The organism is Aquirhabdus sp., assembly GCF_046462495.1.
Taxonomy (GTDB): Bacteria; Pseudomonadota; Gammaproteobacteria; order Pseudomonadales; family Moraxellaceae; genus Aquirhabdus.
In genome coordinates this window covers 1-57,671 of record NZ_JBKGVE010000004.1, presented here as the reverse complement: position 1 = coordinate 57,671, position 57,671 = coordinate 1, and the positions used below count along the sequence as shown (strand labels likewise).

The window sequence follows — 57,671 nt, the reverse complement described above, 5'->3', positions numbered from 1 at the left end:
TGTTTGCTCAATGGCCATCGAAAGCCGCAAGTGCAGGAGAAAATTTATGTTGCCTATGAAAAAGGTCAGTTACTGGGAGCCTTTCCAATTGTCGATCAATGGCTATCTGAGCAGAAGAAAAAATTAACCCTAGAGTGGGTCCTTGGTGGTGCGTTGACGCGTCATATTGTTTTGCCGTGGAGTGAACAAGTGATCCATGCTGAGTTTCGTCAGACTTTGGCGGATGCTCTTTTAACTCGGCAGTTTCAGTTAGAGAGCCAGTATTACGAAGTTCGGTTTGCCCATGCATCCTATGGACAGCCACTATTGGCGACTTTTGTTGAGAAGGAGCTTCTTCAGGCGATATTGAATCTTGCACAAAAAAATCAATGTGTTGTGAAAAGTATTGAACCTTTATCAAGTCTGGTTTGGGATAGATTTTTAAAAGTGCTTGAAAAAGAAGAAAGTTATTTATTGATTATTGAACAACAACGAATATCAATTATCCATAATCATTACGGTCACATTTCAGATATTGAATTAAAGCCTTTTGATGGAACTTATAATTTTACTAAAGAGCCAGCCACTATTTTAGGCAAACCTATTCGTATGTTTAACCCTAACCCTTTTGAAGCTATCGGGCTTACATCAGATCAACAATTATGGCTAGAGAGTGGTAAGGGTTTTTCCATAGAGGATGATTGTGCGTATTCATATGCGTTATGTGGTGTGTTCTAAATGACAAAATTAGCAATGAATTTCGCCCCTCGTTCATTTTGGTTTCGCCCTGCGATTGGATTGTTGGTGATGGGAATGTTCGTTAGTTTATATGCACTATGGGATAGAGATGCATTACTTGGACAAAGAGACACCTTATGGTCGCAATGGTCGCAGCTGCAAAATGTACAGGATCATTGGGAGAAACAACATGTCAAACCTCAGAAAATACAAACTGAGGACCCCAAAGTTACTGCACTTGTTCAGCAAATATCTTTAGACCTTAATCGTCCGTGGGGATTGATGCTAGATTCTATTCAGGTAGCCAAGGGAACAGAATTATTCATCGTCAATATTCAATCGGAGTCGAACCCAAATTTCCTTCGAATCAATGGTCAAACCAATGATAGTCAAGCAGTGTTACGGTTTATTCAGCGATTAAAAACTGATCCATTGTGGCGTTCAGTCGAGCTTGTGAACGAGTCGCATCAGCCTGCCACGGCAACGACATCTCTGGATACGAAGGCGATGAGCTTTCAGCTTTTAGTCGAAAGGCGTGCTTTATGATGCAGTCGGTCAATTTCTCTAAACATTTCTCAAAGATGAAATGGCGATTAGCTCAATTATGGGCTCATTGGGGACTCTTAGATATATGCGCCATGGCATTGTTAATTTTTGGCATCGGTTTAATGCTGTGCGTGAATATGCCTTTAAAACGGGATGTCTCTCTCTTATCCCAGCAATTTGATGAGTTGAATGTAAAACAACAAAAAACTATGCCATTACAACCAATGAATCCTGTCCGCCCTAACACTCTTAGCCAAGCGTTTGTGGCGTTCTTTCCAGAAAGCAAAATGGATGAGTCTCATATCGTACTATTGCATAAGTTGGCGCATCAGAATGGATTGCTTTTTAATCAAATTGACTATCGTTATGAGCAGACAAAGCCTCCTTTACTAAAGCAATTGTCCCTACGTATCAACATGAAAGGATCGTATAAAGCTCAGCGAAAGTTTCTATTCGATGTGCTATCGGCACTACCAAATCTTGCGATTAACCGGATTTCTTTTAGCAGTGAATTAGCATCTCCAGAAAATACAACACTGATTACAGAGATGAGTATCTACTATCAGCCCAGTCTTCAAGATACTGCATCATGACCATCAATTTACCAAAACCTTTATGGGCCATGTTGCTTGTGACCGTAGCATTTTCTGCTATTGCATTGCTACAGCCTGAATCTATTGATGAGCACTCCCTAAACCTTCGTAGTCATCCATCAGTAATGGGAGAGCATCGTTTATTGGCATCTGAAGCCACTGAGACCACGCCATTATGGATCCGTCAGCCACAGCCTTCATCAATCATTATTAATCCCCCGATTAAGCACCAAGTTGTCATCGCTAGAAAACCAGTAGTTTTGCCACCTGTCCAACCTCAGAGACCCACAGCACCAACGCCACAATTTACGTACTTAGGGCGGATCATTAAGGATAATCAGCTTTCTATATTTTTAGAAGCAAGTGCTGGGCCTATTGTGGTTAAGCTTGGAGATGTTATCGATGGTGATTGGCGAGTTGACAAAATCACCAGTAACAGCATTGATTTATATTATCTTCCTTTGCATGAAACGCGTCAGTTAGCCATTCAGTGATCAATCTATGAAAAGTAACCTATGAAAATAAATACGCTAAACCGAGCATTGATTTATATGGCTATGACCCTGCCTTTATGGAGTTGCTCTACCTATTGGTCTGGACAAAAAGCACATACATTAATTTCCCAAGGGAAAATCAGTGATGGTTTGAATATCTTGCAGGGATTAGCCAAAAAAGATCCAGAAGACTTTCGATTTGATTACATTAAAGAACGAGATATCGCTACGCAAGATTTGATGCAGAAAGCGCAGATGGCCCGAGCCCAAGGTAAGCCTGATGAGGCTCTCGCTTTTTACGAAGAGATTCTACGTTATGATCCGCAGCATAATGACGCAACACGGGGATTAATGCTCATTGATCGTGATAATCGCGAGGCTTACCAACTTGATCAAGCAAAAGAAGCTTTGAAGAAGGAAGATCAGCATACGGCCTCTAGGTTGCTGAAAGAGATTTTGGCCGAAAATCCAACGCAGATGGAAGCGTTGGCATTACAGCAGCCTATTGAGATTGCGCGTAACCGAGAGCTCGTAACAGAACCTGAGCTCAATTTAGCGTTGAAGAGACCTGTAACTTTGGCTTTTCGAGATGCCAATCTTCAGGCCGTTTTTGAAATATTGTCACAAACGTCAGGTATTAATTTTATCTTTGATAAAGATGTGAAAGCGGATTTAAAAACGACTATTTTTGCTCGGAATACGTCTGTTGAAGGCGCTCTGAATTTAATTTTGCGCACAAATAAATTAAATATGAAGGTATTAAATGACTCTACATTACTGATTTATCAGGATAGTGATGATAAGAAAAAACAATATGAAGACCTTGTCGTTCGTACGTTTTATCTAAAAAGCGCAGACCCAAAAAAAGTTCAAGAAATGGTTCGCTCTTTAGTCGCGCCTAAGTTTATGTACGTCGATGATAAGTTAAAGATGCTGACGATTCGAGACAATCTTAATGTGATTAATGCGGCTAAGAATCTTATTGATTCTTATGATTTAGCGGACCCAGAGGTCGTCTTAGAAGTAGAAGTGTTAGAGATTAATTCGGATGATTTATTGAATGTGGGGGTTCAGTATCCAGACCAAGTTCGTCTTGGATTACTGGGCGCTTCTGGACAAAGTGGTGGGGGAATGACGATTAATCAGGTCAGAAATCTTGATCGTAATAATTTTCAGTTGTTCTTCCCTGATCCCTTGGCAATACTGAATTTAAAGCAAACCAGCAGCCATACAAAGACATTAGCTACGCCACGCATCCGTGTCAGTAATCATGAGAAAGCCAAGATTCTTATCGGTGATAAAGTGCCGGTGATTACGACAACGGTGAATCAAACATCTAGCGCATCAACAGAGTCGATTAGTTATCTTGATGTTGGACTCAAGCTTGAAGTTGAACCGGAGATTCATGTCGATAACGACGTATCTATTGCGATCAACCTTGAGGTGAGTAATATTGCAAAAGAAATTAAATCGACAACGGGCCTTCTTGCCTATCAAATCGGAACACGTAACGCTAGTACGGTACTTCGGTTGCGAAATGGCGAAACGCAAGTATTGGCGGGTTTAATTAAGAGCAGTGAAACCGATAGTGGTGCACATATACCAGGCCTAGGTAAAATTCCAATCTTAGGTCGATTATTTTCCAATGATACCAACTCAAAAAGTCACTCAGAAATTGTATTGTTGATTACCCCTCATATCGTTCGAAATTTGGCAACCCCTGCTGCCCATATTGTCGAGTTTGCATCGGGCACCAGTGATAAAGCCTCAATTGCGCCACTGAGGCTAACGCCGACAGCAAAATATAGCCGAGTGGATAATCACATCGCTTCAGAGAATTCTAATCAACCTACTGAGGTTAGCAGTGGAAGCAACTCATTAAACAGTGCTATACCAATACCATCGTCTGCGGCGTCCTATCAGCCTATGCCGAGCAGCGTTCCTTTGAGACGATTTAGTTCTTCTCTGCCTGCCCCAGATCCACATGCATTGCCCCCAGCAAATCCGAGCCAATGATGAAATCACGTGGATTTACTTTAATTGAAATGCTTGTGACTGTATCGCTGGTTGCGATTTTAGCCTCTGTCATTGTGCCTATAACCCAGATGAGTATTCAGCGTGTTAAAGAGCAAGAGTTAAAGCGAGATTTACGTGAAATCAGATCGGCAATCGATGCCTATAAAGAGGCTGGTGATAATGGCCGAATCTATCGGACAGCGGATTCGACAGCCTATCCTGAATCACTCCAAACTCTCGTTAATGGCGTTGTCGATGTAAAAGATCCCAAAGGTCGTAAAATTTACTTTATGAGAAGAATTCCAATAGATCCAATGGCTGAAAGTAGTACGGTATCTCCAGAGTTAACGTGGGGTCTACGAGCGTATCGTAGTGAGCCAGATAATCCACAGGCTGGGGACGATGTTTATGATGTGCATTCATTAAGCGGAAGGTTGGGGCTCAATGGACGCCCCTATAAGGAGTGGTGATGTATAGAGTTCGCGGATTTACCATGATTGAACTGCTTGTCGTATTAGCGGTCATCGCGATGCTCTTAAGTATTGTTGCTCCTCGCTATATCCATCAAGCTGATCGTGCTAAAGAAGCTGCTTTAAAAGAGAATCTTTCGACGCTCCGAGTCGCTATCGATCAATATTATGGTGATAAAGGTACATATCCAGAAAGATTAGAGCAGTTAGTTCAGGCTCACTACTTAAGAAAAATTCCATTAGATCCAGTGAAGAATAGTGACTCTGCTTGGAGTTTAGTCCTTCAAGATGAAGAAGGGCATAAAGTGATTTATGATGTGAAAAGTACTGCTATAGGGAAAAGTTTAGATGGTAGTGTATATAGCTCATGGTAACGAATGAACAAAATCAAAAGGGAATTGCATATCTTTGGATGCTATTTCTTATTTTTTTGTTCGCATTAGGCTTAGGCAAAACATTAGAGGTTTATTCGACGATTCAGCAGCGAGAAAAAGAACAAGAATTGCTCTATGTCGGTAATCTTTATCGAGAAGCCATCAAGCAATACTATCTGAGCGGTCGTGACAATAAAGTTTATCCAAAGTCCCTTGATGACTTATTAAAAGATCCTAGGCATTTAGTGGTCAGAAGATATCTTAGAGAACTTTATCTGGATCCAATCACAAATCGACCTTTCATTGTTATTCTGGCACCTGAGGGTGGGATATGGGGAGTAAGAAGTAGCTCTTCGGTGCCTGTTATTAAGGTTTCAGGGTTTGGAGATAAATACCAGTCTTTTGAAAAAGCGAAAACGTATCAGGATTGGGATTTTATCTATTCCGGAGAAGAGTATTAGCACATATTTTATCTTCGAGTTTACCGCCCCCAATTCCCTATGCTACGATAGCAGGGTAAAATCACAACCGTATCAAATCATGTATTGCTGAATTGACAGTATCGCTTAAGGCATACCGTAAGACGCTGCAGGAGAGACTGGAGTCACCTGTGCATCATCCAGCGCCGAAGGAGCAACCACCCCGGAAACTCTCAGGCAAAAGGACTGTAGCGTCAATCTAAAATCTGGAGAGAGGTGCGTCAAAGCACCCACCGAAGGGGAAGGCATTAACCCAAGTGTTGATGTCGAAGCTCTCAGGTACCGTGACAGATGGGGTGATCCCGCCGATTTTTTCGGCTCGTACATCATTACCCATAGGTACAAACCTCATGACACATATCATTGTGATCGGCGCTGGCATTACGGGCGTCACCACTGCATATTCATTATCCCAATTGGGTTACCAAGTTACTGTTTTAGATCGTCATCTCTATCCTGCGATGGAAACTTCCTTTGCCAATGGTGGACAGCTGTCGGCCAGTAATGCCGAAGTGTGGAATAGCGAAGCGACGATTCTCAAAGGCTTGAAGTGGATGTTTAAAAGCGATGCCCCACTGCTTTTGAATCCAGCCCCTTCCATCCATAAATACTCATGGATGTTTGAGTTTGTGGCCAATATCCGCAACTATCGTGAAAACACCATCGATACCACTAAACTGGCGATCGAAGCGCGTAAGCATCTCTACGCGATGGCGGAAAAAGAAAACATCGATTTTGATCTTGAGCGCCGTGGCATCCTGCACTTTTACCATGATGCAGCGTCATTTGCGGCTGCGGGAAAGACCAATGATTTGTTGGTTGAAGGCGGGCTTGAGCGTTTTGCGGTCACCCCTGAAGAAATCAAAACCATTGAGCCGACGCTACAAGGCGAATATTACGGTGGTTACTTCACACCGTCTGATGCAACAGGCGACATTCATAAATTTACCCGCGGCTTAGCAGCAGCGTCTGAAAAATACGGCGTACGTTTTATTCAAGGCGTAGACGTACAAAGCATCAAGACCTCAGAATCAGGCGTCAAAATCCAGTACAAAACCATTGATACTGCGGATCTGTCTAAATCGCATGATGCCAGCACCGCTGAAATCAGTGGCGACGCATTGGTGGTCTGTGCAGGTGTGGGAAGCTACCACATCGCTAACTTACTGGGTGATCGCGTCAATATCTATCCAGTTAAAGGCTACTCCATCACCGTGTTTTTGGATGATGCCGAGAGTGTGGCCAATGCACCGTGGGTCAGCTTGCTCGATGAAAGAGCCAAAATCGTCACTAGCCGTTTAGGTGAAGGTCGCTTCCGTATCGCGGGCACAGCAGAGTTTAATGGCTATAACCGTGATATCCGTGCCGATCGTATTGAACCGTTGATTTCATGGACACGTCGTAACTTTAATGTGAATACTTCACGAGTAGTACCTTGGGCAGGTTTGCGTCCGATGATGCCGGATATGATGCCGCGTGTCGGTAAAGGCCGCGCTCCTCGTGTGTTCTATAACACGGGTCATGGTCACTTGGGCTGGACATTGTCTGCAGCAACCGCAGCGATCATCAGTCAGAATATTTTTGACACCTACCCCGTCAAATAATTATCAAAAAGCCGTCTTATGTAGACGGCTTTTTATTGGGTATTTCCGTTTTCAAATGCCTTGGTGATCTGTCTTTTTATGCGGTATTCTACGGACGAGGGGTGCTTCAATGACTCTCATTTTATTGGGCTTCTGATTCGAAACAGATGCTGGATACATCCATCACTTTAAGCACAACGTATTAGGGAATACAGATCAATGCTTTATTTTTCAAATAACGAAAATTTTTATCTGCGTGAGAATGCGTTGAACAGTGTTCCTTGTCATGCAATTGATAAATATAAGAAAAATATTGAAGAAATCAAGCAGCGTAAAGAATGGAAATCTAAAGGGACTGGCGCAATGTTTATGGGGCAAGCGACCATTGATCGCAATCCCGACGCGGCGCACATTTACCCAAGTGATGCGGTGTTTGCCGACCAGAATCAGATGATTTATGCCGCACGATTAGAGGATGGTACGGCGATCTATTCCAAATCGCTGCTTGATTTTCAAGAAGTCGAAGCTTTGGTATTGCGCAAAAAAGACTTTATCGTCCATAACATGGGCTATGAAAAAAACCGCAAACGACTTGTACTCTCTGCGAGTGTGTCTGGTGAATATGAACGGCATCTCAGTATTTTGGAAGTTGAGGGTAATCGCATTCAGTATGTGACAGAAGGCGACTGCCAAGATGCCAATCCGATATTTGATCCGCAGAATCCTGATCAGGTTTATTATGATTCATGTGGCTTTGCTTATGATCATCATCGACGGGTCATGATCGGGCCGAAAAAGATTTGTCTGCTGAATTTAAAAACGGGTGAACTGGATACCGTGATGGAACACCCTGATTTTGATTTTCTAAAGCCGCAAAAGGACGGTTTGGGCAATCTATATTTCTTGAAAAGACCGTATAAAAGCAAGAGTGATCCATTCTCGATACTTAAGGATTTGATCAGAGCACCCTTTAAACTGATTAAAGCGATTATCGGTTGGCTGGACTTTTTTACCCAGAATTATGCGGGCGAGTCGTTAAAAACAACCTCAGGAAGAAATCCTGCCAAAAATAAGCCGATCTCCGAAGAAGAGCTGTTTATCGAGGATAATTTGATCAATGTCGAAAAGACTCGGCGGCAAAATGCCAATATGGGGGAGAAATATCCCGGCATCATTCCCAAGAGCTGGGAGTTGGTTGTGAGAAGCCCCTCCGGAGAGCTCCGTACCATCAAAAAAGGGGTATTAAGCTACACAGTGCACGATGGCCAGATTCTTTACTCCAATGGTGAATTACTGGTTCAGATCGGATCGGATCAAAGCGAAACAAAGTTATTGGAAGGTAAGCTGATCACGAAAATTGCCCGCGCATAATGATTCCCCTTAAACTTATTCGCAAATGCTGCGGGTAAGTCTTATGGATCATTAGATTCGCCCTTTTAAAATGAAGGGAGGCCAAACGCAGAATTTTTTCTTAGCGCCTAAATCATCCCTTGCAAATAAGGCCATGGATAAATTCCGCGGTCATGCCCATCATCAAATACAATCTGTAGGCCATAACCATGCGCATGAATAGCGGTGATATAGCGCAAAGGCTCGATATCAATAGTCTCCCCCTGCAAACGCCGCGCTCGGCAAAAAGCACACAAACATGCGGCACGCAGCTTTCCGTGATTAAAGTCCTGCTGCTGACCATCTTCCCAAGTCAGGGTCAGTGTTCGGCGGTCAGGGTCATTAGCAATGGATGGTGGGATCATGATTGGGTCGATGCCTGAAGATTCAGTTGAGAGAGTGCGATGCGCACGGCTTTGCGCACTTCAGGATCGCTATCGTTGAGGGCTATCTCTAGGCCTGATTTGGCCTGCTCGTTGCCAATTTCACCCAGTGCCAGTGCGGCTTCTTTGCGTAAATTGCTGATACTGTGCTCAAGCGTTGTGAGCAGTGGAATTGTTGCTGCTTGTGCTTTGAGTTTGCCGAGACTACGGGCGGCATGGATGCGGACTTGCCAGTATTCGTCGTTTAAAGCGCTGATGAGCGCGTTTGTTGCACCCTCTAGCCGTAGCTTGCCGAGCGTATGTGCCGCTTCCTCACGCACTTGCCAGATGTCATCGCTTAATGCGTGTAGCAGTGCTGGTAGTACGCTGCTGTCTTGTGCATAGCCCAGCGCACCCGTGGCGATGCGACGGACTTCGGCATGTTCATCCTGATTAGCAATTTCAGCAAGACGGGGCAAGGCTTCATTGTGTTTAAGCCAGCCCAAGACACCGACAGCTTCACGCCGAACCGCAGGGCTAGGATGGGAGAGATTGTTCTGTGCGGTCGCAAAACTTTCAGGCAAACGTAGCTCACGCAAGGCCCGCAGTGCTGCGATACGGACATGCGTCTCCGCATGGCCTGCCCACGGTAAGATGATATGTCCAGAAGCATGCTGTTTAAACTCGCTTAAGCTCTGTGCGGCCAATTCGCGGACGGTTTCACTGTTATCGGTCAATGCATGGCATAGGGCTGAAACGACAGAATCGGTTTCCCATGCCGCAAGCAAACGCGCCGCTTCTTGGCGTACCTCAGAAGCACGGTCGTGGCGAAGTGCATGCAAATACCACGGGATGGTTTGTTCATCATCTAGTTCTGCAAGATCAAGCAGGGCAATACGCCGGATACCTGCATCCTCATCCGATAGACGCTGACGAATCTCTGCCAGTTCTTCATCGATCCAATCATCTTGTGGTTGATCGTGTAGTTGATCCAGTGGCTCGCTCATATCTATTTTTTCCAAAACGCTATACTAAAAAAGGTTCAAAACAATTTAAAAATCTTCAAACCGCGAAACGAATGTTGCGGCTATTTTTTGAGTTGAGTGGTGTGAGTCGTTCTAATTCAACGGGCGCACCATCGCCATGTTGATGACGCAGCAAGTGCAGGCAGTGGCGTTTTAGCTGCATAAACTCAGGCGTTGTGACCAGATCGGTACGCCGTGGACGCTCAAAATCCAGCACTAACTCCTCAATAATGCGTCCGGGCCGTGGGCTCATGACCAAAATACGATCTGCAAGGAAGAGTGCTTCATCGATATCGTGGGTAATAAACAGCACCGTGGTGCGGATTCGTGTCCAGACATCCAGTAATAACTCTTGCATCATCAGCCGTGTTTGGGCATCCAAGGCGCCAAAGGGCTCATCCATCAGCAATACTTTAGGGTGATTGATCAGCACACGTGCGATCTCAACGCGCTGTTGCATGCCGCCTGAGAGCGCAGCGGGATAGCTGTTTTCAAATCCAGCTAGACCGACCAATGACAGCAATTTACGCGCTTCTTCCAGACGTTTTTCACGCGGAATCCCTTTCATTTTCAAACCAAAGGCGACGTTCTCCAGTACTTTTTTCCAAGGGAATAAGGTGTGGTGTTGAAAGACCAGTCCACGATCAGGATGCGGGGTAGTGACCGCTTTGCCATCGACATGCAGACGTCCTTGGCTGGGTTGGAGATGACCTGCCAGTGCGCCAAGCAAGGTCGATTTTCCGCAACCGGACGGGCCGATGATGCAGACAAATTCGCCGGGCTTGATGGTAAAAGACACATCTTGTAAGGCTTCAAAACGTTGATCACCCTGCCCAAGATGGATATGAAGCTGTTCGATATCGATTTGCCCTTGAAGCGCATCACTCATGGTGGACTCCTAGATGGTTCTTATGCGTTTTTTTGAGGAACAACATGCCATGGCATGAGCTTGTGACCAATCTTCTTGATCAAGACACTACTGCCCATACCGAGCACGCCAATGAGCAACATGCCGACCACGATGTCAGGATAGTTTTGCAAGGTGTACGACTCCCACGTGTAGTAGCCAATGCCGAATTGCCCTGAGATCATCTCTGCGGTGACCAGACAAAACCAGCAGGTGCCCATGCCGATCGACAGACCGGTGATAATGCTGGGTGCGGCAGCAGGGAAAATGACCTCACGGAAGATTGCTATACGCTTCCCCCCGAGACTGCGTGCCGATGCAATCAGACGTGGATCTACGCCTTCTACCCCATGAATGGTATTGAGCAGAATTGGAAAAAGCGCGCCAGTAAAGGTAATAAAGATCATCGAGAACTCGCCTGATGGAAACATCAGGATCGCCAGCGGAATCCATGCGACTGCGGGAATTGGGCGAATGATCTCAAGTGGCGGCAATAAAGTATTTGCCGCAAATCGAGATCGTCCGATGAGCAGACCCAGTCCCACACCCAGAATGCTGGCCACCAGAAATCCCGCGAAGACTCGATACAGGCTTGCACTGACATGTGACCACAATTTTGGGGATTGGGTCAGGTTCCATGCCGCACTGATTACATCTGCAGGTGATGGCACATTGGCAAAGGTGATGATGCCTAAGTTCAGGTGATGCTTTACGGCAAAGTACCAGAACAGCAGACAGGCCAAGACGGAAGCGGTTCGGAGCAGCAAACCGCCGATCTGGATTTTCTTAAGGCTAAAGTGCGTAACGCTGTGCGTACTGATCGCAACACTCATGGCGATGATCCTGGATGATTCTGTTTTTGGTCTTGAAGAGAGATAACCCTGCTTTCCCAACGGCTCACTCATCTGACGAGTCGCTGAAAAAATAGGGTGTCTAGATCAAGGGTTACTTTGTTTGAGCAGCATTAAAGTCCACTACACTGCCGCCATTTGCTTTTACCCAGTCTTCCGCTTGTCCTTTTAAGAGGAAGGCATTCAATTGACCTTTTGCATCACGGGCATACCAGGCTTGATCGGCCAATAACTTGATGCCGCTATTGCGATCTTGGGCATAGACCACGCGCACTTTTTTGCCTGTCGCTGTCAGTTTCTTCAAGTCTACAAATGCGGATTCTGGGGCGGCGTAGCTACGGAGTTGCGGTTCACCCTGCACCCAAATCTGGGTGACACGTTTGAAGTCTGTAATGGCTTTGCCCGTGGTTGGATCTTTGGCTTTCAGTGGCAACTTGCTGTAGTTTTTGAGCGCAGCGTCATAATCCAGATTTGATGCTTTGAAGGCATCACGTAGATAGTGGTCATCAATGAAGCTGTTTACATCCAGATCGACATCGGTTTTTTTGAGCAGTTTCAACGTTTCAATTGAGGTTTTCAGTGCCTGACGGTATTCCGGCTTCCACGTGAAATCGCGTGTTTGCAGGCCCAGCGGACCGTGGAACAGATAGACTACTTCTGGTTCAATGCCGGTGGTTTTTGCAATGAGCTCGCTGTACTTTTCAGGTTCTGCACTGATCAGGCGATTGGCTTCAATGGCGGCGCGTAAGTAAGCAACGACAATTTCAGGATACTTCTGGGCGAATTCGCCAGTCACTAGACTGCCGTGAAAGGTAGGTGCGTTGGATTGTGAGCCATCATAAATTTTGCGGGCAAAGCCACGGTAAGGAAACAGATCTGCAAACGGCACAAAGTCGGCGTGCGCATCGATTTTTCCACTTTGCAGCGCTGAGCCTGCGATTTCAGGCGCTTGGGTGATGACTTGTACATCACGCTCAGCATCCCAGCCTTGCGCTTTGATGGCCCGCAGCAATAAGCCATGAGCGGTTGAGGCAAAGGGTACGGAAATGGTTTTGCCTTTTAAGTCCTTGAAGGATTGTACACTTGAATCTTTAGGCACGACGATGCCATTGCCACTGCCGATAGTGCTACCGGATAACACGCTGAGAAAAATACTCTTTTTCCCGGCTTTTTCAAATGCAGCACCATTGAGAGATCCGGGAAAATCTGCCATCGCGCCAAAATCCAGACGACCTGCGACCATCTCATTGGTTAGCGGCGCGCCTGAAGTGAAGTTCTTCCACTCGATGTCGTATTGCACGTTTTTGTATTTGCCATCATGCGGCAGATATTTTTCGAGTAAATGCAGCTCACGAATGAGCAAGCCACCCGTTGCACAGTTGATGGTGGTGTCTTGGGTGCCGATGGCGACACGAATGGTTTCGGCTTGAGCACTTGAGATGCCCGTTGCCAATAAGACGCCTAATGCCAGTTGATACAGTTTCATGATTTCCCCCAGTTTTAATTGGTATCGGTTAAATATATAAAACGCTTTTAAAAACAGTTATTTCAATAAATATGGAATATTGACGCGTACTGCATCCGTCGGACAGTCGGTCTCACAGGGCATGCAGTACCAGCATTCATCGAATTGCATAAAGGCTTTTTGCTTGACTGGATCGATGACCAGCAAATCCATGGGACAGACATCGACACAGACGGTGCAGCCTTTATGGGCGATACATTTATCTTCATCAATCAGTACTGGTGCGCTGGATCGTTGATGGATATCGTGTGGTATAAAGTTCATTTCATTTCTCTTTTAAAATAAGGTCGATTTTTAGCGCAGTACTTAAGCACTCTCCAATTCGTCGGCAGCAACACGCATCTTTTGATAAGCCTGCTTTTCATCGCTATCGATCTTGATCAGATAGGGTTCAACCGGTTTCTTGAAGCTGACCATTTGCCCCTGCTCGTTTTTCTTGAGGTGTGCATGGCAGAACCAGTCGGCATCATTACGCTTAGGGTAATCAGCACGGTAGTGATATAAGCCCCAGCGGCTTTCGGTACGAAACAGAGAGGCCCGCGCTGCCATTTCGGCACAATCCCGAATCACAGACACTTCGGCGGCACGCATTAATTCATGTGGGTTTTCAGCACACAGGTATTGCAGGTCTTCGGCGATTTCTTCAAAGCGCTGTAACCCGATCTCCATTTTTTTGGTGACTTTGGGCGGCTGTAAATAGTCGTTCACCATACGGCGCAGTTTGTATTCGACCTGAGCGGGAGACAGACCTTGCTTGCGATGTAGTGGTGCATAGACCCGTGCACGCTCCTGCTCGATCTGTGCGGTATCAAGCGCGGTGAATTCACGATCTGCGATGTACTGCGCAGCATTGACCCCTGCAAACCAGCCGTAGGTAAATGCTCCCAACATGTAGTTGTGTGGTACGGCTGCCATATCTCCTGCGGAGTACAGGCCTTTGACCGAGGTTTCGGCGCGTTCATTGACCCAGACGCCAGAGGCGCTATGACCACTACAAAAGCCAATCTCAGAAATATGCATCTCGACCATATCCTGCCGATAATTGGTATGGCGCCCTTCATGAAAGCGTCCACGGCTGGGGCGTTCATTGGTGTGCAGGATGGTTTCGATGGTCTGGATGGTTTCTTCTGCCAAATGATCCAGCTTGAGAAAGACTGGGCCATTGCCCCCTTCGAGTTCCTGATAGAACTCCCACATCATCTGACCACTCCAGTAGTCGCACTCGATGAAGCGCTGCCCTTTGTTGTTGGCGGTATAGCCACCGAGGGGCCCTGTGACGTAGGCACAGGCCGGTCCGTTGTAGTCTTTGATCAGGGGGTTGATCTGGAAGCATTCGAGGTTAGAAAGTTCGGCACCAGCGTGATAGGCCATCGCGTAGCCATCTCCGGCATTGGTTGGGTTTTCATAAGTACCCATGAGATAACCGGAGGCGGGTAAGCCCAAACGCCCTGCTGCGCCACAGCTTAAAACCACAGCCTTAGCGCGAATGACATAGAAGTCCGCGGTACGACAATCAAAGCCCATCACGCCATTAACTGCACCCGTACTGTCGGTGAGCAGGCGGGTGGTGACAATGCGATTGCTGATGGCGATGCGTGCCCGTTTAAGCTGGCGATAAAGTACTTTCTTGATGTCATGACCTTCCGGCATCGGCAGCACGTAGGAGCCCATGTGATGGACTTTCTTAACGGCATAATCACCAGTTTCGTCTTTCTCAAACTTCACCCCCCAACGATCAAGCTGTTCGATGGTGGTAAAGCTGTGTTTGGCATAGGCGTAGACCGTGGCTTGATTGACGATGCCATCATTGGCGACGGTGATTTCCTTGGTGTATTGCTCGGGTGTGGCATGACCCGGGATGATGGCGTTGTTTAATCCATCCATACCCATGGAGATAGCGCCGCTTCTTTTCACATTGGCTTTATCGATGAGCAAGATCCGTAAGTTTGGATTGGCTTCTTTGGCTTTGATTGCGGCCATCGGTCCTGCCGTACCACCACCCACGACGACGATGTCATACTCTAATTCATGGGTTTTGATTGCATTATTGGTCATGAGTTGTCTCGGCATGCGCGGTCGGAGTGGCGGGTGGATTAGCTTGGCGGTCAACACGTAAGCGGTACTGGAAGGCATCGCCACGGAAATAGAGATATTCGAAGTCGATGGGTTGCCCCTTGGCATCGTGGGTGAGGCGTTCGATGCGCAGAATCGGTGATCCTTCTTCGATGCCGAGCGCACTATTCAAGTCTTCATCGGCCAGAACGGCGTCGATACTGAGATCCGCATGGCCCAGCGCGATCCCGCAGTCGTTTTCGAGAATAATGAAGATGTCACGGGTGATCAGATCCGCTTTTTGCAGTTGCTTACCGATTTCTTCGGGGACGTAGGTTACTTCTAGCGACACCGGTTCGCGGTTGAGCAAACGCACGCGTTTGATTTCTGTGACGATGCGGCCTTCAGGGATTTGTAGTCTTGCCGCAACGTGTGATGTTGCCGGCACAAACCTAAAACTTTGCAATTTATTGAGAATTTCATAGCCCATGCTGGACATGGCTTCCGCAAAGCCTTGCAGGCGACTGACATTTTGAAAGGCTTTAGGTTTGGCCACAAACGTGCCTTTGCCATGAATCTTAAAGATCAGCCCTTCCTTTTGCAGATCACCGAGCGCCTGACGTACGGTAATGCGACTGACTTGAAAGCGGTTGCAGAGCTCATTTTCAGAAGGCATCTGACTTAAGGGCGGATAACTGCCATCAAGAATCTGCGCGCGCAGCTCCGCACGGAGCTGGGCATAGAGCGATGCGGAATTCTGAGGCTTTAATTTGATCAGGGGGGTGTCCATAGCGATTTTCAATCTTGTTATAACAAGTTAAAAAACAGTCTATGTGGATCGTCTGAAATAATGAAATAACAAGTTTAAATATCGATAACCAATTTAATGATTTAGGAGCAACTGGTTAACAACTGAAAATTTTTTATTGATATGAATGAGCATATTAAAAGAACGAGGCCATAAAAAAGCGGCTAACAATAGCCGCTTTGTTTAAATCATCAGCGCTTAGGATGATTTGGTAAACAGCTTAAGTGCAAAGAAATAAACCGCCAAAACGATCAATGCACCAACGACGGAACCAATGAAGCCTGCGACTTGACCGTCGTGATACCAGCCCAGTGACGCACCAACGAAGCTGGCCACATAGGAACCCACGATACCCAAAACGATGGTCAGAATAATTCCGGCTTTTTGGCTGCCAGGATAGATCGCGCGTGCCAGTAGACCAATGATAAAACCGATAACGATCGTATAAATAATGCCATGCCCTTCCATTTTAGTTCTCCTGATATGAGTTTTGACACATTGTTAGGAAGCATTGTTTTTAAAACGTATAGCATGCAGCGCAGATCATGCGCTGTTGATCATTACATTAGCGTGTTATTGCAGATGGATAAGTATTATTTTTGCAAATGAATAGTCAGAAAACTGCATTGATTCATCAGGCTAAAAAGATTCTACACTTAGGCAAGCGCAGTGAGAATTTTCTGATGCAATCCACCAAAACCACCATTTGACATGATCACAACCACATCACCAGCGGTTGCCTCTGCCGTAATACGCTGAATAATGCTGTCCAGATCATTGGCAACTTGGGCCACATTGGGTGCGGCATCGACCACCGGCTGTAGATCCCAGTCGAGTCCAGCAGGTTGATACCAAATGACCTGATCAGCCATACGTGCGGATTCCGCCAATTGGGATTTGAAATTCCCCATGCGCATGGTGTTTGAACGAGGCTCGATGATTGCCCATAGACGACGGTTGCCGATTTTTTTGCGGATGCCATCTAAGGTTGTTTCTATCGCGGTAGGATGATGCGCAAAGTCATCATACACATCGATACCGCGCACAGTACCGAGCAGTTCCATACGACGCTTCACCCCGCCAAAGTTGGATAAGGCGAGGCTGGCTGTGGCGGGATCAATGTCGATATGATGTGCAGCGGCAATTGCGGCGATGCCGTTAGCGACGCTATGTAAACCGGTCATGGACCATGTGACGTTACCGACTTTTTGACCCTGATAATGCACATCAAACGCACTGCCATCCTCAGACAGAAGGATCGCTTGCCATTCAACCTGCGGATCTGGATTTGCAGCCGAAGTGGATTGAATCGCGGTTTTGGTCACTGGCGTCCAGCAGCCCATGGCAAGGACATCATCCAGTGCCGGGATGCCTTGTGGCAAAATAATCTGTCCGCTTTGCGGAATGGTACGTACGAGGTGATGGAACTGCTTTTGAATCGCAGCCAGATCATCAAAGATGTCGGCATGATCAAATTCCAGATTATTCAAAATCACGGTGCGTGGGTGATAGTGGACAAATTTGGAGCGCTTATCAAAAAATGCGGAGTCGTATTCATCCGCTTCCACCACAAAATAATTTTTTGCCTGATCTTTACCGCCACCCACCCGTGCACTTTGACTAAAACCCAGCGGCACGCCGCCAATCAAGAAGCCGGGGTTAAGTCCTGCTTGCTCCAAGATCCAAGCCAGCATGGTGGTGGTGGTGGTCTTACCGTGGGTTCCAGCGACAGCCAGTACATGACGATTAGGCAGCACATGATCTGCAAGGAAAGCGGGACCTGAGGTATACGCAAGGCCAGCATCTAGCATGTACTCCACCGCAGGGATACCCCGCTTGAGTGCATTGCCGACGATCACTAGATCGGGGTGCGGTTGCAAATGACTCGCTTCATAGCCTTGCATCAGGGCGATGCCTGCATTTTCGAGCTGAGTGGACATTGGCGGATAGACATTTTGGTCCGATCCTGTCACGGTATGGCCTAGCTCGCGCGCGAGCAATGCCAATGATCCCATGAATGTGCCACAGATACCCAAAATATGCAGATGCATAACCGCTCCTCTATATGCCGTTCTTTGCGCCTATTCAGTGACTATTGGTGGAATGCTTCGTGTCATTCTCGGTCCTTAAGTCATTGGATAAAACTGATGAATTTAATTGGACAGCACGATAGCAAGACATGCTGCTAAAAGATACTATTTCACTGTAGATGTTCTCGCCAGTTACGCCAAATCGATGCAATTTTAGATGTTATTCACCCGTTGAGTTTGTGCCATGTTGAGTGTTTTTTTCCAGCAACCATATGCCCCTTTTTTATTGCTTATCCTCTCAAATGTATTTATGACCATGGCGTGGTATGGGCATCTCAAGTTCTTGCATGGCGCGCCGTGGTGGCAGGCGGTACTTATGGGCTGGGGCTTGGCTTTTTTTGAATATCTGTTCATGGTTCCTGCTAATCGCCTGCTTGAGGCGCGTGGTTTTACACTGGGTCAGATGAAAATCAGCCAAGAGGTCATCACGCTATTGGTCTTTGTGCCGTTTATGCTGCTGCTCTTTAAACAGCCCTTTCGTTTAGATTATTTGTGGGCGGCTTTGTGTTTATTTGGAGCTGTATTCTTTGTCTTTCGCAGTGCCTAACGGGTGAAAACGTACTGAATATTGTCTAAATCATAAAAAAACTGTCAAAAAATAGGCTAAATGTCACCTAATGCTTGGTTCATAGCGTTAAATACGTCAAACTACGCGGTCTATTTTTCAAGTCTATTTGCACGATAAAACGCCATGACTCACGCTGATCCTGTTTCAACAAAGCCGTCTTCGACTACTGCGCCTGTGGTCGGAATCATTATGGGTTCACAGTCGGATTGGGCGACCCTTGAGCACACGGCGGTGATGCTGACGCAATTGGGTGTGGTCTTTGAAACAGAGGTGGTCTCTGCGCATCGCACGCCAGATCGCTTATTTGATTACGCCGAAACCGCACGTGAACGCGGTATTCAAGTCATTATCGCTGGTGCAGGCGGTGCGGCGCATTTGCCGGGCATGTGTGCTGCAAAGACCGACTTACCAGTATTGGGTGTACCAGTGCAGTCTTCGATTTTAAACGGGGTTGATTCGTTGCTGTCCATTGTACAAATGCCTGCGGGGATCGCGGTTGGGACGCTGGCGATTGGTAAAGCTGGCGCGACTAATGCGGGGCTACTAGCCGCACAGATCATCGGCCTCAGTGATGCCAAAGTGGCTGCAGCTGTGGCGGCGTTCCGTATTCAGCAGACTGAAAAAGTGCGCGCCAATCCTATACCAGGACAAGTCGGTTAAGCGTTTATCGGTGCGTAACGATCCGTTTTAAATAATTTTTATGATTTTAACAGTGTCATGCTGAAGATGGGTTATTTGAGTTTATGAGTAAAGTTCAAGTCGAAAACATTGGAATTTTTGGGGGCGGTCAGCTGGGACGTATGCTGGCTCAGGCAGCGCTGCCTTTAAATCTCACCTGCACCTTCTATGAAGCGGGAGCTGATTGCCCTTCCAAGGATTTAGGCGCGGTGTTTGATTCGACACAAGCCAATGCACTGCAAGATTTTATCGACAGTGCTGATGTCTTTACGCTTGAGTTTGAAAATACATCACTTACGGATGCGGATACTCTACTCACGCAAAAAGCGCTCTACCCGCCTCGTGTGGCGTTGGCCACTGCGCAAAATCGTTTGTCTGAAAAAGCGCTTTTTGATCAGTTGGCTATCCCTGTCGCGCCTTATCAACGTGTTGAGTCAGAGGCAGATTTGCGTCAGGCGGCAGCCAGCATGGGTTTACCTTTAGTCGTGAAAACGGCGTCTGGTGGTTATGATGGCAAAGGGCAATTCGTGGTTCGCGAGGAAGCCCAAATCAGTCAGGCATGGCAAGAGTTGGGTGCGGCAAAACTCCTGATAGCCGAAGCCTTTGTGCCTTTTGTCCGTGAAGTGTCGATTATTGCGGTACGCGGACAAGATGGCGAAGTACGCACTTGGCCCTTGACTGAAAACCATCACCATCATGGTATTTTGTCGCATTCAATCGTGCCTGCACCGAACAGCACGGATTTACAACCGATTGCACAAGACTATATCACCCGTCTATTGAATCATTTGAACTACGTCGGCGTGCTGACTTTAGAGTTATTTGTGACCCCAGAAGGCTTGTTTGCCAATGAAATGGCACCACGCGTCCATAACTCCGGTCACTGGAGTATTGAGGGCGCGGTCTGTTCACAGTTTGAAAATCATATGCGTGCAGTTGCCGGACTACCACTCGGTTCAACCGAATTGATTAGCCCTTGCATGATGGTCAATATCATCGGTCAGCATCCGGCGCGGGATGCGGTGTTGAAGTTGGCGGGTGCGCATTTGCATTTTTATGGTAAAGAAGAACGTGTGGGTCGTAAGCTCGGTCATGTGACCCTGATCCCAACACAAGGCAATACACTAGAAGCATTGAGTAGCGCACTGGCTAATATTTTGCCTGAGCCTTTAGCGCTTAAAGGTTAATACCATAACGTGCGTATAAAAAAAGCCACTCATCAGAGTGGCTTTTTTATGGCATGAATCAAAGCAGAGGGATTATGCTGCTGGTTTGATGGATGGCAATTTTGCAATCAGTTCGTTTACGAAAGTTTTCAAGCTGCTGTTTGCTTGAAGTGTTTCAAAGTTTTCGATCACTGCAGTACGTAGCAGTGCATAGTCATGCTTCAGCGCCTCATAACCACCAGTTTGCACTTCTTTGATCAACGCAGTTGCTTCAGCGCTGATTTCTGAGAATGATTTTTCAGTGTGGATGGTGGTTTGTAATTGAGCGATGAGGCTTTTTACTTTTTCAACGATGGTGCTTGATTCGGTTTGAACCAAGTCAGTCACTTTGTTGACCAAGTCTGTTGCAGAAGCGGTGACATCATCAGCCAATTTCTCAGCTTTTTCGGTCAGACTCTCAACGAGGCTTTCAGCCTTCGCGACTTCTTTTTCAACAGTTTCAGTAATCACTTCTTTTACGGTTGTTTCGGTTGCAGCTTTTGGTGCAGCAGCTTTTCTCGTAGGCATGATGAACTCCGGCGTGGTGATAAAAAAAACTTATGTATTATTAATTTTTAAAGCATCATTCATAGACAATTCGTTGCTTATATTTTAAGCAGGTCATGAATTTTTGATATATGCAAAGAGTACGCCATATCTAAAAATTCTTAATCTGCTCAATGAGTCTCAGAGTCAGTTTTGCAGTTGGATTGCAGATTATTGATGCATGACACATCAAACCACAGTCCAGAAAAACTTCAACGAAGACTTTTTGCTAACTAAAGCAAAAAATTCGTTGATCACGACGCGTTATGCCACGTACGTCATGAAAAAATCTGAAAAAAAAGCACTCATTCAAAAAATAGTTACAGACAAAGTAGGGTCATATTGAATAACATCGTCATGCGCTGTGACTTGAAATACGGCACTCTGACGATATGCTTTAATTTAGTGCGTTGTGATGTTATCCAATGTATAACCTGTTGATTCACCGCTTTGTCTGACATTAAGTCAGCTTGGCGAAGATTTACGATGAACGGTCATGGGACAATCGCCCTTTATGATCCATATGAAACCCAATTAATTTAGATGAATGGAATACTGATATGAGTCGTTTTATCCCTGTTGCACTTGCCGTGCTGTTGACTGGAGGTGCTTTGTCTCCGGTATTGCTCGCGCACGCTGCTGATCCAGCCGCAAAAAAATCCTCTGTAAAATCAGCAGGTGTCACTGCAACAAGTTCTGATAATCAAAAAGTGGGCTATAGCTTTGGTTATTTGATGGGGAAAGGAAATTCAGAAGCGGTCAATGATTTAGATATTGAAAAATTCTTTGCGGGTTTCCGTGATGGCTATGGCAACAAGCCAAGCGCCCTCACAGAAGATGAAATGCGCAAAACATTGATGGCCTATAAAGAAAAGCGTGATGCTGAGGCGATGAAAGAAATTCAAAAGCTGGGTAGCGAAAATGCAGCAAAAGGTGCAGCATTTCTGGCTGAAAATGGCAAGAAAGCTGGCGTAAAAACCACAGCCAGTGGCTTACAGTATGAAGTGATCAAAGAAGGCACTGGCGCCCAGCCGACTGCGGATGACCAAGTGCAAGTGCATTACGAAGGTAAAATGCTGGATGGAACTGTATTTGACAGTTCAATCGCACGCGGTCAACCGGTGACTTTCCCACTGACTGGTGTCATCCCAGGCTGGACCGAAGGTCTGCAATTGATGAAAGAAGGTGCTAAATACCGCTTCTACATCCCTTCTAAACTGGCTTATGGCGAAACAGGTGCAAGCACCATTCCACCAAACAGTGTATTGACCTTTGATGTTGAGTTAATCAAAGTTATTAAGGCTGGCAGTGATAAAGCGGCAGCCGCTCCTGCGGACAAAAAATAAGTCAAAAGATATCAGTCTTTAAGACCTGATCGTATTAAAAAAGCCGTTGAGTTAAGCAACGGCTTTTTTATCTCTTGCAATCAGTCCTTAGTGTTTTTCACCAAATACTGAATCGAAGAATACACGCATGTCATGCCATGATTTTTTATCGGCTGCTGCGTTATAACCGACATCAATCATATTTTCTTTGCCTAAACGATCTGCTGCAGGGCTTGAAAAGCCATGCTTGGCATTGGGATAGCTAATGAATTGATAAGGGACGTTTCCGGCTTTCATTTCTGCTTTAAAAGCATCAACTTCAGCAGGTTTCACCATCGTATCGGCTTCGCCATGCAAGACCAGAATCTTGGCTTTGACCACGCTGGCTTGTGCTGGCGTTGCGGTTGCAAGAACCCCATGGAAGCTTGCGACTCCCGCAAGTGGTAATCCAGCACGCGCCATATCGAGCACGATCTTACCGCCAAAGCAGTAGCCGATCGCACCAATCTTGCTGGTATCCACTTGAGGCTGCGCTTCAAGCAATTCTAAACCCGCTTTAGCGCGGGTCATGGAGGTCGAGGCATCATTGAACACGCCGTGCATCATCTCCATGGCTTCACTGGCTTTTTCGGTATGTTTGCCGTCGCCATACATATCAATCGCCAGTGCCGCATAGCCGAGCTTGGCCAACTGGGTAGCACGTTTACGGGCATAGTCGTTGAGCCCCCACCACTCATGGACCACCAAAATCCCCGGTCGTTTGGTCTTGATGGCATCATCATAGACATAGTAGCTGACCAGTTTGGTGCCATCGGCAGCGGTATACGGAATTTCTTTGCTTTGAATCGCAGCTAGTGCTGCACTGCCGTATAGCCCTGTTGCAAGTGCGAGTGCGGCCTTGAATAATGATGCCTTAGATAATGAAAGTTTGAATATGGACGTCATGATTTCACCCTGAAAATGACAAGCGATATGGCAACTCATGTGATGTGCACATGAGACATGCGCTTAGAGAGCTTGATTCTAACCAAATGATTAAAGCAACTATAGAGGGCACAAGGATGATTAATAGTGAATGATACAAAAATATACATGTTGCAGGACTCGACACTCAAAGTCTCATCCGAATCCTGCATATTGATCAGGATATCCTTGCACAAGCAAAATCGTTTATGCGAATTGATAATCGCTTAAAGGGAAAGTGTGACTGGCATGCATGGCGTTATAGGTGGTTGTTGGGCGTAATAATGTCGCTTCCCCTTGCGGGTTAAAGTAATAGCTATTCGCAGAGGCACAATTGCCATTGGTAAAAATGGAGCTGTCTAATTTATGCTTCATTTTATCGGTAAACGCACTGTTGGCAGCGGCATGGACTTCAAAAGAGGTGGCATCTAGTCGAATCATCTCACCCAGACAGCGTTCGATATGCGCCATCTGATAATCCACAACCGAGAAGTAAGAGAAGCCTGAATACGCATAAGGGCTATGGAGGTTAAACAAATTGGGGAAGTTCGGTACGCTTAATCCCTCATAAGATTGAAAACCATTGTCATCCCACCATGCTCCAAGCTCTATCCCAGACTTACCAATCACATCGAAAGCCGGAAAATTACCCTTCTCCCAGACTTTAAATCCTGTAGCCAAGATCAGGGTATCTATCTTACGTTTAACCCCATCCTGCGTCACGATCCCATCGGCTTCAATATGATCAATGCTAGTCGTCACCAGCTCGACATTTTTGCGGTTAAAGGTGGGATAGAAGGTGTTGGAAAACGTTGGACGTTTACAGCCAAAGTCATAATGCGGTGTGAGCTTCTCACGGAGTACTGGATCTTTAATTACGCGGCGCATATGGGCACGGCACATGAACTCGATGCTTTTATTGAGGAAACTGAGCTGTTTGTTATGCAGTACGCCAGTTACCATCATGAGCTCAAGCACGCTTGAACTGGCAAAGCGGGCGATCTTCTGACTTTCTGGCAGGCTGGCAAAGAGTTTTTGAATCGATTTTGCGATTTTGGAGTCGTTCTTGGGAGAGACCCAAATCGCGGTGCGCTGATAGACATCCAGTTGCGCAAGTTTTGGTGCGATTTCAGGCACGAGCTGCACAGAGGTCGCACCCGTACCAATTACGGCAGCACGTTTGTTATTGAGGTCATAGGTGTGATCCCAACGCGCGGTGTGAATTACTTTACCTGCAAAGTTTTCAATGCCTTTGATATCCGGCATTTTCGGATGAGAGAGGAAACCGGTCGCAAGAATCAGGATGCGGGCTGTGACAGGGGCTTGCCCTTGGATGGAAACGGTCCAGAATTGACCGTCTTCGTCATAGACTGATTTTTCAACCAGTGCGTTAAAGCACATATAGGGTCTTAAGTTGTATTTTTGAGCCACGTGGTGCGCATAGGCCTTCAATTCTCGGCCCGGCGCATAGACTCTCGACCAATAGGGATTGGGTTCAAAGGAATAAGAATAGGTGACGGAAGGAATATCAACGGCGATGCCTGGATAGCTATTGTGATGCCAAGTCCCCCCGACATCTGAGGCCTCATCCAGCATGAGGATTGAGGTGATGCCTAAGCGATTAAGTTGAATGGCGGCCCCCATCCCACCAAATCCTGTGCCGACGATGATGGCTTGGTATTCGGGTGTTTTAGAGGATGCTGAAGCTGATTTTTGGGGTGCTTTGCTCATGAGGATTGTCGCCGTATTATTAGCAAATTTTGTGATGATTGGCTGGGTGATGGCTTTAGCTTAGTCTGTTTTTTAATGGTTGACAATATTTGTTGTCAGTTTTGTGATTACTTTAATATAGCATTCACATGCTGAAAATAATGATTACGCTTTTTGATATCAGAGAAATGAATAATTTGTTTTTAATATGTTGACCAGTCATTTTTATGTCCATTTTTTTCAAAGATATCGCATATTTTCAAATTGTTACAAACTAAGATGAAAAATGTTAAAAGTTGTAAAAAAATCTGAACAATCATTTGATATAAACCATGTAGTAAAAATTTATTTTTGTATGAATCACTAGAAATCAAAAAAAGGAATGGAATAAATGATTTTTATAAATATATTTAAAAAAAATATTAGAATTTTAAATTTTTTTTGGTTTCTAGTGCTGCTTACCAGCTCAGTTTTTATTGCTAATAATGCCCATGCTACAGTCTATACTGGTGATTGCACTCAATTTGGAGGCCTTCAAACGTGTGTATACCCTGACAAGCCCAGACCACTAACTGAATGGGCATATGTGTGCAATCAGGGTTATCCGGATTGCCCAACTACCGATGAATCGGCTCATATAAACTGGTATAAACAAAAATTTGTCGACTGGTACGGTTACATCATTAATAGCATCAGTTGGCCAGCATGGGGCACCAATGTAACGGTTCTAGGACCTACAGGAGACTATACCTGTGGCTCATCCATAACTCAATCGCCATACGGTCTACCAGACTACGAGCAAATTTATGGAACCTATTCTGCAACCAAAGTGGGAAGTGGGGCTAGTGTTAGCGGATGTTTAGCCATAAGTAGAACAAGATCTGTACGGCCTTATACATGTCCAGCGGGGACAGAACAAACCATTAATAGTATTAATACAAAGGTTTCTCCTTACCCCTTTATGTGTATGAATCCAAAGCCTATTATTAAAGGCTGCAATGCGTCCTCACCACACACTAAGAACCCATGCAGCATTGCCACAGGAAATAAATTTAAGCCACAATTAGACTGGAAAGCAGTGACAGGTCCCCTACAGTTTAATAGGACATACAGCAGCCTTAGCTCAAATACGATCAATTCTTATCCGAATACGATAGGAAAAGCGTGGGTTCATAATTATGGCTTACAAATTATTGAATCTCAGGAATCCCCTGGCCAGCTAACTTTGCTTCGAGGAGATGGACGAGAAGTCATTGCTTCAAACAATTACTCTGATACTGCAATAGCTGGGTCAGGGGGATGGTTCATCAATCGAGATTTGAGTTTAAAGCTTTCTAAATTAGCAGATAGTTCTTGGCAATTAGTTAATATTAAAACAAATGTCGTAGAAAACTATGATATCAGTGGCCGTCTAACAAAGATTGTTTATCCTAATAACCAAGTTATTTCGATAACTTATCCAACATTATCAAGCGGTATTTCTTACTCTCTCTCTAAAGCAACTGATAACTTTGGAAATACGATAACCTTCAATTATAACGCCCAAGGTCTTATCTCATCTCTATCCCTTTCTACGGGGCGGATTATCAATTATACCTATGATGCACAAAATCGATTAAGTACTGTGAGTCGTCCTGGCTATGGAACAAAAACCTATCTCTATAGTGAAAATAACACTGTAGCACCATCTGGAAACCCCTACCTCCTCACCGGAATTCTAGATGAGAAGGGAATTCGCTACGAAAGCTACGCATATGACTCTTCGGATCGTGGTATTTCAACATCAATGGCAGGAGGTGTTGAACAATACACCTTGGCCCATAACGATACGACCACGACTGTAACTGACCCTAGAGGGCTGACCAAAGTTTATACAAAAGTTAATACTTCTGGCACGCCTTACATCAGCAATATTCTTACTAATGGTAATCAGGACTCTACATATAGTTATGATAATGCAGGAAACGTCACCTCATCCACAAAATTTGGTATCACCACTAACTACACCTATGACCTCACCCGCAACCTTGAAACTAGCCGTACCGAAGCTGTAGGAACCCCTCAAGAAAGAACGATCACGACGCAATGGGACCCTAATCTCCCTGTACCTCTTTCAATCACTGAGCTAGGTAAAACCACCGCATATACCTACGATACTAATGGAAATACATTAACTAAAACCATCACGGATACAGTGGCCAACACCAGCCGTACTTGGACGTATACCTATAATACGGTCGGACAAAAACTCACTGAGAAAACGCCAGCAGGTGAAACAACCACCTATGCCTATGATAGTAATGGTCGTCTTCTGACCGTCACAGATGCATTAGGCAATGTTACAACCTACAGTAACTACACATTCTTAGGTCCAGCGGCAACAATTACCCTCCCCAGTGGCAATAAAATTGATTATGTCTATGATGAGGCGGCACGAGTTAAGCAATCTAGTGAAACAGTCTATAGCGCCCCTTATCAAGCTACGGATTCCACCACATCGACGCATTGGCCACAGTGGATCATTGACCTGATTAATGCCCTATGTCAGTTGGTTGGATCAGCCTCACCGTTTGATGCTACGGGTTCCACAACAACGACGGTCTTTCAACCGTTGACTGCGACTGCATCGCGTGTGGACGTCACCAAGTATTACTACGACCCAATTGGACAATTGACCTCAGTTATCATGCCGAGTGGCGAGACATTAACTTATGGTTATGATGATGCTCATCGTCTCGTGGGAGCAACGGATAGCTTGGGTAATAGCATTACCTATACGCTCAATGGCGCTGGTGATATCACCAATACTGCCATACAAGACCCTACAGGCAATATCAAAGTCAAAACCCAGCAAGTCTTTGATACGTTGGGTCATGTACAACAGGATGTGGGTAACAATGGGCAATCCACAACCTATGGTTATGACAATTTAGATAATCTCACCAGCACCACGGATGCTTTAAGCCGTAGTACAAGCAGCACTTATGATGCTTTAAACCGTAAAGTGACAGATGTCGATGCTTTAGGACAGACCGTGAAATATGGCTATAACGCCTTAGATCAACTCCTTACCATCACAGATGCACGCAATAACACCACCACTTATACTCCAAACGCTTTCGGTGAAATCACCAAGGAAGTAAGCCCAGATACAGGTACGACTACACGTAGTTATACCAACGGACGTCTGATGTCGGTGGTGGATAGCAATAGCATGACGCATGCCTACGGCTACGATGACATTGGGCGTGTAACGACACGGACTGATTCGGGTGCTTCTACAAGTACGCTCACGACTCAATACAGCTATGACCAAGGCACTTATGGCAAAGGCTACCTAACCAGTGTCGGGAATGCATCCAGCACCCTACGCTATAGCCGCGATAGTGCTGGTAATGTTATAGAGAAAGTTATGGCGGTGGGAACCAGCCCATTCCGTGTCCAATACAAGTATCTGGCTGGCAATAAAATTAGCGATATTGTCATGCCCAGCGGACGCCATATTTCCTATGCCTATACCAATGGCAAAATAACCAGTGTCAGCATTCTGGGCTTAGCAACGTTATTGAATAATGTGAAGTACGGCCCAACAGGGATCGTAGGCTGGACATGGATTACTTCTGGTTCAGGCGCAACAGATACCAATACGTTCAGTTATGACTCGGATGGTCGCATGACCAATGTGACTTCAACTGGCGTATTAGGTCGGGGTTATACCTATGACGCAGGTAATCGTATCTTGTCGATTTCTGACATCTTGGCAGGGATCGGTACACAATCCTATATCCATGACAAGCTTGATCGTTTAACCCTGCAGACGCTTGCAAACCAAACGCTGGGTTATAGCTATGATGCGAATAGCAATCGCATCTCTAAGACCCAGACTCCGAATGGCGGCACTGCAATCAGCAGCACCTACGGTATTCAAAGCTCAACCAATCGAATCAATACCATCACCGCAAATAGCACGACCAATACCATGACGTATTTGTCGACCGGGCAATTGGTCAATGATGGTGTACATCAGTTTAGCTATGACGCGGCAGGACGTTCCATCACCATTCAAAATAGTGCCACGGGTGCCACGATCTATAATGGCTACAATGGGCTTGGAGAACGTGTCAGCAAGAAAGTGGGCCTGAACCAAATCTACTTTGTCTACGATGAAAATGGTCATCTGCTTGGTGAGTACGATCAGAATCGCACAATGATTCGTGAATACTTCTGGCTTGGTGACCGTATCGTCGGGATGATGAGTAAAGATCGTCCGGGTGTCCTTCTACGTGTCCATACCGATCATTTAGGTACTGTTCGTGCAGTTAGTCAAGGCGATGGTACGAATACACGGACTGTACTTTGGCGCTTTGAAGGCGATGCCTTTGGAGATGTATTGCCTAATGAAGATGTGGATGGCAACGGTATTAAATTCACCATGCCGATTCGGATGCCGGGTCAGTACTATGATGCTGAAGTAGGTACTAGCTATAACTATTTTAGGGATTATGATGCCAGTACTGGGAGGTATGTGGAGAGTGATCCAATTGGGTTAAAGGGCGGCAATAATACTTATGGGTATGTCGGCAGTAGCCCATTAAGAGGAGTTGACCCTAAAGGATTGATTGAGTGGACTGGGCACTTTGGTGGGTTTGCTGTTTCGGCACCTGTTGGTGCTGGAATATTCAGATATAAATTAAAAACAAAGTGTATTAATGGAAAAATTGGTGAAGTAGAAGGTTTTGCATATGGAGGAGCTGCTGGAATTGGTTTGACTTTAACTGGCTCCGTCAGCGAGTCAACATTTGAGGATAATGAATTAGATGTAAGACCTGAAGGTTTTAATGGTAGATTTTCAATTATGGGATTCGGTTATGCACTAGGTAGCGGGCGGCCTGGACAAGGTTTAGCAGGGAACATGGCATTAGATGCAGCAGGGAAGCCGCATCCAGATAATGGTTTTTCCTATGGATATACCATATTGGGTAATGCTGCTTCTTCAGGGATATCAACAGTCAAGGGATTGGATTTTAGTGCTGCATTGATTGCGGGGTCATCAACTGTTACGAAATCATCTATAAAGGACTGTGATTGTGAAAAATAAATTTCCGCTAATAAACAGTTTTCAAATTTTTTTATGGAGCCTTGGATTCGGCTTTTTAGTTACACTTATAGTATCTTTAATTTTTATGACGGAAGTTTTGGAAGGTAAAAATGAGGCTTTTGATTTGAAGGATTCATTTTTTATAAAAACCTTTTTTATATCGGTCTTATTCGCATTCTTGTATAAATTATTTTTGGCTTATAAGCGCAGATAAGTATCTTTTTGAGCAGCGTGTGCGTGAGTTTGAAGCCAACAATTTATATTTCGTCATCCCATGTTCAAGGTGTTGCGCAAACAGTTGTTTGAGGGACATTCGTAAGACAATTTGTTTTACTATACAAAAAGTTGCACAACTTTAAAGATAAACTATATATCACAAGTAATTAGAGTGTTACTAGCAGAAAAAGAAAGCGTGGGATAACCCCAATAAAAAACCGCCCTAAAGCGGTTTTTTTCACTACTTTAAATCACTTCTGCTCAGCTACATTCTCATCAATGCCATAACTATCTTCCGCAGGAAGATCTTTTACCGCTTTAGAAATCAGATCCGCCATGTAGTTACCATGTGCGGTTGATTTGTCATAATGAAAACGCAAACGGGGTGTGAAACGGGTCTTGATACGACGACCCAGCTCCTGACGCAGGAATCCTGCGGCACCGTTCAACAGATCTAGGGTTTCTTGATGCGCCTGCTCAGTCAAATCGTCGTTTAATTCACGACCCATGACCGTCACATACACATCGCCATAACCCAGATCCGAGCTGATTTTCACGCCAGAGATGGTGACCATGCCACCGCCCAGACGTGGGTCTTTGAGTTCCATGCGAATGAGGTCAGACAACTCGCGCTGTACCTGATCACCCATCCGCTGTAGACGCTGACTCATTATAGACTCCGTTTAATCTCATGGACTTCAAAGACTTCGATCTGATCGAGTTCTTGAATGTCCTTGTAGCCTTTAACACCCAGACCACACTCCATACCTGCACGAACTTCATTGACGTCATCTTTATAACGACGCAAGGATTCGAGTTCGCCTTGGAAGACCACCACGCCATCACGCAGCACGCGGATTGGGCGGTTACGATGGATGACACCCTCAAGTACCATACAACCCGCAGCAGCACCGAACTTGCTTGAACGGAACACTTCGCGAACTTGGGCAATACCCAAGATGTTTTCACGATGCTCTGGAGCCAATTTACCGCTCATGGCTGCTTTTACGTCATCAATCATTTCATAGATGATGCTGTAGTAGCGCAGATCGATGCCATCTTCTTGGCTCTTCAGACGTGCGGCATTGTCTGCACGAACGTTAAAGCCGAGCATTGCCGCACCGGTTGATTCAGCCAGTGTGATGTCTGATTCGGTAATCGCACCAACGCCTGAACCGACGATCTGTACACGTACATCATCAATCGACAAGTCGTTCAATGCATGAGTAAGTGCTTCAAGTGAACCACGTACATCGGCTTTGAGGACGATATTGACGGTAGGTACGTCTTTCTTGCCCATACCCGCCATGATGTTTTCAAGACGCATGGCAGATTGACGATCGATTTTGTTTTGACGCTCGCGGTCAGCGCGAAATTCAGCCACTTCACGGGCTTTCTTCTCATCAGAAACCACAAGGATTTCATCACCGGCATTCGGCGCATCGGGTAAACCGAGGATTTCAACCGGAATCGACGGACCCGCAGATTTAACTTGCTTGCCGTTTTCATCAGTCATTGCACGGACACGGCCGTAGAAAGAACCTGCAAGGAGCAAGTCACCAACTTTAAGCGTGCCTTTTTGAACCAGAACACTAGCAACTGCACCACGACCTTTGTCGATACGGGCTTCGATCACGATCCCTTGCGCCGCGCCTTCTTCAGAAGCGGTGAGCTCCATCAGTTCAGCTTGGATTGAGATCAGATCCAGCAGTTCATCAATCCCCGCCCCGGTTTTTGCAGAAACACGCGCGATAGGCACATCCCCACCCCATGCTTCTGTGGTGACGCCTTTGACGGACAGTTCGTTCAGAACGCGATCTGGATCCGCGCTTTCTTTATCGATTTTATTCAACGCCACGATGATCGGTGTACCTGCCGCTTTAGCATGTTCAATCGCTTCAGCGGTTTGCGGCATTACGCCGTCGTCCGCAGCAACGACCAGAATCACGATGTCAGTGGCTTTCGCACCGCGTGCACGCATTTGGGTAAATGCCGCGTGACCCGGGGTATCGAGGAAGGTAATCACACCGCGATCGGTTTCTACATGGTAGGCACCGATATGCTGAGTAATCCCGCCCGCTTCGCCTGATGCCACTTTGGTACGACGGATATAGTCGAGCAGTGAGGTCTTACCATGGTCAACGTGACCCATGATGGTGACGACCGGAGGACGCAATTTCACGTTGCCACGATCAGCAACCGAAGCCATCAGTTTGTCTTCAACCGCGGTATCACTGACCAATACTGGGTTGTGACCGAGCTCTTCAACCACCAAAGACGCTGTGGATTGATCAATGGTTTGATCTTGAGTAACAATTTCGCCCATCTTCATCAAGGTCTTGATGACTTCACGCACTTTAACCGCCATTTTTTGTGCCAGATCAGCAACGACGATATTTTCAGTGATCTGAACATCATAAACTTGTTTTTCAACAGGTTTTTCAAAACCGTGCTTGTTCGATTGGCTGGTTTTCAGACCGCGTGGGGTTTGGCGGAAAGATTGCTCTTCCTGACGACCTGAACGGTTACGTCCTTTACCTTTGCCCGCACCCGCGCCCGCTGCTGTCGCCGCACCGCGTTTGATATCACGATTTTCTTTATCAAAAGACTCTTCGTATGCACGACCAACCAGACCCGCTGCCAGTGGTGCGGTGTCATCGATTTTACGATCTGGTGTTGCGCCATCGGCATATTTGCTGGCCATTTGGCGCATTTGCTCAAGCGTACGTTGTTGTGCCGCTTCGGCTGCTGCACGGCGTGCTGCTTCTTCCGCTGCTTTTAAGCGCGCTGCTTCTGCTTCACGTTCTTTCTTCTGTTCTGGTGTTTCGTCGATTTTGGCTGCGCGTTTTTTAACGACAACTTCTTTCTTCTCTACATTTTTCTTGTCGCTTTGCTGACGCATTGCATCGAGGGTTGCCTGATGTTTTGCATCGGCTTCTGCACGTGCTTTTTCTGCCGCTGCCGCCGCTGCTTCTTCAGCGGCTTTCACATCCGCAGGCTTTGCGTCTTGCGCTTTTTCTTGGGCACTGGCTTGAATGCTGGCTTGAATACGCGCTTTTGCTTCTAATTCAAGTTTGGCGCGTTCCGCAGCTTGTGCAGCAAGATCAGGCTTAACAAAGGTATGCTTTTTGCGCACTTCAACATTAATGGTTTTGGCTTTACCGCTTGAGCTTGCCACTTTGGCTGTGCCCAGCGTTTTGCGCTTTAATGTGATTTGAGTGGTATCAGGCGCAGATTGACCATGGCTCTGTCTTAAGTGAGCAACCAATTTTTCTTGTTCATTTTCAGTGACGAGCGCAGTTGCAGCACGCGCGGGTAAGCCTGCTTCAACCAATTGGGATAATAATTTTTCGACTGGACGGCCGACTTGTTGTGCTAATTCGTTTACGGATTTATCCGCCATGTGGTGCTACCTACCTATATACTCAAAACATCATTCAAAATCATTCGTGTTAAATCATGGGGGTCATCCTTAAAGATAACCTGCGCTGGGCGCTCATATTAAAAAAACCATGCCAGTACAACTCCAAGTTGTGTAGTGGCGTGTAACGAAGAACAACCCGTTACACGCGATGATGCTTATTCAGCGAGAGCGTAGAGCTGGGAACTAAAGACCTACGTCTTAGTTAAACCAGGACTCACGCGCTTTCATAATTAATTTACCTGCGGTCGCAGTATCCACGCCGAGATCTTCAAGATCGCCAACGGCTTGGTCCGCAAGGTCGTCAACAGTGACAATGCCATGGGCTGCCAAGTTAAACGCAAGATCACGATCCAGACCTTCGAGTGCTAGCAATTCTTCGCTAGGGTCTTGGATGCTTTCTTGTTGTAACAATTCATCTGCAAGTGCCGCATCTTTGGCGCGAGCTTGTAGTGCAGCGATGGTGTCGTCATCCAAACCTTCGATTTCATGGAAGGTTTCAGCAGGCACAAACGCCACTTCTTCGAGTGAAGTAAAGCCAAGCTCAACCAGCGCAGTTGCCAAATCTTCTTCGATTTCCAAGCGTTGGATGAACAAGTCAACATACTGTTGTGATTCAGATTGTTGACGTGCGCGGTATTCGTCTTCGAGCATCATGTCGAGGCGATAACCAGTTAATTCAGATGCCAAACGCACGTTTTGACCTTGCGTACCGATAGCACGTGCCAATTGGTCACTGGCCGCAAAAATGATATCCGCGCTGTGTGCATCTTCATCCAATACGATACCTGATACATCAGCAGGTTCAAGGGCGCTGGCGATATATTGTGCAGGATCATCAGACCAGATGACCACGTCAATGCGCTCGCCTTCCAGTTCTTGCTGAACTGCTTGGATACGTGTACCGCGCATCCCGATACAAGCGCCAACCGCATCAATACGATGATCGTTGGTTTTGACCGCGATCTTGGCACGTACACCCGGTTGACGCGCAGCGCCTTTGATTTCAATGATTTCTTCACTAATTTCAGGCACTTCTTTGCGCATCAAGGCAATCAGCATTTCTGGACGTGAGCGAGACAACAACAGCTGTGCACCGCGACCATCACGATTGACGCTAAACAAAATCGCAGTGACGCGTTGTTTAGCACGCAATACTTCACGTGGAATCATTTCTTCACGTGCCAAATAGCCTTCAGCGTTATTGCCTAAGTCGATAATGAAGCCGTCTTTGGTTTGTTTTTTCACTTCACCATAGATGAGCTCACCAACGCGTTCTGCATATTCATCGGCAACCATCGCGCGTTCTGCTTCGCGAATTTTTTGCACGATGACTTGTTTTGCAATCTGGGCAGCAATACGACCGAATTCAATCGATGGGATTTGCTCTTCGCGCACATCACCGATTTTCCATTTCGTCGGATCAAGATCGCTGATTGCATCTTGTAGGCCAGGCATTTCGTGATCTTCGTCGGCAACAACGGTCCATACGCGGAAAGTGTCGTATTCACCGGTTTTACGATCAATCGATACACGCAGATCTACTTCGTCATGTTCGTAGAATTTTTTCTTGGTTGCTGCAACCAGCGCTTGTTCCATCGCTTCGAAAATCGCCTCACGGCTCACACCTTTTTCGTTGCTGACGACTTCCACGACGGTCAGAATTTCACGACTCATAGGTCACCTTTAATCTTAGAAAACAAGTATTGAGTTAAATTTATAAAATCAAAAACATTCACGAAGCAACAGCATACATCCATGTTCGCAATCAATTTTTTGCAAAACGCGAATTAAACAGGTGCAAACACCAGATTGGCTTTATCAATATTATCCGCATCAACTGTGACAGTCACACCGTCAAACTCAACCGTGAGCACTTCATTTTCAAGTGCTTTCAGCAAACCCGTGATTTTACGGCGATTGGCAACGGGTGCAATCAGTCTTAAGTGTACAGTTTGACCTACATAAGGTTGCATTTGCGCAAGTGTAAAGAACGGACGATCCCAACCTGGTGAGGAAACTTCAAGAATATATTCACCGGAGATTGGATCATGCACATCCAAGACACCATTTACTTGATGGGTCACATTGACGCAGTCTTGAACACCAATCCCGCGACCCGTCTCTGGTGCATCTTCGTCCAGTTGTTCGTCCGGTGCATTGCTATCGACCACATCATCAGCAACATCTTGGTCTGGATTCAATGCGGGTACGGAGAAACCTGCAGGTAATGCTGGGATTTCTGCATCTGGACGATCAATATAGATACGTAAGAGAGAGCGTTTACCCTGAGGCAGGAACTCGAGACCCCATAGTTCGACACCACACACCGCAACAGCGGGTTGGATAAGATCAAATAAAGTCTGGGTTTTTTGGGATAATTTCATGGTTTGTCTAAACTTTTGTTAAGTACGGCCGTCAAATATGTTCAATCACGCCGTTCGTTTGAAAGAAGCATAAAGACATAAATCACGAACGACAAAAACAAAAAATGGGCATGAAGCCCATTTTTAACAGTTCATTCAATGCCATCTATTATAAAGGATCGCTGTCACAATGAAAGCAATCGATAATAGTCGATTTGAATGCTACTGTACGAAACTGTAAGAAAAATCACATCAATGTAAGCAGTGCTGTCCATTCAATGTGTCTTTCAAAATAAGTGGTAGCGGGGGCTGGATTTGAACCAACGACCTTCGGGTTATGAGCCCGACGAGCTACCAGACTGCTCCACCCCGCATCAACTGGACGGCATAGTATGCCTATCCTTACCTTCTGTCAACGTTTAATTTGCTGACGCCCGATATTTATATTTCATTGATTATAAAAGGTTAATTAACAACCAGCTAACCTTTTTACTTTGAAACCTAAATATCATGGTGCGGAAGGGGGGACTTGAACCCCCACGCCGTTAAGCACTACCACCTCAAGGTAGCGTGTCTACCAATTCCACCACCCCCGCAAGAAGGACGACAAGTCTACTGGATTCAATTAAGAATTGGAAGGGGTCTGTGTCGAAATAGTTGCAGGAGTCGGTGCATTTACTGGCGTAGGTGTTGCCGGTGCCGAGTTTGTTGCTGGTGTCGGCAGGCTAAATAGCGATTCAGCATGACGCTTGGCAAAAATTGCCAGTGACAGACTGGTGATAAAGAAGATGGTGGTCAGTACCGCAGTTGACTTGGTCAGGAAGTTTGCTGAACCTGATGCACCGAATACGGTGTTTGATGCGCCTGCACCAAAAGATGCACCGGCTTCTGCGCCTTTGCCTTGTTGCAGCAGGATCAAACCGATCATGCCCAATGCCACTAAAATATGTAATATCAGTACCAGCGTTTCCACGTTCACATCTCCACGCTTAAGCGATATCAAACGCTTGGGCGATTTGCAAAAAAGAATCAGCATCAAGTGCTGCACCACCAACCAATGCCCCGTCGATATCCGGACACTGGGCAAGTAATCTTGCATTATCCGACTTTACGCTGCCGCCGTAAAGTAGGCTTGTCTCATTTAACGCAGGTCGAATGTGACTGAGGACCTGACGAATCGTCGCATGCATCTGCTGCGCATCTTCAGGACTTGCGGTACGACCTGTCCCAATCGCCCAAACGGGCTCATAAGCCAAAATAAATTTTTGTGGGTCGATGATACTTAAAAGTTCAGTATGTGCAGTAATTTGCGCGGTGACTACCGCTGCTGCCTGCTCAGATTCTCGTTCACTGAGGGTTTCACCTACGCACCAAATAACTCCTAAACCGGCATCCAGAGCCGCGCGAAGTTTTAATTCGATCAACGCTTCATCTTCATGGTGTAATGTTCTGCGTTCTGAATGGCCGACAATCACCCATTGCGTACCCGCATCTATCAGTAAATCTGCAGAAATATCACCCGTAAATGCACCGGTATGACGATGGGTCGCAACATCTTGAGCAACCAGTTGAATCTTTTGAGGAGTGCTGGTGTGCTGAATGAGGCTGCTAATTGTGATTAAATGCAAATGCGTCGGTGCAATGGCCAGTTGACATTGCTGAATAGGCATAGCGCTTAGTTGTGTGATCAGTGCTTGTGCAAGACTTTTAGCAGCAGCAAGATTGGGGTTCATTTTCCAATTGCCGATGACCCAGCGTTTGCGGGTGGTGAAAGAGGGCGACGCGCATGTAGGCATAATTTATTCGTATGTCAGTGCAAAATTGCGTTAATTCTAGCGCAAATCGATGATGAATAAATATGGATCGTTATTTTTGGTTCTTTAAGATCATCATTTCGGAGTAAAAATATGCAGCATGAATTAGAAAAATCAGATTCAACGATTGAACCGCTTAAGAACGGTCGCTATCGCCATTATAAAGGACAGTTTTATCAGGTCTTAGCCACAGCGAGACATTCTGAAACGCGCGAGTGGCTTGTGGTCTACCGCTGTTTATATGATGACTATAGTCTTTGGGTTAGGCCCCTTGAGATGTTTATTGAGTCGATTGTTTTAGAAAACGGTGTGCAAGTTCCACGATTTAGTTTCGTTGATCAAGATGTTGATGATTTTGTAAACAGTAGTGATGGTGAACCAGTGGGCAATTTTGGCAAATAATAGAATCCTGACCGATACTTAAATGCGTATTTAGATATGTTATCCGATTGTACAGTCTTGCGGAGTGGGTTATAGTCGGGAAGCTCACGGAGGTGAGGTCTTTGATAACGAATGGATGAAGGTGTATGTCTGGACAAGCGGTATCCTTCGGTGGTTTAGCGCGTCAGATTGTGAATGAAGGTATCGTCACAGCTGAAATTATGCAGCGCGCAGCCAGCGATGCTCAAACCGAAAAAATCACATTAATCTCGCATTTAGTCACCAAAAAATTGGCAAAAGCTGACCAGATTGCATGGTTGGTTGCACGCGATTTTGGTGATTCCTTATTTGATCTTGATGCCATAGATCAGAGTCTCATTCCGAAAGATCTTGTAGACGAGAAGATTGTTCGTCAGTTTTCTGTTGTGCCTATTTTTAAGCGCGGTTCTCGAATATTTGTCGCGATGAGCGATCCGACACGGGTTGACGCGTTGGAAGCCATCCGTTTTGCCAGCCGCTTAGCGGTTGAGGCGGTTGTGGTCGAAGAGGACAAGCTGGCGCGACTGATTGAAAAGCTTTATGAAAACATGACCACCGCTGATTTTAGCGGCTTTGGTGGTGATGTTGAGCTGGATATCGAAACAGAAGGGACTGAGGATAAAAATACCAATGATGCTGCAGGAGCGGAAGAAGCCCCTGTTGTAAAGTTTATTAATAAAATGCTGATTGATGCGATTCGGATGGGTGCTTCGGACTTACATTTTGAGCCGTATGAGAAAAGCTATCGGATTCGCTATCGTGTTGATGGGGTGATGCGCGAGATTGCCCGCCCACCGATTCAATTGGCGCCTAAATTGGCGGCTCGTTTGAAAGTGATGTCACAAATGGACATTTCTGAAAAGCGTATGCCACAAGACGGTCGGATTAAGCTCAAAGTCTCCAAAACTAAAGCGATCGATTTTCGTGTGAACTCTTTGCCAACTCTATATGGGGAAAAAATCGTACTGCGTATTTTAGATGCGTCGAGTGCGATGCTGGGTATTGATGCACTCGGTTATGAGTCTGCTCAAAAAGCACTATTTATGGCAGCACTTGAGCGACCGCAAGGGATGTTACTGATCACGGGTCCAACCGGTTCTGGGAAAACGGTCTCGTTGTATACCGGTTTGAATATCTTAAATACCGTGGATACTAATATTTCAACAGCAGAAGATCCTGTTGAAATTAACTTGGAAGGGATTAATCAGGTTAATGTCAACTTAAAAACAGGCCTAACCTTTGCGGTCGCCCTTCGTGCATTCTTACGTCAAGATCCTGATATTGTGATGGTGGGTGAAATCCGTGACCTTGAAACAGCTGAGATTGCTGTTAAAGCGGCACAAACCGGACATATGGTAATGTCAACACTGCATACCAACAGTGCTCCGGAGACGTTAACGCGTTTGCGCAATATGGGTGTACCTTCTTTTAATATTGCAACTTCAGTGAATCTAGTGATAGCGCAGCGTTTAGCACGGCGACTGTGCCCAGCGTGCAAGACTCCTGTTGATGTGCCAGCGCAAAGCCTAAAAGAAATGGGCTTTACTGATGAGGACTTAGCAACCGGATTTAAAGTTTATCAGCCCGTTGGCTGCTCTGAATGTCGTGATGGCTATAAAGGCCGTATCGGGATTTATGAGGTGATGAAGGTTACGCCTGAGATTTCACGGATTATTATGGAAGAAGGCAATGCGATCGATATTGCAGATGCCTCGCGTCGATCAGGCTTCAACGATTTACGACGTTCTGGACTGATCAAAGTCATGCAAGGTATGACCAGTCTGCAAGAAGTAAACCGCGTTACAGGCGGCGAATAAATCGGTCACGAAACAGCATCGGAGCTGTTCTGTGATGAATAAATGAGTTCAAAACGTTAATGAAGACAGAGCGATTGCATGCGGATGCTGCAATTTAGAGATGAAGGACGATGTGTCGTATTGGTATTTAATTTCAATATGACACGCTAAAAAGAGAGCGAACATGGCCGTCAATAAAGCACAGGATATTCCGAATTTTCTCTACGAGGGAACCAATCGGCGGGGTCAAAAAATCAAGGGAGAAATTCCCAGTAAGAATATGGCTCTGGCGAAAGCGGTCTTGCGTAAGCAAGGGATTAACGTCACCAGCATCCGTAAAAAACAAAAGAATTTGTTGGAATTTATCTCCAAGAAAAAAGTCACGCCGATGGATATCGCGATTTTTACGCGTCAATTGGCAACGATGATGAAGGCAGGGGTGCCTTTGGTTCAATCCTTTGAGATTGTCGCTGAAGGATTGGATAATCCATCCATGCGTGAAGTGGTTTTGGGCATTAAAGGGGAGGTAGAAGGCGGAAATACCTTTGCCGGTGCGCTACGTAAGTTTCCTCAGTATTTTGATGATCTCTTCTGTTCACTGGTTGCTTCAGGGGAGCAATCTGGTGCGCTAGAAACCATGCTGGATCGAGTGGCAATCTATAAAGAAAAGAGCGAGCTGCTGAAACAGAAAATCAAGAAAGCCATGAAATATCCTATAGCTGTAATTATTGTTGCGATTGTGGTGACGATTATTTTGATGGTCAAGGTTGTTCCCGTGTTTCAAGATTTGTTCAGCTCATTCGGTGCTGATTTGCCAGCATTCACTCAAATGGTAGTGAATATGTCGAAATGGATGCAGGAGTATTGGTGGGCGCTTATTTTTGTGATCGTCGTGTCAGTCGGTTTATTCCTTAAAGCCAAAGAGAAAAGCGAAAAATTCCGCGATTTTCTGGACAAGCTAGTATTGCGTTTGCCTATTTTTGGTGACCTCGTCTATAAGGCCATTATTGCACGCTTTAGCCGTACCTTAGCCACAACCTTTGCTGCCGGGGTTCCATTGATTGATGCATTGGAATCGACAGCAGGCGCAACCAATAATGTTTTGTTTCGAAATGCAACCATGCAAATCCGTGAAGATGTTGCGACTGGACAACAGTTACAGTTTGCAATGCGTAGCACCAATCGTTTTCCTTCTATGGCGATTCAAATGGTCGCGATTGGCGAAGAGTCTGGTGCTTTGGATGCGATGCTTGATAAAGTCGCGACCCACTTTGAAAATGAAGTCGATAATGCAGTGGATGGCCTAACCGCTCTCATGGAACCGTTGATCATGGCGATTTTAGGGGTGTTAGTGGGTGGCCTGGTGATTGCAATGTACCTGCCAATTTTCCAAATGGGCTCGGTGATCTAATGCAGAGTTTGCATGATGTTTTAGACTTGATTATTGCTATGCCTTGGCTCAGTACGTTATTGATTGCATTACTGGGTCTGTGCATTGGTAGCTTTTTGAATGTCGTAATTTACCGATTGCCACGAATTATGGAAAGTGAATGGCGTCGGGATTGCTCTGTGCTCTTGCATGACGAGTTGCAGGAGCAACATCGGCTCGATGAGTCGAAGTCTCCTGCAAAAATGACATTGAGTCAGCCCGCTTCAACATGTCCATCCTGCGGTCATAAAATCCGTTGGTATGAAAATATCCCGCTGCTGAGTTGGCTAGTGCTGCGCGGTAAATGCAGCGCATGTAAAGCCTCTATAGGGATTCGCTATCCTCTGGTTGAATTGTTGACCATGCTGGCATCACTCGCTGTATTTTGGGTCTTTGGTCCAACGTTACAAATGCTTTGCGCTTTAGGGCTCACTTGGGCGTTGATTGCTTTGACTGGTATTGATTTTGATACCCAATATTTACCTGATCGCATTACTTTACCGCTTGCTGCTGCAGGATTGCTGGTCAATGCACAAAGCCTTTTTGTATCGCCGAGTCAGGCTATCTGGGGCTATGTCATTGGTTTTTTGGTACTGTGGATTGTCTACATCCTATTCAAAGTCATCACAGGCAAAGAAGGCATGGGCTATGGTGACTTTAAGTTACTTGCCGCGCTCGGTGCCTGGTTGGGTCCCATGCAGTTGCCGTTGATTATTCTATTATCGTCCTTTGTGGGTGCCATCATTGGTATTGTTTTATTGAAAGTACGTAAAGAAAATCAGCCATTTGCATTTGGACCCTATATTGCAATTGCTGGATGGATATCGCTGATGTGGGGCAATCAACTGATCACTGCGTATTTGGGCATGTATCATTAGATGTAAAAGTGGTGACAACAGACATCGTGCGCCGTTATAAAGACAAAATCCCTAAGCCTGTTGCAAAGAGAGGTTTGGGGATTTTTGTTTGTGGTATTTAGTGCTTCAATAGCATATTCATCGCATCTCTCATCAATAGGTCTGAGCTATGTTCATTGTGGGTTTAACGGGTGGTATAGGCAGTGGCAAAACGGCTGCAAGTGACTGGTTTGCAGCTCAAGGGATTACGGTGGTCGATGCCGATGTCGTCGCGCGCGAAGTGGTGATGGTTGGTCAGCCAGCACTATTAGAAATTGCAGAAACGTTTGGTAATTGGGTACTCCAACCCGACGGCGCTTTGGATCGGGCTGCACTGCGCCAACATGTATTTTTACATCCCGAAGATCGTCAGAAATTAGAAAAGATCACCCATGCGCGTATTCATGTGGCGATGGCGCAGCAGTTGCAAACAGCAACATCGCCCTATGTTATTTTGGTATCGCCCCTTTTGCTTGAGTCGGGGAAGTCTGGGCTTTCAAGTCTATGTCAACGTATCTTAGTGGTTGATGTGCCTGAAGAAGTGCAGCGTATCCGAGCAGGTGCGCGCGATGGGCAAACACCCGAGTCGATTGATCGGATTATGGCCGTGCAGATTGCCAGAACAGATCGTTTGGCTCAGGCCGATGATGTGGTCGTGAATGACGGGGAGTTGACGCATTTGCATCAGCAGTTACGAATCTTGCATGCACAATATCTAGAGATGAGTCAGGATCATTGATTTCCCATCAGATAATCATTTAGCAATGAGCGTTTAGATATGGAAAATGTACAGATTTCTTTTGCGTTGGTGGATGTCTTTGCACATCAACCTTTATCAGGGAATGGACTCAGTATCTTCAGTCTAGTCGAGGATATCTCTGGGGAGTTGATGTTGTCGATCACACAAGAGATGCGTCAATTTGAAAGCATTTTTATCCAAAAAATTGATCACTCACCATCGTTCACTGTACGTATCTTTACCATGGAAGAAGAGCTTCCTTTTGCGGGTCATCCGCTGATTGGTGCAGCGGCGTATCTGCATCACAAGAGTTATCCGAAACAAGATGAAGTGATGCTGAGTTTGATCACTCAATCCGGAGAAGTTTCAGTCCGTAGTCACCATATAGCTGGAGAATATTGGGCTGAAATGGATCAAGGAGTCGCGAAAGTATTGCCCCCTATTTCTGAAAAATATATTGAAGAGATATTGGTCGCCCTAAATTTAACTCAAGCCGATCTCATGCCGGATTTGCCTTTACAGGTGATTTCGACGGGTCTGCCTTACTTAATCGTGCCGCTACGTCAAAATTTGCAACACGCTGGAGTCGTTATTAAACACTTCGAAGCGCTATTGGCCAAAGTCGGGGCAAAATTCGTGTATGTTTTGGATGTGCACCGGCGCGAAGGACGAACGTGGGATAATGATGGCCGGGTTGAAGATATTGCGACGGGGAGTGCAGCGGGACCCGCTGCGGTCTACATGACCCTACATGGACATGCCACGGTCAATGAAACGATCCCATTCAAACAAGGGCAATATGTGGGAAGACCCAGTGAGATTTTCGCGACGGTCAGTGGTGAATCGCAGTGGTCGGTTAAGGTACGTGGGCAGGTTTGCTTTGTGGGCGAGGGTACTTTAACGTTACCTCGATAGATGTTTTTAGTGTCTAAATTAAGTTTTTTGAGTACTCCACAATGTCTGAAACTGATCAAGAAAAAGGTTTAAAGGTGCGCACCGAAGTCATGGGTGAAGCTTTTATGCAGCGCGCGATTGAAAATACCACACCACTGACAGAGCCGATGCAGGCATGGATCAATGAGCATGGCTGGGGATCGACATGGCAGCGGGATGGCTTGCCTCGTAGCACACGCTCACTGGTTACGATTGCGATGCTGGTCGCTCTGAAGGCACCCAAAGAGTTACAGGGTCATATTCGCGGTGCATTGAACAATGGTTGCACGGTTAGTGAGATTCAGGAAGTTCTTTTACATAGTAGCGTCTATTGCGGTGCGCCTGCGGCCCAAGAAGGATTTCGAGCGGCTCAAGAGGTGATTGATGAATGGCTAAGAACACGATAAATCGTCAGCTATGAATGGTTGTCGTTACATTATGATTAAATTAAAAAAACCTGACGAATCAGGGCTTTTTAATTCTTAATGAACATCAATCTTAGATATTCTCTTTTTGAAAGAGTCGCCAAGGTTGTAATGCACCGATGCTAACGGCAATCAAACCGACAACCAGTGCTAAAGACAAAGGCTCATGTAAGAGCGGCACTGCTGCAAGCGCGGCAAGCAGTGGTGCCAGAGCGAGTACGCTACCGACCTTGAAGGCACCCAGCCGCTCAACCGCGCCGATAAACGTCAGCATGGCGACAATGACCACAAAGATGCCTTGAAAGATCGCCTGTGTCAAAATTTGTGGCAGCGTGGCCCCCGCCAGCTTACTGGGCAGAAAGAGCATGTAAATCGGTAAATAAACCACAGCAGATAAAATCGCAACTCCTGCCATTGCTTGCCAAGGCGGCAACATCCAACGCTTTAAGAACGCGGTATAGAATCCCCATGCCATTGATGCCATAAAAAAGAAAAGATCGCCAATACCCAGAATAAAAGTATGCTGCTCAAGCATAAGCAAACTCATCCCCGTAAGTCCTGTAGCAATAACGGCAAGACTAATCCAGTTATTCAGGGTCATGGCTTCACGCAGGATGATCAATGCGGCAATCGCTGTCCAAAAAGGCAGCATACCTGTCATCCAGATTGCAGCATGCGCGGCTGGGGCATAGCCAAAGCCTAAGTAGGCAAGGGAAGCATAGGCCACACCGCCAAGCATCGCGAGGACCCATGCTCGCCAATCCAGCAAAAAGCGCCATTCACGTCGATAAATCTGGATCGGAATTAAAACTAGGGCGGCAGTGACGAAACGCAATGCGCCAATGTCCCATGACGTCATGGATTGCGTTGCACCAAGACGTGAAAGCAGGGTAAAGCTACCCCAAATCAACATGGTCGCAGCCAGTAATAAATAACCGATCAATCGTGTACGTTTGATATGAGTCGCATCAAATTCAATAGTTTGCACTCAAAAACTCCGAGTGATGTAGATGCAAGGGTGATGTTCTTAAGCGGGTTGTCTTTGGCGGCAGGCTTCATAAATCGCCATACCGGTGGCCACGCTGACATTTAAGCTCTGTAACGTACCTGCCATGGGGATATAAGCCAGTTGATCACAATTCTCTTGTGTGAGGCGACGTAGGCCGGTGTCTTCAGCACCCATAACGATGGTCAGTGCACCGGTTAAATCGATTTGATGTAAAGGCTTTGCACTTTCATCCAGCATAGTACCTACCGTTTGCACGCCCATTTCTTGCAGAGCGACCAAGGTACGAGATAGATTCGTGACTTGAAAAAAAGGAATGACTTCCGCTGCACCAGCAGCAACCTTACGTGCAATGGGTGTCAGCCCTGCTGCGCGATCACGTGGTGCAATTACACCATGCACACCCATTGCTGCTGCTGTACGCATACAGGCACCAAGATTATGTGGATCGGTGACTTGATCAAGTGCGAGTAAGAAGACGTTGTGTGTTGAACGAACCAGACGCTCTAGATCCCCTTCATCTGAGACAGGTGCGGGACGCACGGCAGCGACAATGCCTTGATGCTGCGCGCCTTCGGACATTTTGCTTAGGGTATCGCGACTGGCTTTTTGCACAGAGATACCATGGGGTTCGGCTTGTTTGACCAAGGCTTGTAGGCGTTCATCATCCCGCCCTTGCAGGACAAAGAGTCCTAAGACTTGTTCTGGCATGGTGCTCAGAAGTGATTCAACCGCGTGTAGGCCAAAGTGGTGTTCTACGGTTTTTGCTGCTTTTGCCATGGTTTACTCTGGGTTCGTGCGGTAAAAAAAACGCTTATTCAATAAGAAGCGCAAATAGGGGCTCTATTCTAGCGAATTTAGCGCATCTTTCCTGAACATATTATGATGAAAAGTGATATTTAAAGAATGGACCATTTGAATAAAAAAAGCCGACTCAAAAGTAGTCGGCTTTTATTTAATCTGGCAAAAGGGATTTTATTTTCCCAGAGCCTGCTTGCGATGATGACGTGCGGTCTTACCACGGCGGCGAATGTTCAGGAGCTCGACCAACAAAGAGAAACCCATAGCGCCGTAGAGATAGCCTTTTTCAAGATGCAATCCCAAACCTTCGATAACCAGAAAGCCACCGACCAAGACCAAGAAGGCTAATGCCAACATTTTGATCGATGGATGACGCTCGACAAAGTCACCAATTGGTTTGGCGGCAAACATCATCACCAGAACCGATGCAACGACCGCAAGGACCATGACGGGAATGTCATTCGACAGTCCAACAGCAGTAATTACCGAATCGAGAGAAAAGACAATGTCGATGATGGCAATTTGAATGACGATTGCGAAGACGCCTTTTTGTACAGCATCACTGGTGGTGAGTTCGCTGTGCTCTTCTTCACCATCGGTCTCTTCATAGATTTCAACAATACTCTTATAGATGAGGAACAGTCCACCTAATATCAAAATTAGATCGCGACCGCTGACATTGTGATCCAGAATCGCAAATAAGGGCTCGGTCAAACGCATAACCCATGAAATCGATAACAGTAATAAAATACGAGTGATCATGGCCAAGGCCAGACCAAACACACGGGTCCGGTTTTGCAAGGGTTTAGGCACCTTGGCAACTAGAATTGTGAGGAAGATGATGTTGTCGATACCTAATACAATTTCAAGCACGGTCAGTGTCGCTAACGTGACCCATGCTTCTGGATTGCTCATCCAACTAAAAAAATCCATAACACTTGTTCTCGCTAATGATTCATAATGGAAAAAGAAAAAATAAACGCTAAATGATTCAATTAAAACTATTTTTATAAATGACGCACATACTTTTTTATTATCCCAAATTGATGCCGATAAATATATAGTAATCGCGTGAGTGGTCGAAATGTGCTCGTCTAATTTCGCGGATTTATCGAAGCGTGAAGTTTAGCGTATGCTGATGTCACGGGGATGACATGTGGGAAAGGGGATTGATGCGTAAGGCTACGGCCGCGCTTTTATTTTTATCAGGGAGTTGGCTCAATCTGAATTTGCCGTATTTCGAAAAACAACATGATCCTTCCAAAATACGGCTCAACGAACGGCTGATCAGTAAGTCAGCGCATTAACCTTCAAAATGGCAAACATAATCAACAATGCTCAAGGCTTGAATTTCAAAGCTGCTGTTGCCATCAACAAAGAAGGATTGGCCGCTACGGAACTGCTCAGTGGCTTTGCCTGGACGTCTCACTTGGCATTCGCCGGAAATGATTTCCATGCGCTCAGGAGCACCGGTATTAAAGGTGAGTGTTGAAGGCAGAATAACCCCAATTGTTTTTTTACTGCCATCAGCAAATAAAACCGTGTGACTGACACACTTGCCGTCAAAATAGACGTTAGATTTTTTGATCACACTAACTTGATCGAATTGCGCGGGGCCCATAACACTCTCCATATTGATGGGCGTATTCTAGCAATCTCGGCTCATGAGAACTAGTCATCCACGGGGTTTGATGATCAGAATATCTGATCGATATGATAAATCGATCACACTCTTGTTAACCGTCAATTTCCCTCTGGCTGAAATATTATCTGCAAGGTATTTTATGGTACTTCGTGTATGCCATGAAATTGGATAAGATCATCCTGTTCAAGTTTGGTGATGCTCCATTTGATTCGCTTTATTTTCGATGAGGCTGGTGTAACATGCAGATAACGTCATTTGCAAAGCACGTAGTAATTTAATGTTGCTCGCTTGGATTTAATGTGTTTGAGTGCCGCTTTCAAGCTGTACATGGTCTATTTAAGTATTTCGCTTTCATTTTTAGAGGCTGGTTGATCCATGCTGACCCGATTAAATTTGCAGAATTTTACATTAGCGCGTGATGTCGCCTTGGATCTCCATGCGGGCTTTACGGTGTTGACCGGCGAAACCGGTGCGGGGAAATCAATTTTGCTGGATGGACTATCTGCGTGTCTGGGAGAGCGGATGGATGCGCAAAGCGTACGTTTTGGTGCGGATAAAGCCGATATCACCGCTCAGTTTGATCTGCATAAAAGTACGGCTGCTAGAGCATGGTTGGGTGAGCGCGAGCTACTGGATATCGATGATGAATTTGAGGTTCGATTACGGCGAGTGATTTTGGCTGAAGGACGCAGTAAAGCATGGATTAATGGCACGCCAACCAGTTTGGCGGAACTGCGCGAACTTGGCGATTTGCTGGTTCAACTGCATGGGCAGCATAGTCAACAGCAACTTCTAAAAGCTGAGTATCCCATGCATTGGTTGGATACCGCAGCACAGCTACAACCGCAAGCGGATGCGGTGCGTACGGAATATAAAGAGTGGCAAACCCTCGTCAAACAACAACAACGGGCATTGATTGAGCGCGAAGCATTACTGGTGCGTCAAGACGTGCTGAATGCCCAGATTGAAGATGTGCAACCGCTCCTGCAACATGACTATGCCGAGCTTGAACAGGAACATGATCGACTTAGCCATTTCGAAGGCATGATGCAGGATTCTGCAGTATTGCTTGAGGGCTTAGATGAGGGTGAAGATAATTTACTGTCTAAACTGGGTTCTTTGCTGCGCCGTGCACAAGCCCAGTCTGGTCGTGCTGAATCCTTGGCGGCAGTAGCGACAGGCCTTGAGTCCGCGCAAACGGAGCTACAAGAAGCCGTTTCCACCTTACGTCAATTTGCGGATGAGCAAGTATTAGATCCAGAACGATTTGCGCAAGTGGACGAGTGTCTGGGTGAGTTTCATCGCTTAGCTCGGAAATATCGCACCACTCCCGAATCCTTGAAACAAGATTTTGAGGGCTGGAGTCGCGAGCTAGAGACTTTGGATGGTTTAGCCGATAGCGACTCGCTACAGTTGAAAGTGACCCAAGCGGAGCAAGCTTATCAAGCTTCTGCATTGGCGCTTGATCAGGCGCGTAAAACAGCAGTTATTTCGCTGATTGAGCAACTCACGACACAAATTAAACCTCTGGCACTTCCTGAGGCACGTTTTGATTTTGAGTTTACCCCTGTTGTTGCCAGTGTAAATGGTTTAAGTCAAATCCGATTACTCTTCAGTGCCAATCGCGGTATTCCACTGCAACCGCTGGCTAAAGTCGCTTCGGGTGGCGAGTTGTCACGGATTGCACTGGTGATGCAGGTCATGATCGCCGCTTATGCTGAAGCGCCAGTGCTGGTCTTTGATGAGGTGGATGTTGGGATTAGTGGTGGCACCGCTGAGGTTGTCGGGCGTTTACTGCGCAATCTGGGTGAGCAAGTGCAAGTCTTGTGTATCACGCATCAACCGCAGGTTGCTGCTCAGGGGCATCAGCATGTATTGGTCGAAAAACAGCAGGGTGAGCAGGCGGCAAGCAGTCTTCGCGAACTGAGTCAGGATCAGCGCATCAGCGAATTGGCCCGTATGTCGGGTGGTGTCGAGATTAATGAAGCGACTTTGTCGCACGCGCGTAGCTTACTTCAATCGGTTTGATCCAGTCGTGTAAGAATTTAGCAGTTGAATCTCGACTAAATTGTTAATTGGTCTGGTTTTTATCTCATTTTGCTCTTAAAGTAAGATGAGATCGCTTTTTTTGATCAATACCTTATTTACGACCAAATGCACCACGGATGGCGCAAAATATGCATCAGTTTTATTGTGTTTTGTTGATGTTTTTCCGTTTTTAGGCGTTCTTAAACTTGTAAAAGCTGAAATGTTGCACCATTTATTGATTAATAAGCTGCATTCATCTTCATTTTTTATGGATACTTTCTATGCCCAAAACACTCTTGCATCAGAATCTAACCCATCGTTGTTTGATCGCACCCCGTGACTCTGATGCGATTGCAAATGATGATTTCTTTGCTGACTCGCTCATCTATATCGCACGTCATGATGAGGAGGGGGCAATGGGACTCTTACTCAATCGTCCAAGTACGGTCGGGATCAGTGAACTGTTGTCTGATTTACAGATTGTCTCTGATTTGGTTAATCCGCACGCTGTTTTGCAAGGCGGACCGATGCGACCTGAAGTCGGTTTTGTCCTGCATACCGGTCAGCCAGTTTGGCATTCTTCGATTGCGGTCAGTGAAAATGTCTGTATTACGACGAGCAAAGATATTCTTGAGGCGATTGCTCATAATGAAGGTGTCGGGAATTATCAGATTATGCTGGGCTTTGCCAGTTGGGGCGCCGGTCAGCTTGAGGCGGAGTTGAAGCGTGGAGATTGGCTGGTTTGTGAGCCGGATATGGAGCTGCTGTTTAACCTGCCTTATGACGAGCGCTGGTCGGCCGCAGCGGCAAAATTTGGCGTGAATTCACCTTGGCTATCTAGCGAAGTGGGTCATGCCTGATTTGCAGGGTCAGGGGAAACTTGAGCAAGAAGCTCCGATTCAGATTCAGCGGATTGTGGCGTTTGATTTTGGGACACAAAAGACTGGCGCTGCGTTTGGTCAATCCATGACAGGGACGGGGACGCCGTTGTCTTTGATTCCGATGAAAGACGGCATCCCGGATTGGGTTCTGCTGGATAAGGTATTGGCAGAATGGCAGCCCGATATATGTCTGGTTGGATTGCCGTTGAACATGGATGACAGTGAGTCAGAGTTGTGTTTACGCGCGCGAAAGTTTGCCCGCCGTGTCAAACATCGTTTAAATAAACCGGTGTGGATGGTTGATGAGCGACTCACCACACGCGAGGCACGGGAAGATGTACGCCGGGTGAGCAATCAGCGTAAGGGCAAAGCGCCTGCTGCGGACTCGATGGCTGCAGTACTCCTTATTGAAAGCTGGTTTCGTGAGCCTGTGGGAGTGCTACCCTAATGGATTCACGTGATTTAAATCACGTGAAAAAAACCCACGGGACGCTGAGCCTTTGTCTATTGATTCTGCAGTGGTTGGTCATGATTCTGATCAGTTGCGGCGTATTGACACAAAACGTCCTGGACGTTGACCAGTCCATCATGGGGTCTGTTCATCAGTTCATTCATCCCTTTTTTGATCGGGTTGCCATCGGACTATCCTATTTAGGGGGCTTACCAGCCTGCGTCATTCTGTTGGCCTTGTTCACCAGTTATAGTGTTTTCATCAAATCGTCATGGCGGACAGAGCTCACTTTTCTATGGGTTTCAATGATCGGATCAGTGGTGTTGGGTTGGTCCTTAAAATTGCTCATCAATCGCCCCAGACCCGAGCTTTGGCCAAGGCTAGTACAAGACTATGGAGCATCATTTCCCAGCGGTCATAGTTTATATGCTGCGACTTTGGCGACAGTACTGATATGGGTTTGCTGGAAAACAGTCTGGCGCTGGCCGTGCGTTATTGTCGGTGTGGTATGGTTTGTCCTTATGGGGATGTCGCGCATTTATCTGGGCGTTCATTACCCAACCGATGTGGTGGCTGGTTGGGTACTGGGTATTGCATGGGTAACGGCTGTATATCGCTGGATGTGTCGATCAATTTAATGAAAAAAGAAACTTTGTGTCATATTTCCTTACACCGATAAAACCATAGGTCTCGTTTAATGGAATTTGTTTTATCAATCTGGCAGCAACCGGTTGCAAAAAGATGGCTCTGCATATTTGCACTCTTACTCGGTGCATGGCTGGTCGGTATCTTTTTTCGTCGTCTCGTGTTGCCCCTCATTCGCCTGATTGTAAAACGGACGCCATGGCTCTGGGATGATGTGTTATTTGAAGCAGGGGTCTTTAAGCGCTTTGCCCGTATCATTCCACCACTGATTTTTTACAATGGACTTGAGTACGTACCGAATCTTTCTGAACGTGCCGAAGAGCGCCTCAGTTCTTTTGCGATGGCGATCATCATTTTGTTTTTGATGCGGGCCATCAGTGCGGTGCTGATCGCCGCAGAGCGGTTGCAACATCATAAGACCGACCGACCGATTAAAGGCTATCTGCAACTTATCAATATTCTGGTCTATATGATTGGCGTTGTTGTGATCATTGCGACGTTGACCCAACGCGAAGCATGGCCACTTTTATCAGGACTGGGTGCGTTATCCGCTGTATTACTCTTGGTGTTTAAAGACACGATATTAGGTTTTGTGGCCAGTGTGCAGCTCAGCTCAAACGACATGCTGCGTATCGGGGATTGGATTGAAATGCCGTCCGCTGGTGCGGATGGCGATGTCATTGATATCAGCCTGCATACCGTTAAGGTCCGTAACTTTGATCAGACGATTACTACGATTCCGACTTGGCGCATGATCAGTGAGTCCTATAAGAACTGGCGGGGGATGTTTGATGCTGGAGGGCGTAGGATTAAGCGTTCAATACTGATTGATGCGACCAGTGTGCATTTTATTACTGCGGAAGAGACGCAGAAATTTGCTGAATTTCGTCTGCTTGATCGTTATATACGTGCCAAGAAACAAGAATTACTGGAGTGGAACGAAGCCCTAGGCAAAGCGAGTCCTGTCAATCAACGACGCCTGACCAATTTGGGTAGTTTTAGAACCTATGCGCAGGCTTATATTGATACCCACAAGGATATTCATCGTAGCATGCCATGCATGGTGAGGCAGTTGGCCAGTGAGGGGGCTGGGATTCCAATCGAGGTCTATTGCTTTACCTCGACCACGGCTTGGGTACGCTATGAGCGTATACAGGGAGATATTTTTGATCACCTATATGCGATCTTGCCGGAGTTTGGCCTCAGGCATTATCAAAAACCCACGGGGATTGATGTCCGTGAAGCCGCATTTCGCTCATCCGCCATGGCGGCGGATGTTGATGACTAATACAAAACGTTAAAGCCCTCATGATAGAGGGCTTTAACGTTTCATTGATGTTATTTTTCTTTTAAATATGGCCACGCGGCACGTAAATAAATCATCATGGACCACAGGGTCAGAATGACTGCGATATACAGCAGAACGTAAGAGACGATTGACAAAGCATCTAAGTTTAATAAAAACACCGTAATGGAAATCAACTGAAAGGTCGTTTTGAGCTTACCCACCCATGACACGGCGACGCTTGCGCGATTGCCCAATTCCGCCATCCACTCGCGTAGAGCAGATACCGTGATTTCCCGTGAGATGATCACAATCGCGGCAAAGGCCATATAAATATTGGGTTGCCATTGGACGAGAACAACGAGAGCTGCTGCAACCATCAGTTTATCGGCCACTGGATCAAGGAAGCGACCAAAGGCAGAGCTTTGATCCATGACGCGCGCCAGATAGCCATCTAGCCAGTCGGTGATTGCGGCAAGCGCAAATAAACCAGCCAAGACAATGTGGCGAGTAAGGCTTCCGGTGTGACCCGCAATGCCAATGGCGGGTGGCCAATAAGCGATCAAGAGAAAAACGGGAATCAGCGCAACACGCGATAGCGTGAGGATATTTGGAATATTTAGTATTTTACCGGTCACGGATGTTCCTCGCGCTTTTTTTCAAATGCTGACAGCAGGGCTTTTAGTTTATAAAAAATCCATTTCTACAGAAGCAAGTGATGTCATTAAACCAATATCTGAACGGATGCCTAGCCGTCATCATAGCAGACAGATGATCGGATGAGAAAAATCTTATTTCAAGGCTCGATTTATCAAAAACTGCCCTTATTAACAGAAGCTCAGCACTTTATGATGTGTAGATTATTTTGAACAGCGCCCAGCAGCCCAGCCCGCAGAAAACGGAAACGATCTCGCCAACACCTTATCAAGGTATGAGTGGCTTTGCGGTTATTAAAAGTTTATTGCCTTACCTCTGGCCAAAAGGTGAGTGGGGACTGCGCGCCCGCGTGGTGACGGCGCTGGTTTTATTATTTGCAGCCAAGCTGACAACCAGTTATTTACCGATTCTTTATAAGCACGCGGTTGATGCGCTGAGTTTAAAAAATCCCGCGATTTTAATCGTTCCTGTGGCGCTGATTGTGGCCTATGGTTTGACGCGAGTGATGGCACTGATGTTTGCTGAGCTGCGTGATACGGTTTTTGCTCGCGTCCAGCAACATATTATTCGGGTGGTAGGGGTGAAGGTTTTTGATCACCTACATCATTTGTCGCTGCGCTTTCATTTATCGCGCCAGACAGGCGGGGTGAATCGCTCTATTGAACGCGGCACACGTGCGATTGATACGCTCTTGTCTTATTTGCTATTTAGCCTAGTACCAACCCTGTTTGAAATTGGGTTGGTCACGATCATTCTATGGAAGTTATTCAATGGCTGGTTCGCATTGGTTACCTTGCTGACGGTCGCGGCATACCTTGTGTTTACGTTTACCATCACCGAATGGCGCACCAAGTTTTATCGGGAGATGAATGAAGATGAGAGCCGTGCCAATACACAGGCCATCGATTCATTACTCAATTTTGAGACGGTGAAATACTTTGGGAATGAGGCGCTGGAAGCCAAAAAGTACAATGATTTACTCAAGAAACTCGAAGATTCCTCCGTTAAAAGTCAATCTAGTCTTTCGATTCTCAACGTCGGGCAAGGCTTTATCATTTCGATTGGTCTGACGATCATGATGTGGATGGCGGCTCAAGGTATTCAAGCGGGCACCATGAGCATCGGTGACTTTGTCTTGGTGAACAGCTACCTGCTCCAGCTCTATGCGCCGCTAAACGGCCTTGGCTTTGTTTATCGCGCCATCAAGCGCGCTTTTACCGATATGGAAAAAATGTTTGAGCTGCTCGGCGTTAATCGTGAAATTGCGGATGTGGCCAATGCCCCTGCTTTACGCGTCAATGGGGGTCAGGTCGAATTCAAAAATGTCCAATTTGGCTATGATCCTCGGCGAGAGATTCTCAAAGGCGTCAGTTTTAGTATTCCAGCAGGGCAGACTGTTGCGGTAGTTGGGGCTTCGGGTGCGGGTAAGTCGACGTTGAGTCGTTTGTTATTTCGTTTTTATGATGTGAACGGTGGTGCGATCTTAGTGGATGGGCAAGATATTCGTCAGGTGACACAAGAAACCCTAAGAGCTGCTTTAGGAATTGTCCCTCAAGATACGGTACTGTTTAACGACACGATTCGCTATAACATTGCTTACGGTGATCCGAGCGCAACGACCGCAGAGATTGAGCATGCGGCTAAGCTGGCACATATTCATGAGTTCATTTTGGCGATGCCCGATGGCTACAATACAGTGGTCGGTGAACGCGGCTTGAAACTGTCTGGCGGTGAAAAGCAACGAGTCGCTATTGCCCGAACGATTTTGAAAGATCCGGCCATTTTGCTATTTGATGAAGCAACAAGCGCGCTCGATACGCATACTGAACGTGAAATTCAGGCGAATCTGCGTGAGGTGAGTCGTGGTAGAACCACGCTAGTGATAGCACATCGCTTATCGACCATTATTGACGCCAATGAAATTTTGGTGATGGCAGATGGGCAGATTATGGAGCGAGGTGCACATGCAGAGTTGTTACGTTTAGATGGTTTGTACGCCGCCATGTGGCGACAACAGCAAGCGGAACGCGATTGACGGGTACTCAATTTTACGCTTTATAAACACAGCGTCCGATAAATATTCCTTATAGTATTCGGGCTGAAATTTAAAAGAAGTATTTTCTAACAAAACACAGTTAAAGCAATAAACTTTCACGCTGTCTTTTTTTTGTTGAGTGTCATATAAACACTCGCACCAGTTATATGGATATACATCATGCCGTTGACCGTCCTCCGTTCGATCTTGAATGAACTTAACCATACCGCATCAGTTCCTTTGCGTGATGGTCACTATCTCAAGGTACGGGTGCTTGGTACAACGATGGGACAGTCGGTATTGATGTTGCCCGGTCTAGGTATGAGTGCCAGTCATTGGCTCCCCTTTGTTGCGCGCTATGCCCATCAATATCGTTTTTATATGCCGGATTTGCGCGGAGCAGGTCTTTCATCGCATGTACCGTTTAATCAAGCTGATGTTTTTCAGAATCATATGGAAGATATTCAGGATCTAATCGCTCACTACCGATTAAAAGACATCTTGCTGGTAGGCTATTCATTGGGTGCAACGACCTCGATGCATCTTCAGCGCGCAGGTCAGTTTGAGCTGGTTAAACGTTATCTGCATATCGACCAATCACCGTGTATCCGTAACCAAGATAATTGGTCGTATGGACTTGTGGGCGAGCGGCAATCAGAGCTTTTCCAAAACATGCGTGAAGCAGCAGAATTGTTGTCTCATTACCCGTTGGCGACTTATCTCGGTGATATTCCGGCGAAGTTTCAAGGTGATATTGTCGATAAAATAGAAAACATCATTCTGATGCTCAGTGGACAGACAGCTAAAAAGCCTTGGTATAAATTGGCATTGCTTGGGCTGTTGCCGTTTAGCAATAGGCTGCCATTGACCAAGATTGAAGATATTCAAACTTATTTTGCGGCCTATACTGGTGAGGGCTATGACTACCGCGAAAGCTTGAAAGACTGCACAACACCCATTACTCAGATCGTCGGCATGCAGTCTCAGCTCTATGATCCACGTGGACAAATGCAAATTGCCAAATATGCCAAACATGTAAAGGTGATTCCGTTTGAGCGTTCAGGCCATGCGCCGCTGATTACAGAGCCTGTCAAATTTACGCGAGTGCTCGGTGAGTTTTTGGCAGATACTAAAGCTGAAACCTCTCAAATCAGAATTTCTTCATAACGACCCCCGTTATTCTTATTTTACTCAATCTAGTCTCAGGATTAGAGTAGACCTCCAACTTGAATGCAAATAAGGCGAAAACGTACAAAGCCGTACGTTTTCGCCTACAAACTGACCACTTGATTAAATAAGAGAAGAAAGGGTTTGACAGTTGATGTGGAATGTATAGAATGCACCCCACAGCGACGGTGACTGGCTTAGAAATAAGTAAGTAAAACAGTAGCTTAAGTGTTTTAGGGAG

54 protein-coding genes, 2 tRNA genes, 1 pseudogene and 1 riboswitch (1 of these 58 running past the window's edge) are annotated in these 57,671 nt (G+C 46.1%); of the genes and pseudogenes, 30 read left to right on the top strand and 27 right to left on the bottom strand.

The genetic code is table 11. From position 1 onward, the window contains the following. The 8 genes in view from ACLHG7_RS03825 to ACLHG7_RS03790 are tightly spaced (at most 21 nt apart) and all read left to right on the top strand, a layout consistent with a single transcriptional unit that may run on beyond the window. Positions 1-717, top strand: the 3' portion of a protein-coding gene (locus ACLHG7_RS03825; protein WP_410209739.1) for a hypothetical protein. 63 nt of this gene lie to the left of the window's left edge; the window shows 717 of its 780 coding nt (coding positions 64-780); its start codon lies beyond the left edge, outside the window; its stop codon occupies positions 715-717. Beyond that, entirely contained in the window at positions 718-1,263 is a 546-nt protein-coding gene (locus tag ACLHG7_RS03820) for a hypothetical protein (protein WP_410209738.1), read from the top strand. Continuing rightward, positions 1,260-1,856 carry a hypothetical protein gene (locus ACLHG7_RS03815; protein ID WP_410209737.1) on the top strand — a complete coding sequence of 199 codons (597 nt, stop codon included), beginning with the start codon at positions 1,260-1,262 and terminating at the stop codon, positions 1,854-1,856. Before ACLHG7_RS03820 ends, ACLHG7_RS03815 begins: the two co-directional genes overlap by 4 nt. Next, the gene (locus ACLHG7_RS03810; RefSeq protein WP_410209736.1) at positions 1,853-2,350 is read left to right on the top strand and encodes a hypothetical protein; all 498 of its coding nucleotides are present in this window, start codon (positions 1,853-1,855) and stop codon (positions 2,348-2,350) included. The genes ACLHG7_RS03815 and ACLHG7_RS03810 overlap by 4 nt, the downstream gene beginning before the upstream one ends. Positions 2,351-2,371: 21 nt before the next feature. After that, complete coding sequence (locus ACLHG7_RS03805; RefSeq protein WP_410209735.1) at positions 2,372-4,366, top strand: secretin and TonB N-terminal domain-containing protein; 1,995 nt, start codon at positions 2,372-2,374, stop codon at positions 4,364-4,366. Continuing rightward, positions 4,366-4,836, top strand: coding sequence for a type II secretion system protein (locus ACLHG7_RS03800; protein WP_410209734.1), 471 nt, complete (start codon positions 4,366-4,368; stop codon positions 4,834-4,836). Before ACLHG7_RS03805 ends, ACLHG7_RS03800 begins: the two co-directional genes overlap by 1 nt. Continuing rightward, positions 4,836-5,210 carry a type II secretion system protein gene (locus ACLHG7_RS03795; protein ID WP_410209733.1) on the top strand — a complete coding sequence of 125 codons (375 nt, stop codon included), beginning with the start codon at positions 4,836-4,838 and terminating at the stop codon, positions 5,208-5,210. The genes ACLHG7_RS03800 and ACLHG7_RS03795 overlap by 1 nt, the downstream gene beginning before the upstream one ends. Beyond that, positions 5,204-5,671 (top strand): hypothetical protein, encoded by a 468-nt coding sequence (locus tag ACLHG7_RS03790; protein WP_410209732.1) that lies wholly within the window; start codon positions 5,204-5,206, stop codon positions 5,669-5,671. Before ACLHG7_RS03795 ends, ACLHG7_RS03790 begins: the two co-directional genes overlap by 7 nt. A gap of 118 nt (positions 5,672-5,789) precedes the next feature. After that, positions 5,790-5,888: riboswitch (glycine riboswitch) on the top strand. Here ACLHG7_RS03790 and ACLHG7_RS03785 read toward each other — a convergent pair. After that, positions 5,889-6,041 (bottom strand): hypothetical protein, encoded by a 153-nt coding sequence (locus tag ACLHG7_RS03785; protein WP_162818275.1) that lies wholly within the window; start codon positions 6,039-6,041, stop codon positions 5,889-5,891. It lies immediately after the preceding riboswitch. On the opposite strand from ACLHG7_RS03785, the gene ACLHG7_RS03780 reads away from it, so the two are divergent. Together ACLHG7_RS03780 and ACLHG7_RS03775 are read left to right on the top strand one after the other, a co-directional pair. Next, positions 6,040-7,293: a D-amino acid dehydrogenase gene (locus tag ACLHG7_RS03780; protein WP_410209731.1), complete on the top strand. Its 1,254-nt coding sequence runs from the start codon at positions 6,040-6,042 to the stop codon at positions 7,291-7,293. The two genes, ACLHG7_RS03785 and ACLHG7_RS03780, sit on opposite strands and share 2 nt — an antisense overlap. Positions 7,294-7,491: 198 nt before the next feature. Further along, a complete protein-coding gene (locus ACLHG7_RS03775; RefSeq protein ID WP_410209730.1) occupies positions 7,492-8,643 on the top strand; it encodes a hypothetical protein in 1,152 nt (383 codons plus the stop codon). A 107-nt stretch (positions 8,644-8,750) separates the two neighbouring features. On the opposite strand, the gene ACLHG7_RS03770 is transcribed toward ACLHG7_RS03775, so the two are convergent. The 10 genes from ACLHG7_RS03770 to mpl all read right to left on the bottom strand — a co-directional run bounded on the left by ACLHG7_RS03770 (position 8,751) and on the right by mpl (position 18,242). Beyond that, entirely contained in the window at positions 8,751-9,026 is a 276-nt protein-coding gene (locus ACLHG7_RS03770) for a DUF971 domain-containing protein (RefSeq protein WP_410209729.1), read from the bottom strand. After that, positions 9,023-10,030 (bottom strand): HEAT repeat domain-containing protein, encoded by a 1,008-nt coding sequence (locus ACLHG7_RS03765; protein ID WP_410209728.1) that lies wholly within the window; start codon positions 10,028-10,030, stop codon positions 9,023-9,025. Before ACLHG7_RS03765 ends, ACLHG7_RS03770 begins: the two co-directional genes overlap by 4 nt. Positions 10,031-10,085: 55 nt before the next feature. Further along, entirely contained in the window at positions 10,086-10,937 is an 852-nt protein-coding gene (locus ACLHG7_RS03760) for an ABC transporter ATP-binding protein (RefSeq protein WP_410209727.1), read from the bottom strand. A gap of 20 nt (positions 10,938-10,957) precedes the next feature. Then, positions 10,958-11,860 (bottom strand): ABC transporter permease, encoded by a 903-nt coding sequence (locus ACLHG7_RS03755; RefSeq protein ID WP_410209726.1) that lies wholly within the window; start codon positions 11,858-11,860, stop codon positions 10,958-10,960. Positions 11,861-11,900: 40 nt separating this feature from the next. Then, the gene (locus ACLHG7_RS03750) at positions 11,901-13,292 is read right to left on the bottom strand and encodes an ABC transporter substrate-binding protein (protein WP_410209725.1); all 1,392 of its coding nucleotides are present in this window, start codon (positions 13,290-13,292) and stop codon (positions 11,901-11,903) included. Positions 13,293-13,349: 57 nt separating this feature from the next. Beyond that, positions 13,350-13,595, bottom strand: a complete 246-nt coding sequence (locus tag ACLHG7_RS03745; protein ID WP_410209724.1) for a ferredoxin family protein — start codon at positions 13,593-13,595, stop codon at positions 13,350-13,352. A 42-nt stretch (positions 13,596-13,637) separates the two neighbouring features. Continuing rightward, positions 13,638-15,371, bottom strand: coding sequence for a fumarate reductase/succinate dehydrogenase flavoprotein subunit (locus ACLHG7_RS03740; protein ID WP_410210376.1), 1,734 nt, complete (start codon positions 15,369-15,371; stop codon positions 13,638-13,640). Positions 15,372-15,375: 4 nt separating this feature from the next. Then, positions 15,376-16,173 (bottom strand): GntR family transcriptional regulator, encoded by a 798-nt coding sequence (locus ACLHG7_RS03735; RefSeq protein ID WP_410209723.1) that lies wholly within the window; start codon positions 16,171-16,173, stop codon positions 15,376-15,378. 216 nt (positions 16,174-16,389) lie between these two features. Then, on the bottom strand, positions 16,390-16,659 hold the full coding sequence (locus ACLHG7_RS03730; protein ID WP_410209722.1) for a GlsB/YeaQ/YmgE family stress response membrane protein: 270 nt from the start codon (positions 16,657-16,659) through the stop codon (positions 16,390-16,392). 188 nt (positions 16,660-16,847) lie between these two features. After that, the gene (mpl, locus tag ACLHG7_RS03725) at positions 16,848-18,242 is read right to left on the bottom strand and encodes a UDP-N-acetylmuramate:L-alanyl-gamma-D-glutamyl-meso-diaminopimelate ligase (protein ID WP_410209721.1); all 1,395 of its coding nucleotides are present in this window, start codon (positions 18,240-18,242) and stop codon (positions 16,848-16,850) included. Between the two features lie 223 nt (positions 18,243-18,465). Between mpl and ACLHG7_RS03720 the strand changes: the two genes are divergently transcribed. The 3 genes from ACLHG7_RS03720 to ACLHG7_RS03710 all read left to right on the top strand — a co-directional run bounded on the left by ACLHG7_RS03720 (position 18,466) and on the right by ACLHG7_RS03710 (position 20,714). Next, positions 18,466-18,828, top strand: a complete 363-nt coding sequence (locus tag ACLHG7_RS03720; RefSeq protein WP_410209720.1) for a DMT family protein — start codon at positions 18,466-18,468, stop codon at positions 18,826-18,828. A gap of 144 nt (positions 18,829-18,972) precedes the next feature. Further along, positions 18,973-19,509, top strand: coding sequence for a 5-(carboxyamino)imidazole ribonucleotide mutase (gene purE / locus ACLHG7_RS03715; RefSeq protein WP_410209719.1), 537 nt, complete (start codon positions 18,973-18,975; stop codon positions 19,507-19,509). A gap of 83 nt (positions 19,510-19,592) precedes the next feature. Beyond that, on the top strand, positions 19,593-20,714 hold the full coding sequence (locus tag ACLHG7_RS03710; RefSeq protein WP_410209718.1) for a 5-(carboxyamino)imidazole ribonucleotide synthase: 1,122 nt from the start codon (positions 19,593-19,595) through the stop codon (positions 20,712-20,714). Between the two features lie 72 nt (positions 20,715-20,786). Here the strand turns inward: ACLHG7_RS03710 and ACLHG7_RS03705 are convergent, their stop codons facing one another. Continuing rightward, positions 20,787-21,260 (bottom strand): hypothetical protein, encoded by a 474-nt coding sequence (locus tag ACLHG7_RS03705; protein ID WP_410209717.1) that lies wholly within the window; start codon positions 21,258-21,260, stop codon positions 20,787-20,789. 578 nt (positions 21,261-21,838) lie between these two features. On the opposite strand from ACLHG7_RS03705, the gene ACLHG7_RS03700 reads away from it, so the two are divergent. Continuing rightward, positions 21,839-22,624 (top strand): FKBP-type peptidyl-prolyl cis-trans isomerase, encoded by a 786-nt coding sequence (locus tag ACLHG7_RS03700; RefSeq protein WP_114900436.1) that lies wholly within the window; start codon positions 21,839-21,841, stop codon positions 22,622-22,624. A gap of 87 nt (positions 22,625-22,711) precedes the next feature. Here ACLHG7_RS03700 and ACLHG7_RS03695 read toward each other — a convergent pair whose 3' ends face one another. Continuing rightward, a complete protein-coding gene (locus ACLHG7_RS03695) occupies positions 22,712-23,548 on the bottom strand; it encodes a dienelactone hydrolase family protein (RefSeq protein WP_410209716.1) in 837 nt (278 codons plus the stop codon). Positions 23,549-23,773: 225 nt separating this feature from the next. Further along, positions 23,774-25,297 carry a flavin-containing monooxygenase gene (locus ACLHG7_RS03690; protein ID WP_410209715.1) on the bottom strand — a complete coding sequence of 508 codons (1,524 nt, stop codon included), beginning with the start codon at positions 25,295-25,297 and terminating at the stop codon, positions 23,774-23,776. Positions 25,298-25,667: 370 nt separating this feature from the next. Here ACLHG7_RS03690 and ACLHG7_RS03685 point away from each other — a divergent pair. Together ACLHG7_RS03685 and ACLHG7_RS03680 are read left to right on the top strand one after the other, a co-directional pair. Then, positions 25,668-26,516: pseudogene (locus ACLHG7_RS03685) on the top strand (DUF6531 domain-containing protein); the annotation flags it as partial. A gap of 384 nt (positions 26,517-26,900) precedes the next feature. Beyond that, the gene (locus ACLHG7_RS03680; RefSeq protein WP_410210375.1) at positions 26,901-30,374 is read left to right on the top strand and encodes an RHS repeat-associated core domain-containing protein; all 3,474 of its coding nucleotides are present in this window, start codon (positions 26,901-26,903) and stop codon (positions 30,372-30,374) included. A gap of 467 nt (positions 30,375-30,841) precedes the next feature. On the opposite strand, the gene ACLHG7_RS03675 is transcribed toward ACLHG7_RS03680, so the two are convergent. The 8 genes from ACLHG7_RS03675 to tpiA form a co-directional block, all read right to left on the bottom strand. Then, positions 30,842-31,261, bottom strand: coding sequence for a ribosome-binding factor A (locus tag ACLHG7_RS03675; RefSeq protein WP_410209714.1), 420 nt, complete (start codon positions 31,259-31,261; stop codon positions 30,842-30,844). Continuing rightward, positions 31,261-33,993 carry a translation initiation factor IF-2 gene (gene infB / locus ACLHG7_RS03670; RefSeq protein ID WP_410209713.1) on the bottom strand — a complete coding sequence of 911 codons (2,733 nt, stop codon included), beginning with the start codon at positions 33,991-33,993 and terminating at the stop codon, positions 31,261-31,263. The genes ACLHG7_RS03675 and infB overlap by 1 nt, the downstream gene beginning before the upstream one ends. 219 nt (positions 33,994-34,212) lie before the next feature. Next, positions 34,213-35,688, bottom strand: a complete 1,476-nt coding sequence (nusA, locus tag ACLHG7_RS03665) for a transcription termination factor NusA (protein WP_410209712.1) — start codon at positions 35,686-35,688, stop codon at positions 34,213-34,215. Between the two features lie 113 nt (positions 35,689-35,801). Then, complete coding sequence (locus tag ACLHG7_RS03660) at positions 35,802-36,398, bottom strand: ribosome assembly cofactor RimP (RefSeq protein ID WP_410209711.1); 597 nt, start codon at positions 36,396-36,398, stop codon at positions 35,802-35,804. A gap of 276 nt (positions 36,399-36,674) precedes the next feature. Then, a tRNA-Met gene (locus ACLHG7_RS03655) sits at positions 36,675-36,751 on the bottom strand. A gap of 137 nt (positions 36,752-36,888) precedes the next feature. Beyond that, a tRNA-Leu gene (locus ACLHG7_RS03650) sits at positions 36,889-36,973 on the bottom strand. Positions 36,974-37,002: 29 nt separating this feature from the next. Further along, positions 37,003-37,350: a preprotein translocase subunit SecG gene (secG, locus tag ACLHG7_RS03645; RefSeq protein ID WP_410209710.1), complete on the bottom strand. Its 348-nt coding sequence runs from the start codon at positions 37,348-37,350 to the stop codon at positions 37,003-37,005. A gap of 16 nt (positions 37,351-37,366) precedes the next feature. Beyond that, complete coding sequence (gene tpiA, locus ACLHG7_RS03640) at positions 37,367-38,173, bottom strand: triose-phosphate isomerase (RefSeq protein WP_410209709.1); 807 nt, start codon at positions 38,171-38,173, stop codon at positions 37,367-37,369. 111 nt (positions 38,174-38,284) lie between these two features. Here tpiA and ACLHG7_RS03635 point away from each other — a divergent pair, with 111 nt between their 5' ends. The 7 genes from ACLHG7_RS03635 to ACLHG7_RS03605 all read left to right on the top strand — a co-directional run bounded on the left by ACLHG7_RS03635 (position 38,285) and on the right by ACLHG7_RS03605 (position 44,811). Then, positions 38,285-38,593 carry a DUF1653 domain-containing protein gene (locus ACLHG7_RS03635; protein ID WP_410209708.1) on the top strand — a complete coding sequence of 103 codons (309 nt, stop codon included), beginning with the start codon at positions 38,285-38,287 and terminating at the stop codon, positions 38,591-38,593. 125 nt (positions 38,594-38,718) lie between these two features. Further along, a complete protein-coding gene (pilB, locus tag ACLHG7_RS03630; RefSeq protein ID WP_410209707.1) occupies positions 38,719-40,428 on the top strand; it encodes a type IV-A pilus assembly ATPase PilB in 1,710 nt (569 codons plus the stop codon). 163 nt (positions 40,429-40,591) lie between these two features. Next, positions 40,592-41,818, top strand: coding sequence for a type II secretion system F family protein (locus ACLHG7_RS03625; RefSeq protein WP_410209706.1), 1,227 nt, complete (start codon positions 40,592-40,594; stop codon positions 41,816-41,818). 8 nt (positions 41,819-41,826) lie between these two features. After that, the gene (locus tag ACLHG7_RS03620; RefSeq protein WP_410210374.1) at positions 41,827-42,714 is read left to right on the top strand and encodes a prepilin peptidase; all 888 of its coding nucleotides are present in this window, start codon (positions 41,827-41,829) and stop codon (positions 42,712-42,714) included. A 148-nt stretch (positions 42,715-42,862) separates the two neighbouring features. Then, a complete protein-coding gene (coaE, locus tag ACLHG7_RS03615; protein WP_410209705.1) occupies positions 42,863-43,471 on the top strand; it encodes a dephospho-CoA kinase in 609 nt (202 codons plus the stop codon). A 39-nt stretch (positions 43,472-43,510) separates the two neighbouring features. Next, complete coding sequence (locus ACLHG7_RS03610) at positions 43,511-44,386, top strand: PhzF family phenazine biosynthesis protein (protein ID WP_410209704.1); 876 nt, start codon at positions 43,511-43,513, stop codon at positions 44,384-44,386. 41 nt (positions 44,387-44,427) lie between these two features. Next, positions 44,428-44,811 carry a carboxymuconolactone decarboxylase family protein gene (locus ACLHG7_RS03605; protein ID WP_410209703.1) on the top strand — a complete coding sequence of 128 codons (384 nt, stop codon included), beginning with the start codon at positions 44,428-44,430 and terminating at the stop codon, positions 44,809-44,811. A gap of 91 nt (positions 44,812-44,902) precedes the next feature. Here ACLHG7_RS03605 and ACLHG7_RS03600 read toward each other — a convergent pair whose 3' ends face one another. From ACLHG7_RS03600 to ACLHG7_RS03585, 4 genes are all read right to left on the bottom strand, one after another. Further along, entirely contained in the window at positions 44,903-45,817 is a 915-nt protein-coding gene (locus tag ACLHG7_RS03600) for a DMT family transporter (protein WP_410209702.1), read from the bottom strand. Positions 45,818-45,856: 39 nt separating this feature from the next. Further along, positions 45,857-46,615 carry a 23S rRNA (guanosine(2251)-2'-O)-methyltransferase RlmB gene (gene rlmB / locus ACLHG7_RS03595; protein ID WP_410209701.1) on the bottom strand — a complete coding sequence of 253 codons (759 nt, stop codon included), beginning with the start codon at positions 46,613-46,615 and terminating at the stop codon, positions 45,857-45,859. A gap of 195 nt (positions 46,616-46,810) precedes the next feature. Further along, positions 46,811-47,569: a TerC family protein gene (locus tag ACLHG7_RS03590; protein WP_410209700.1), complete on the bottom strand. Its 759-nt coding sequence runs from the start codon at positions 47,567-47,569 to the stop codon at positions 46,811-46,813. Positions 47,570-47,939: 370 nt separating this feature from the next. Next, positions 47,940-48,257 (bottom strand): pyrimidine/purine nucleoside phosphorylase, encoded by a 318-nt coding sequence (locus tag ACLHG7_RS03585; protein ID WP_410209699.1) that lies wholly within the window; start codon positions 48,255-48,257, stop codon positions 47,940-47,942. 399 nt (positions 48,258-48,656) lie between these two features. Here ACLHG7_RS03585 and recN point away from each other — a divergent pair, with 399 nt between their 5' ends. The 5 genes from recN (at position 48,657) to ACLHG7_RS03560 (ending at position 53,574) form a co-directional block, all read left to right on the top strand. Next, positions 48,657-50,309: a DNA repair protein RecN gene (gene recN / locus ACLHG7_RS03580; protein ID WP_410209698.1), complete on the top strand. Its 1,653-nt coding sequence runs from the start codon at positions 48,657-48,659 to the stop codon at positions 50,307-50,309. A gap of 281 nt (positions 50,310-50,590) precedes the next feature. Beyond that, a complete protein-coding gene (locus tag ACLHG7_RS03575) occupies positions 50,591-51,169 on the top strand; it encodes a YqgE/AlgH family protein (protein ID WP_410209697.1) in 579 nt (192 codons plus the stop codon). Beyond that, positions 51,162-51,638 carry a Holliday junction resolvase RuvX gene (gene ruvX / locus ACLHG7_RS03570; RefSeq protein ID WP_410209696.1) on the top strand — a complete coding sequence of 159 codons (477 nt, stop codon included), beginning with the start codon at positions 51,162-51,164 and terminating at the stop codon, positions 51,636-51,638. Before ACLHG7_RS03575 ends, ruvX begins: the two co-directional genes overlap by 8 nt. Beyond that, the gene (locus ACLHG7_RS03565; protein ID WP_410209695.1) at positions 51,638-52,279 is read left to right on the top strand and encodes a phosphatase PAP2 family protein; all 642 of its coding nucleotides are present in this window, start codon (positions 51,638-51,640) and stop codon (positions 52,277-52,279) included. The genes ruvX and ACLHG7_RS03565 overlap by 1 nt, the downstream gene beginning before the upstream one ends. A 59-nt stretch (positions 52,280-52,338) precedes the next feature. Further along, complete coding sequence (locus ACLHG7_RS03560; protein ID WP_410209694.1) at positions 52,339-53,574, top strand: mechanosensitive ion channel family protein; 1,236 nt, start codon at positions 52,339-52,341, stop codon at positions 53,572-53,574. A gap of 50 nt (positions 53,575-53,624) precedes the next feature. On the opposite strand, the gene pgsA is transcribed toward ACLHG7_RS03560, so the two are convergent. Then, positions 53,625-54,209, bottom strand: coding sequence for a CDP-diacylglycerol--glycerol-3-phosphate 3-phosphatidyltransferase (pgsA, locus tag ACLHG7_RS03555; RefSeq protein WP_114897566.1), 585 nt, complete (start codon positions 54,207-54,209; stop codon positions 53,625-53,627). Positions 54,210-54,436: 227 nt separating this feature from the next. Here pgsA and ACLHG7_RS03550 point away from each other — a divergent pair, with 227 nt between their 5' ends. Together ACLHG7_RS03550 and ACLHG7_RS03545 are read left to right on the top strand one after the other, a co-directional pair. Continuing rightward, complete coding sequence (locus tag ACLHG7_RS03550; protein ID WP_410209693.1) at positions 54,437-56,263, top strand: ABCB family ABC transporter ATP-binding protein/permease; 1,827 nt, start codon at positions 54,437-54,439, stop codon at positions 56,261-56,263. Between the two features lie 180 nt (positions 56,264-56,443). Then, positions 56,444-57,430, top strand: a complete 987-nt coding sequence (locus ACLHG7_RS03545) for an alpha/beta fold hydrolase (protein WP_410209692.1) — start codon at positions 56,444-56,446, stop codon at positions 57,428-57,430. The last annotated feature ends 241 nt before the right edge of the window (positions 57,431-57,671 follow it).

Coding starts and splice junctions, on each gene's coding strand:
- ACLHG7_RS03820 (WP_410209738.1), top strand. CDS start 718: ATGACAAAATTAGCAATGAATTTCGCCCCTCGTTCATTTTGGTTTCGC.
- ACLHG7_RS03815 (WP_410209737.1), top strand. CDS start 1,260: ATGATGCAGTCGGTCAATTTCTCTAAACATTTCTCAAAGATGAAATGG.
- ACLHG7_RS03810 (WP_410209736.1), top strand. CDS start 1,853: ATGACCATCAATTTACCAAAACCTTTATGGGCCATGTTGCTTGTGACC.
- ACLHG7_RS03805 (WP_410209735.1), top strand. CDS start 2,372: ATGAAAATAAATACGCTAAACCGAGCATTGATTTATATGGCTATGACC.
- ACLHG7_RS03800 (WP_410209734.1), top strand. CDS start 4,366: ATGAAATCACGTGGATTTACTTTAATTGAAATGCTTGTGACTGTATCG.
- ACLHG7_RS03795 (WP_410209733.1), top strand. CDS start 4,836: ATGTATAGAGTTCGCGGATTTACCATGATTGAACTGCTTGTCGTATTA.
- ACLHG7_RS03790 (WP_410209732.1), top strand. CDS start 5,204: ATGGTAACGAATGAACAAAATCAAAAGGGAATTGCATATCTTTGGATG.
- ACLHG7_RS03780 (WP_410209731.1), top strand. CDS start 6,040: ATGACACATATCATTGTGATCGGCGCTGGCATTACGGGCGTCACCACT.
- ACLHG7_RS03785 (WP_162818275.1), bottom strand. CDS start 6,041: ATGAGGTTTGTACCTATGGGTAATGATGTACGAGCCGAAAAAATCGGC.
- ACLHG7_RS03775 (WP_410209730.1), top strand. CDS start 7,492: ATGCTTTATTTTTCAAATAACGAAAATTTTTATCTGCGTGAGAATGCG.
- ACLHG7_RS03770 (WP_410209729.1), bottom strand. CDS start 9,026: ATGATCCCACCATCCATTGCTAATGACCCTGACCGCCGAACACTGACC.
- ACLHG7_RS03765 (WP_410209728.1), bottom strand. CDS start 10,030: ATGAGCGAGCCACTGGATCAACTACACGATCAACCACAAGATGATTGG.
- ACLHG7_RS03760 (WP_410209727.1), bottom strand. CDS start 10,937: ATGAGTGATGCGCTTCAAGGGCAAATCGATATCGAACAGCTTCATATC.
- ACLHG7_RS03755 (WP_410209726.1), bottom strand. CDS start 11,860: ATGAGTGAGCCGTTGGGAAAGCAGGGTTATCTCTCTTCAAGACCAAAA.
- ACLHG7_RS03750 (WP_410209725.1), bottom strand. CDS start 13,292: ATGAAACTGTATCAACTGGCATTAGGCGTCTTATTGGCAACGGGCATC.
- ACLHG7_RS03745 (WP_410209724.1), bottom strand. CDS start 13,595: ATGAACTTTATACCACACGATATCCATCAACGATCCAGCGCACCAGTA.
- ACLHG7_RS03735 (WP_410209723.1), bottom strand. CDS start 16,173: ATGGACACCCCCCTGATCAAATTAAAGCCTCAGAATTCCGCATCGCTC.
- ACLHG7_RS03730 (WP_410209722.1), bottom strand. CDS start 16,659: ATGGAAGGGCATGGCATTATTTATACGATCGTTATCGGTTTTATCATT.
- mpl (WP_410209721.1), bottom strand. CDS start 18,242: ATGCATCTGCATATTTTGGGTATCTGTGGCACATTCATGGGATCATTG.
- ACLHG7_RS03720 (WP_410209720.1), top strand. CDS start 18,466: ATGTTGAGTGTTTTTTTCCAGCAACCATATGCCCCTTTTTTATTGCTT.
- purE (WP_410209719.1), top strand. CDS start 18,973: ATGACTCACGCTGATCCTGTTTCAACAAAGCCGTCTTCGACTACTGCG.
- ACLHG7_RS03710 (WP_410209718.1), top strand. CDS start 19,593: ATGAGTAAAGTTCAAGTCGAAAACATTGGAATTTTTGGGGGCGGTCAG.
- ACLHG7_RS03705 (WP_410209717.1), bottom strand. CDS start 21,260: ATGCCTACGAGAAAAGCTGCTGCACCAAAAGCTGCAACCGAAACAACC.
- ACLHG7_RS03700 (WP_114900436.1), top strand. CDS start 21,839: ATGAGTCGTTTTATCCCTGTTGCACTTGCCGTGCTGTTGACTGGAGGT.
- ACLHG7_RS03695 (WP_410209716.1), bottom strand. CDS start 23,548: ATGACGTCCATATTCAAACTTTCATTATCTAAGGCATCATTATTCAAG.
- ACLHG7_RS03690 (WP_410209715.1), bottom strand. CDS start 25,297: ATGAGCAAAGCACCCCAAAAATCAGCTTCAGCATCCTCTAAAACACCC.
- ACLHG7_RS03675 (WP_410209714.1), bottom strand. CDS start 31,261: ATGAGTCAGCGTCTACAGCGGATGGGTGATCAGGTACAGCGCGAGTTG.
- infB (WP_410209713.1), bottom strand. CDS start 33,993: ATGGCGGATAAATCCGTAAACGAATTAGCACAACAAGTCGGCCGTCCA.
- nusA (WP_410209712.1), bottom strand. CDS start 35,688: ATGAGTCGTGAAATTCTGACCGTCGTGGAAGTCGTCAGCAACGAAAAA.
- ACLHG7_RS03660 (WP_410209711.1), bottom strand. CDS start 36,398: ATGAAATTATCCCAAAAAACCCAGACTTTATTTGATCTTATCCAACCC.
- tpiA (WP_410209709.1), bottom strand. CDS start 38,173: ATGCCTACATGCGCGTCGCCCTCTTTCACCACCCGCAAACGCTGGGTC.
- ACLHG7_RS03635 (WP_410209708.1), top strand. CDS start 38,285: ATGCAGCATGAATTAGAAAAATCAGATTCAACGATTGAACCGCTTAAG.
- pilB (WP_410209707.1), top strand. CDS start 38,719: ATGTCTGGACAAGCGGTATCCTTCGGTGGTTTAGCGCGTCAGATTGTG.
- ACLHG7_RS03625 (WP_410209706.1), top strand. CDS start 40,592: ATGGCCGTCAATAAAGCACAGGATATTCCGAATTTTCTCTACGAGGGA.
- coaE (WP_410209705.1), top strand. CDS start 42,863: ATGTTCATTGTGGGTTTAACGGGTGGTATAGGCAGTGGCAAAACGGCT.
- ACLHG7_RS03610 (WP_410209704.1), top strand. CDS start 43,511: ATGGAAAATGTACAGATTTCTTTTGCGTTGGTGGATGTCTTTGCACAT.
- ACLHG7_RS03605 (WP_410209703.1), top strand. CDS start 44,428: ATGTCTGAAACTGATCAAGAAAAAGGTTTAAAGGTGCGCACCGAAGTC.
- rlmB (WP_410209701.1), bottom strand. CDS start 46,615: ATGGCAAAAGCAGCAAAAACCGTAGAACACCACTTTGGCCTACACGCG.
- ACLHG7_RS03590 (WP_410209700.1), bottom strand. CDS start 47,569: ATGGATTTTTTTAGTTGGATGAGCAATCCAGAAGCATGGGTCACGTTA.
- ACLHG7_RS03585 (WP_410209699.1), bottom strand. CDS start 48,257: ATGGGCCCCGCGCAATTCGATCAAGTTAGTGTGATCAAAAAATCTAAC.
- recN (WP_410209698.1), top strand. CDS start 48,657: ATGCTGACCCGATTAAATTTGCAGAATTTTACATTAGCGCGTGATGTC.
- ACLHG7_RS03575 (WP_410209697.1), top strand. CDS start 50,591: ATGCCCAAAACACTCTTGCATCAGAATCTAACCCATCGTTGTTTGATC.
- ruvX (WP_410209696.1), top strand. CDS start 51,162: ATGCCTGATTTGCAGGGTCAGGGGAAACTTGAGCAAGAAGCTCCGATT.
- ACLHG7_RS03565 (WP_410209695.1), top strand. CDS start 51,638: ATGGATTCACGTGATTTAAATCACGTGAAAAAAACCCACGGGACGCTG.
- ACLHG7_RS03560 (WP_410209694.1), top strand. CDS start 52,339: ATGGAATTTGTTTTATCAATCTGGCAGCAACCGGTTGCAAAAAGATGG.
- ACLHG7_RS03545 (WP_410209692.1), top strand. CDS start 56,444: ATGCCGTTGACCGTCCTCCGTTCGATCTTGAATGAACTTAACCATACC.